The 41,161-nt window shown below is 69.4% G+C and carries 44 protein-coding genes, 1 pseudogene and 1 riboswitch (1 of these 46 cut by a window edge); of the genes and pseudogenes, 19 read left to right on the top strand and 26 right to left on the bottom strand.

The genetic code is table 11. The annotated features are described in order from the left end of the window. Both J2W14_RS18370 and J2W14_RS18375 read left to right on the top strand, forming a co-directional pair. Window positions 1-284, top strand: partial view of a hypothetical protein gene (locus J2W14_RS18370; protein WP_307465186.1) — the 3' portion only. 130 nt of this gene lie to the left of the window's left edge; only the last 284 of its 414 coding nucleotides appear in the window; its start codon lies beyond the left edge, outside the window; it ends in the stop codon at window positions 282-284. Between the two features lie 333 nt (window positions 285-617). Beyond that, window positions 618-2,531 (top strand): DEAD/DEAH box helicase, encoded by a 1,914-nt coding sequence (locus tag J2W14_RS18375; protein WP_307465189.1) that lies wholly within the window; start codon window positions 618-620, stop codon window positions 2,529-2,531. A gap of 141 nt (window positions 2,532-2,672) precedes the next feature. Here J2W14_RS18375 and J2W14_RS18380 read toward each other — a convergent pair whose 3' ends face one another. The 6 genes from J2W14_RS18380 to J2W14_RS18405 all read right to left on the bottom strand — a co-directional run bounded on the left by J2W14_RS18380 (window position 2,673) and on the right by J2W14_RS18405 (window position 6,995). Further along, entirely contained in the window at window positions 2,673-3,323 is a 651-nt protein-coding gene (locus J2W14_RS18380) for an MBL fold metallo-hydrolase (protein WP_307465191.1), read from the bottom strand. A 21-nt stretch (window positions 3,324-3,344) separates the two neighbouring features. Then, window positions 3,345-4,355 carry an aldo/keto reductase gene (locus tag J2W14_RS18385; RefSeq protein WP_307465193.1) on the bottom strand — a complete coding sequence of 337 codons (1,011 nt, stop codon included), beginning with the start codon at window positions 4,353-4,355 and terminating at the stop codon, window positions 3,345-3,347. Between the two features lie 134 nt (window positions 4,356-4,489). After that, entirely contained in the window at window positions 4,490-4,894 is a 405-nt protein-coding gene (locus J2W14_RS18390; RefSeq protein WP_307465283.1) for a DMT family transporter, read from the bottom strand. Window positions 4,895-4,896: 2 nt separating this feature from the next. Next, a complete protein-coding gene (locus J2W14_RS18395) occupies window positions 4,897-5,220 on the bottom strand; it encodes a DMT family transporter (RefSeq protein WP_307465194.1) in 324 nt (107 codons plus the stop codon). Window positions 5,221-5,229: 9 nt separating this feature from the next. Beyond that, window positions 5,230-5,295: riboswitch (guanidine-III (ykkC-III) riboswitch) on the bottom strand. Between the two features lie 212 nt (window positions 5,296-5,507). Further along, on the bottom strand, window positions 5,508-6,218 hold the full coding sequence (locus J2W14_RS18400; RefSeq protein ID WP_307465197.1) for a cache domain-containing protein: 711 nt from the start codon (window positions 6,216-6,218) through the stop codon (window positions 5,508-5,510). 36 nt (window positions 6,219-6,254) lie between these two features. Continuing rightward, window positions 6,255-6,995 (bottom strand): FadR/GntR family transcriptional regulator, encoded by a 741-nt coding sequence (locus tag J2W14_RS18405; protein ID WP_307465200.1) that lies wholly within the window; start codon window positions 6,993-6,995, stop codon window positions 6,255-6,257. 235 nt (window positions 6,996-7,230) lie between these two features. Here J2W14_RS18405 and J2W14_RS18410 point away from each other — a divergent pair, with 235 nt between their 5' ends. From J2W14_RS18410 to J2W14_RS18425, 4 genes are all read left to right on the top strand, one after another. Then, window positions 7,231-8,304, top strand: a complete 1,074-nt coding sequence (locus tag J2W14_RS18410) for an ABC transporter ATP-binding protein (protein WP_307465202.1) — start codon at window positions 7,231-7,233, stop codon at window positions 8,302-8,304. A 66-nt stretch (window positions 8,305-8,370) separates the two neighbouring features. Further along, window positions 8,371-9,558: an extracellular solute-binding protein gene (locus J2W14_RS18415; protein WP_307465203.1), complete on the top strand. Its 1,188-nt coding sequence runs from the start codon at window positions 8,371-8,373 to the stop codon at window positions 9,556-9,558. 1 nt (window position 9,559) lies between these two features. Continuing rightward, window positions 9,560-10,486, top strand: a complete 927-nt coding sequence (locus J2W14_RS18420) for an ABC transporter permease (protein WP_307465204.1) — start codon at window positions 9,560-9,562, stop codon at window positions 10,484-10,486. A 25-nt stretch (window positions 10,487-10,511) separates the two neighbouring features. After that, window positions 10,512-11,339, top strand: coding sequence for an ABC transporter permease (locus J2W14_RS18425; protein WP_307465206.1), 828 nt, complete (start codon window positions 10,512-10,514; stop codon window positions 11,337-11,339). Here J2W14_RS18425 and J2W14_RS18430 read toward each other — a convergent pair. After that, window positions 11,336-12,067, bottom strand: coding sequence for a HutD/Ves family protein (locus J2W14_RS18430; RefSeq protein ID WP_307465207.1), 732 nt, complete (start codon window positions 12,065-12,067; stop codon window positions 11,336-11,338). The genes J2W14_RS18425 and J2W14_RS18430 overlap by 4 nt on opposite strands. A gap of 202 nt (window positions 12,068-12,269) precedes the next feature. Here J2W14_RS18430 and J2W14_RS18435 point away from each other — a divergent pair, with 202 nt between their 5' ends. The 3 genes and pseudogenes from J2W14_RS18435 (at window position 12,270) to J2W14_RS18445 (ending at window position 14,625) form a co-directional block, all read left to right on the top strand. Further along, window positions 12,270-12,881 (top strand): phosphoribosylanthranilate isomerase, encoded by a 612-nt coding sequence (locus J2W14_RS18435; RefSeq protein ID WP_307465284.1) that lies wholly within the window; start codon window positions 12,270-12,272, stop codon window positions 12,879-12,881. A 45-nt stretch (window positions 12,882-12,926) separates the two neighbouring features. After that, a pseudogene (locus J2W14_RS18440) lies at window positions 12,927-13,965 on the top strand (LLM class flavin-dependent oxidoreductase). A gap of 114 nt (window positions 13,966-14,079) precedes the next feature. Further along, window positions 14,080-14,625 carry a YceI family protein gene (locus J2W14_RS18445; RefSeq protein WP_307465209.1) on the top strand — a complete coding sequence of 182 codons (546 nt, stop codon included), beginning with the start codon at window positions 14,080-14,082 and terminating at the stop codon, window positions 14,623-14,625. Window positions 14,626-14,644: 19 nt separating this feature from the next. On the opposite strand, the gene J2W14_RS18450 is transcribed toward J2W14_RS18445, so the two are convergent. Beyond that, on the bottom strand, window positions 14,645-15,040 hold the full coding sequence (locus tag J2W14_RS18450) for a hypothetical protein (RefSeq protein WP_307465210.1): 396 nt from the start codon (window positions 15,038-15,040) through the stop codon (window positions 14,645-14,647). A 25-nt stretch (window positions 15,041-15,065) separates the two neighbouring features. Continuing rightward, a complete protein-coding gene (locus J2W14_RS18455; protein WP_307465212.1) occupies window positions 15,066-15,224 on the bottom strand; it encodes a hypothetical protein in 159 nt (52 codons plus the stop codon). A 132-nt stretch (window positions 15,225-15,356) separates the two neighbouring features. Here J2W14_RS18455 and J2W14_RS18460 point away from each other — a divergent pair, with 132 nt between their 5' ends. Then, window positions 15,357-15,770: a YccF domain-containing protein gene (locus J2W14_RS18460; protein ID WP_307465214.1), complete on the top strand. Its 414-nt coding sequence runs from the start codon at window positions 15,357-15,359 to the stop codon at window positions 15,768-15,770. 24 nt (window positions 15,771-15,794) lie between these two features. Further along, window positions 15,795-16,307, top strand: coding sequence for an SRPBCC family protein (locus J2W14_RS18465; protein WP_307465216.1), 513 nt, complete (start codon window positions 15,795-15,797; stop codon window positions 16,305-16,307). Window positions 16,308-16,342: 35 nt separating this feature from the next. Here the strand turns inward: J2W14_RS18465 and J2W14_RS18470 are convergent, their stop codons facing one another. The 4 genes from J2W14_RS18470 to J2W14_RS18485 form a co-directional block, all read right to left on the bottom strand. Then, window positions 16,343-16,738, bottom strand: a complete 396-nt coding sequence (locus J2W14_RS18470; RefSeq protein WP_307465218.1) for a VOC family protein — start codon at window positions 16,736-16,738, stop codon at window positions 16,343-16,345. Then, window positions 16,735-16,887: a CopG family transcriptional regulator gene (locus J2W14_RS18475; RefSeq protein ID WP_307465221.1), complete on the bottom strand. Its 153-nt coding sequence runs from the start codon at window positions 16,885-16,887 to the stop codon at window positions 16,735-16,737. The genes J2W14_RS18470 and J2W14_RS18475 overlap by 4 nt, the downstream gene beginning before the upstream one ends. Before the next feature lie 81 nt (window positions 16,888-16,968). Next, entirely contained in the window at window positions 16,969-17,838 is an 870-nt protein-coding gene (locus J2W14_RS18480; protein WP_307465223.1) for a DUF4031 domain-containing protein, read from the bottom strand. 25 nt (window positions 17,839-17,863) lie between these two features. Next, complete coding sequence (locus J2W14_RS18485) at window positions 17,864-19,057, bottom strand: AI-2E family transporter (protein ID WP_307465225.1); 1,194 nt, start codon at window positions 19,055-19,057, stop codon at window positions 17,864-17,866. A 206-nt stretch (window positions 19,058-19,263) separates the two neighbouring features. Between J2W14_RS18485 and J2W14_RS18490 the strand changes: the two genes are divergently transcribed. The 4 genes from J2W14_RS18490 to J2W14_RS18505 are packed head-to-tail and all read left to right on the top strand — an operon-like array spanning window position 19,264 to window position 22,345. After that, window positions 19,264-19,674 (top strand): TOBE domain-containing protein, encoded by a 411-nt coding sequence (locus J2W14_RS18490; protein ID WP_307465228.1) that lies wholly within the window; start codon window positions 19,264-19,266, stop codon window positions 19,672-19,674. Beyond that, complete coding sequence (gene modA / locus J2W14_RS18495; protein WP_307465231.1) at window positions 19,671-20,444, top strand: molybdate ABC transporter substrate-binding protein; 774 nt, start codon at window positions 19,671-19,673, stop codon at window positions 20,442-20,444. Before J2W14_RS18490 ends, modA begins: the two co-directional genes overlap by 4 nt. A gap of 54 nt (window positions 20,445-20,498) precedes the next feature. Beyond that, entirely contained in the window at window positions 20,499-21,299 is an 801-nt protein-coding gene (locus J2W14_RS18500; RefSeq protein WP_307465285.1) for an ABC transporter permease, read from the top strand. Continuing rightward, window positions 21,296-22,345: a sulfate/molybdate ABC transporter ATP-binding protein gene (locus J2W14_RS18505; RefSeq protein ID WP_307465233.1), complete on the top strand. Its 1,050-nt coding sequence runs from the start codon at window positions 21,296-21,298 to the stop codon at window positions 22,343-22,345. Before J2W14_RS18500 ends, J2W14_RS18505 begins: the two co-directional genes overlap by 4 nt. On the opposite strand, the gene J2W14_RS18510 is transcribed toward J2W14_RS18505, so the two are convergent. Then, the gene (locus tag J2W14_RS18510) at window positions 22,333-22,848 is read right to left on the bottom strand and encodes a carboxymuconolactone decarboxylase family protein (protein WP_307465235.1); all 516 of its coding nucleotides are present in this window, start codon (window positions 22,846-22,848) and stop codon (window positions 22,333-22,335) included. The two genes, J2W14_RS18505 and J2W14_RS18510, sit on opposite strands and share 13 nt — an antisense overlap. A gap of 597 nt (window positions 22,849-23,445) precedes the next feature. On the opposite strand from J2W14_RS18510, the gene clpB reads away from it, so the two are divergent. After that, window positions 23,446-26,115, top strand: coding sequence for an ATP-dependent chaperone ClpB (clpB, locus tag J2W14_RS18515; protein WP_307465237.1), 2,670 nt, complete (start codon window positions 23,446-23,448; stop codon window positions 26,113-26,115). A gap of 91 nt (window positions 26,116-26,206) precedes the next feature. On the opposite strand, the gene J2W14_RS18520 is transcribed toward clpB, so the two are convergent. Further along, window positions 26,207-27,073, bottom strand: coding sequence for a septum formation family protein (locus tag J2W14_RS18520; protein ID WP_307465239.1), 867 nt, complete (start codon window positions 27,071-27,073; stop codon window positions 26,207-26,209). Window positions 27,074-27,462: 389 nt separating this feature from the next. Between J2W14_RS18520 and J2W14_RS18525 the strand changes: the two genes are divergently transcribed. Next, window positions 27,463-27,696, top strand: a complete 234-nt coding sequence (locus tag J2W14_RS18525) for a DUF3073 domain-containing protein (protein ID WP_282381218.1) — start codon at window positions 27,463-27,465, stop codon at window positions 27,694-27,696. A gap of 122 nt (window positions 27,697-27,818) precedes the next feature. Further along, a complete protein-coding gene (locus J2W14_RS18530; RefSeq protein ID WP_307465241.1) occupies window positions 27,819-28,601 on the top strand; it encodes a VOC family protein in 783 nt (260 codons plus the stop codon). Between the two features lie 104 nt (window positions 28,602-28,705). Here the strand turns inward: J2W14_RS18530 and purM are convergent, their stop codons facing one another. The 3 genes from purM to J2W14_RS18545 all read right to left on the bottom strand — a co-directional run bounded on the left by purM (window position 28,706) and on the right by J2W14_RS18545 (window position 31,970). Then, a complete protein-coding gene (gene purM, locus J2W14_RS18535; RefSeq protein WP_307465243.1) occupies window positions 28,706-29,878 on the bottom strand; it encodes a phosphoribosylformylglycinamidine cyclo-ligase in 1,173 nt (390 codons plus the stop codon). Beyond that, window positions 29,875-31,560 (bottom strand): amidophosphoribosyltransferase, encoded by a 1,686-nt coding sequence (gene purF / locus J2W14_RS18540; RefSeq protein ID WP_307465245.1) that lies wholly within the window; start codon window positions 31,558-31,560, stop codon window positions 29,875-29,877. The genes purM and purF overlap by 4 nt, the downstream gene beginning before the upstream one ends. 65 nt (window positions 31,561-31,625) lie before the next feature. Beyond that, the gene (locus tag J2W14_RS18545; protein ID WP_307465246.1) at window positions 31,626-31,970 is read right to left on the bottom strand and encodes a hypothetical protein; all 345 of its coding nucleotides are present in this window, start codon (window positions 31,968-31,970) and stop codon (window positions 31,626-31,628) included. 101 nt (window positions 31,971-32,071) lie between these two features. On the opposite strand from J2W14_RS18545, the gene J2W14_RS18550 reads away from it, so the two are divergent. After that, on the top strand, window positions 32,072-32,920 hold the full coding sequence (locus tag J2W14_RS18550; protein WP_307465248.1) for a class I SAM-dependent methyltransferase: 849 nt from the start codon (window positions 32,072-32,074) through the stop codon (window positions 32,918-32,920). A 116-nt stretch (window positions 32,921-33,036) separates the two neighbouring features. Here the strand turns inward: J2W14_RS18550 and bcp are convergent, their stop codons facing one another. From bcp to J2W14_RS18590, 8 genes are all read right to left on the bottom strand, one after another. Then, complete coding sequence (gene bcp, locus J2W14_RS18555; RefSeq protein ID WP_307465250.1) at window positions 33,037-33,516, bottom strand: thioredoxin-dependent thiol peroxidase; 480 nt, start codon at window positions 33,514-33,516, stop codon at window positions 33,037-33,039. A gap of 80 nt (window positions 33,517-33,596) precedes the next feature. Beyond that, window positions 33,597-34,253: a winged helix-turn-helix domain-containing protein gene (locus tag J2W14_RS18560; RefSeq protein WP_307465252.1), complete on the bottom strand. Its 657-nt coding sequence runs from the start codon at window positions 34,251-34,253 to the stop codon at window positions 33,597-33,599. A gap of 8 nt (window positions 34,254-34,261) precedes the next feature. After that, entirely contained in the window at window positions 34,262-35,605 is a 1,344-nt protein-coding gene (gene allB / locus J2W14_RS18565) for an allantoinase AllB (RefSeq protein WP_307465254.1), read from the bottom strand. Further along, complete coding sequence (locus J2W14_RS18570; protein ID WP_307465256.1) at window positions 35,598-36,782, bottom strand: glycerate kinase; 1,185 nt, start codon at window positions 36,780-36,782, stop codon at window positions 35,598-35,600. The genes allB and J2W14_RS18570 overlap by 8 nt, the downstream gene beginning before the upstream one ends. A 3-nt stretch (window positions 36,783-36,785) precedes the next feature. Beyond that, window positions 36,786-38,576 carry a glyoxylate carboligase gene (gene gcl / locus J2W14_RS18575; protein ID WP_307465266.1) on the bottom strand — a complete coding sequence of 597 codons (1,791 nt, stop codon included), beginning with the start codon at window positions 38,574-38,576 and terminating at the stop codon, window positions 36,786-36,788. 180 nt (window positions 38,577-38,756) lie between these two features. Next, a complete protein-coding gene (locus J2W14_RS18580) occupies window positions 38,757-39,635 on the bottom strand; it encodes a 2-hydroxy-3-oxopropionate reductase (RefSeq protein ID WP_307465268.1) in 879 nt (292 codons plus the stop codon). Window positions 39,636-39,702: 67 nt separating this feature from the next. After that, window positions 39,703-40,503 (bottom strand): hydroxypyruvate isomerase family protein, encoded by an 801-nt coding sequence (locus tag J2W14_RS18585; RefSeq protein ID WP_307465270.1) that lies wholly within the window; start codon window positions 40,501-40,503, stop codon window positions 39,703-39,705. Window positions 40,504-40,764: 261 nt separating this feature from the next. Continuing rightward, complete coding sequence (locus J2W14_RS18590; RefSeq protein ID WP_307465272.1) at window positions 40,765-40,926, bottom strand: glycine zipper domain-containing protein; 162 nt, start codon at window positions 40,924-40,926, stop codon at window positions 40,765-40,767. Window positions 40,927-41,161 lie beyond the last annotated feature (235 nt).

Below are 41,161 nucleotides of genomic sequence, written 5' to 3' on the forward strand. Positions count from 1 at the left end.
TTTTTTGGATCCTGGACGAGCGGACCGGAACCCGGCGGCTGATCGACGCCGAGGTGCTGGTGATCCGCCGCGCGGCGGTCCCGGCAGCCAGGCACGGTTCCGCGGCCACATGCGAATCACCGCCCGGGCGCGGTTCCGCGGCGGCGCATGGCTCGACGGCCACACACGATTCGGCGGCCACCGCCCCGGGCAGGGCGTCCGGACGGCCGGCGTCGGAGGCCCCGGCGCCCGTCGTGCCGGCGTCGCACGTGCCGCTGTTCCAGGCCCCCAGCCTGGCGGGCTGAGGGGCGGGCTGAGGGGACAAAACGGTCCTGGCCTCGCCGGATGATAGACTGAGGGAACTTGATGTGCAGTGATGCCCACTTTGGTCTTGAATGATCGGTCCGGTTCATCAACCGGTTCCCCTGCGGATTCCTTTCGGATTCCTTCAGGGAGTGGGACTTTTTCATGTGAGAGGCACATCCTGCGTCGATGAACGCGTTCTATTTGGTCCCGGCCGCCGCCCCCACGGGCAGCTGGCCGGTTGATCACCTGACTTTTCTTCGGCGAACCCCTGGGCCAACCGGCACCGGGGGCCGATATCCGCACGGATACCGCCTGAAAGACCTTTGAAACATATGACTACTTTCGCTGCCCTCGGCACGCCCAAGGCTCTCGCCGACACCCTTACCGCCCAGGGAATCGTTGAACCGTTCCCCATCCAGGTCAAGACCCTGCCGGACACCCTGGCCGGACGCGACGTCCTGGGCCGCGGCCGCACCGGCTCCGGCAAGACCATTGCCTTCGCCATCCCGCTTGTAGCACGACTCGCTGAGCGGGAAGCCAAGCACTTCCGCAAGCCCGGCCGCCCGATGGGCCTGGTCCTCGCGCCGACCCGTGAGCTGGCCACCCAGCTGAACGCGACCATCGAGCCGATGGCCAAGGCCATGGGCCTGAACACGACCGTTATTTATGGCGGCATTTCCCAGGCCCGCCAGGAAAAGGCGCTGCGCGCCGGCGTCGACATCGTCATCGCCTGCCCGGGCCGCCTGGAGGACCTGATCCGCCAGCGTGTCCTGACCCTCGAGGGCGTCGAGATCACCGTGCTGGACGAGGCCGACCACATGGCCGACCTCGGCTTCCTCCCCGTGGTCAAGAAGCTCATGGACATGACCCCCAGCCAGGGCCAGCGCATGCTGTTCTCCGCCACGCTGGACAACGGCGTGGACAAGATCGTCCAGCGCTACCTGTCCAACCCGCTGACCCACGCCGTGGATGAATCACAGGCCGCGGTCACCACGATGGAGCACCACGTGCTCGTCGTCAACGACCAGACCGTCAAGAAGCAGCTGATCGTCGAGCTCGCCTCGGGCGCCGGCCGCCGGGTGCTCTTCCTGCGGACCAAGCACCACGCCCGCAAGCTGGCCAAGACCCTGACCGACGCCGGCATCCCCGCCGTCGACCTGCACGGCAACCTCTCGCAGAACGCCCGTGACCGGAACCTTGCCGAGTTCTCCTCCGGTGAAGTCCGCGTCCTGGTCGCCACCGACGTCGCCGCCCGCGGTGTCCACGTCGACGACGTCGAGCTGGTCATCCACGTGGATCCGCCCACAGAGCACAAGGCCTACCTGCACCGCTCAGGCCGTACCGCCCGCGCCGGCTCCGACGGCACCGTCGTCACGCTGACCCTGCCGGAGCAGCAGTCCGACGTCAAGAAGCTGATGAAGGCTGCCGGCGTCGAGGTTAACTTCGAGCGCGTCACGGCCAACTCGCCGCTGGTTGCTCAACTGGTCGGCGAAATGGCCGACAAGATCGACCCGCGCACCCGCGCCGCACTGCTGGCCGCCAAGTCCAACCAGGGCGGCGGCAGCTCCACCGGCGCCAACGCCGAGCGCAAGCGCGCCCGCCGCACCACCCAGGCCGCACCCACTGCGGGTGGCCGTGGCGGCCGTGGCGGACGCGGACGCGTCGGCACCGAGGCTCCCCGCACCGATCTGCCCCGCGCCGAGCGCCGTGCCGTGGCCTACGAGGGCCAGGCCGCCGCGCGCAACGCAGCAGACCGTGTGATTGAGCGCAACGAGGACCGGCAGGATGCCGAGCGCGCCGAGCGCCGCAGCGTCCGCGCCCGCTCCACCTCCTACGGCACCCACCGGAACGATGTTCCGGCCGCCGGCGGCCGCGCCTCGGCCGGCCGCGGTTCAGACGGCCGCGCCGCAGAAGGGCGCAGCGACGCCCGGGGCGCTTCGGCTCCCCGCACCGGCGCACCCCGGAGCGGCGCACCGCGCGGCGGGGCTCCCCGCACGGGCGGCGCCACCGGCGGCCAGCGCGGCGGGCGTCCGGCAACGGGCCAGCGTGCAGCTGCCGGCGCCAAGACCGCTGGAAGCAGCAGCGCCGGCGGAAACTCGGCTGTCTGGTCCTCCAACACCGGCGGCACCTCGGGCGGATCCTACGCAGGCGGCGGCAACGGCCGCTCCGGCGAAGGCCGTCCGGCCCGCAGCGGCGGCCCCCGCCGCGCGTCCGCCCCGGCGTCGAACGAACGCCGCAGCCGCTAATCCCCAACCGCTCCCTAACCTCGCAAGCTCGGTCAGGGAACCCGGCGGTCGTGGCCCCAGCTTAACCACCATCGAGTGCTCCGTAACTGCCGTTTAGAGGGTTCATAACGGCAGTTCTGGAGCACTCGACGAGGTTTTGGCCTACCAGCCGCGGGCGCGCCACTCCTCCAGGTGCGGGCGTTCCGCACCCAGGGTGGTGGGCTTCCCGTGGCCCGGATGCACCACGGTGTCATCCGGATACGCCCCGAACAGCCGCTCGCTGACATCGCTGATCAGCTGGGCGAACCGGTCCGGATCGTTTTGCGTGTTGCCCACGCCTCCCGGGAACAGCGAGTCGCCGGAGAAGATATGCGCCGGGCCCTCCGGGTCCTGGTACACCAGCGCGATCGACCCCGGGGTATGGCCGCGCAGGTGCACTGCCGTCACGTCGAAGCCGTCGAAGTTGCCGACGTCCCCGTGATCCAGCAGCACATCCACCGGCACCGGCAGCTCGGGGGCGTCATCCGTCCCGGCCGCAGTCTTGACCCCGGTGGCCGCCACCAGGCCCGGCAGCGCACGGACATGGTCCCAATGCTGGTGGGTGGTGGCAACCAGCGCCAGCTTCGGCGCCGCGGAGGTATCCGCGGCGGCGTCGGCAAGCAGCCCCTGGATGGCGGCCAGATCATCGGCCGCATCGATCAGGAGCTGCGCGCCCGACGCTTTGCTGGTGAGCAGATACACGTTGTTGTCCATCTCGCTGACCGAAATGCGGCGGATGGTGATGTCACGTAACGAATGAATGAGCGAGTCCATGGGCTTCAGTCTACGGAGACGCTATTCACGGCCCTGGGACACCCAGTTGGGGTCCGCGGAGCGGGAGCCGACGACGGCGTCCGCGGCGGCGTCGAGTTTCTCGAGTTGCGCTGCGGTGAAGTCGAGCGTCAACGCGCCGAGGTTCTCGTCGATCCGGTCCGCCCTGCGCGTGCCGGGGATCGGGACCACGGGCAGGCCCAGCTTCCGGCCCTGCGCGAGCAGCCAGGCCAGCGCCACCTGGGCAGGAGTTGCAGCCTGCCCGGCTGCGGCAAGTTCAGCCGCGACGGACTGCACGGCCGCGACTACACCCTGGTTGGCGTCCAGCGCCGCCTCGGCGAAGCGCGGGATGTTGCGGCGGAAGTCGTTGCTGCCCAGCGTTGATGCGTCCACGGTCCCGGTGAGGAATCCCCGGCCCAGCGGCGAATAAGGCACAAACCCCACCCCCAGCTCGGCCGCGGCAGGAACAACGTTTTGTTCCACATCGCGGCTCCAGATGGACCACTCGCTCTGGACCGCGGCGATCGGGTGGACGCTGCTGGCTTCACGCAGCTCCTCGGCCGTCACCTCGGAAAGGCCCAGATGCCGCACCTTGCCGGCCTGCACCAGCCCCGCCATGGCCTCCACGGTTTCCACAATCGGAACGCGGAGGTCGCGGCGGTGCATGTAGTACAGGTCGATGGTGTCGGTGCCCAGCCGTCGCAGGCTGCGGTCCACGGCCTGCCGCACATACGCGGCGTCACCCCGGATATCCGAGTAGCCGGCGGACGGGGTGCCCACCAGGCCAAACTTCGTAGCCAGCTGCACCTCGCCGCGGCGTTCCTTGAGGAGCCGGGCGATGAGCTCCTCGTTGCTGCCGCCGCCGTAGATGTCCGCCGTGTCGATGAAGCTGACCCCGGCATCCACGGCATGGTGCAGGGTGCGCAGGGCCTCGGCCGGATCCACCTCCCCGTACACCGGGGTCAGGGCCATGCCGCCGAACCCCAGGGGACTGACCATCAAACCGTCGCCGAGCATGGCTGTTGCTGCCTTCATGGGGGCCTCTCTTTCGCTGTTTCTACCCCCAACCCGGGGCCGCTCCGGAGTATTCCTGCGCTCCCGCCCAGTTACTAACGGGAGCCGGGCCGCATCCACGGCGTGTCGCCCCGGATCACGCCTCCGGGCGCGCACTAACTGGGCGGGAGCGCCGGGGTGGCCGCGGATTTCGCCGCCGGCAGCAGCTTCAGCCCGGCCGCGCAGCCCACAATCCCCGCGATGAACAGCAATTTCAGCGGACTGGCCGGTTCGACGCCGGTCGCCATCGCCCAGCCGACCGTCAGGGCCGCGCCGATCCCGACCCAGACGGCGTAGGCCGTGCCGAGCGGGATGCTTTTGACTGCCAGGCCCAGCCCGGCCATGCTCAGCGCCGCGGTGATCGCGAACACGAGGGTCGGCAGCGGGCGGGTGAAACCGTCGGACAGGCCCAGGGCCGTGGCCCAGACCGCCTCCAGCACGGCGGAGGCGAGCAGGATGAGCCAGGCCGCCGTGGCGGCGGGCGCTTTGGTGGCCGGTTTCGGTGTGCGGTTCGCGGCCATCATCACGCCACCAGCTTCAGGCCGGCCACGCACGCGACGATCCCGCCGAGCAGCAGGATCCGCGCCGCCGTCGTGGGCTCAACCTTGGCGATCATGGCGTAGGCGGAGGTCAGCACCACGCCGACGCCCACCCAGACGGCGTAGGCGGTGCCGGTCGGGATGGACTGCATGGCCACCGCAAGTCCGCCGGTGCTGGCCAGTACGGAGACGAGGAAGACGGCGGCCGGCGCGATCCGGCGGCGGCCTGTGGCCTGCGCGGTCCGGTGCAGGGCCGCGGCCCAGACGGCTTCCAGCGACCCGGAAAGGATAAGGATTAACCACGACATGACAGCTCCTGTGGCCAGTCTTGTCGCGTGCCGGGTACTGAACCGTCGTCCGGAGGCCCCTGACGCGGGGTCTTGATTCCAGCCTAGCAACACCCCCGCGGAGAGGCGAACCCGCGGCAACGAGCGGCGCATGACCCCACCATCGAGTACTCCCCACCGGCCCCTCGCCTCGCAAGCTCGGCCAGGGCACCGTACCCGCGCCGAACCCCACCATCGAGTGCTCCAGGACCGCCCTTTTGAGGGTCCAAAACGGCGGTTGTGGAGCACTCGATGGGACGGCGTGCGGGTCAGAGAGCGGTGGCTTCGCTCCAGATCCGGAACTTCCTGCCCACGGGATGGACGCTGCAGCCATCCGCGGCGGCGGCGAGGTCCCCGGCGGCGATGTCCGGTGCGGCCGAGACGATGGCGCGGCCGTCCGGGTTGACCAGGGTGGCCCGTTCCCCGATCCGGCGCAGGGCAGCCATGGCCCCGCGCTCGAGCCGCTGTACGGTGACGTCCATCCCCACAATGCCCACCACCGGACCGTCCGCGCGGCAGAAGACCGGGTGCGTGAAGGTCAGGACGTATTCGTCGGTGCACAGGAAGTCCACGTACGGCCCGGTCACGTGGGGCTGGCCGGTCTCCACCGGGACGCGGAACCACTCGGACTTGACGTAACGGCTGATGGAGTTGGGGCTGAAGTTGGCGAGGGCGTCCACGTGCTCCAGTTCCTCGCCCTGCCACCAGGCGATGTAGCTGCGCTCGGGCCCCAGCAGCCCGGCGTTGGCAAGGAATCCTGCGCCGGCCACGTATCCGTCGGGAGTCCTGACCAGTTCCTCGACCACCGGCCGGATGAGTTTGTCCACGGCGGTGCCGGTGACCTTGCCGGAGAGCGCGGCGAGGGCCGTTCCCGTGTCCGCCGCCCACGCCGCGAGCCGGTCCTCGATCCCGGTGATGGCGGCGTCCAGTTCCCCGGCGTGCACGGTGATGGTGTCAATGGAGGCGGTGGTTTCCGACATCGGGTCTCTGCCTTAGCTCGAAGGAACCGGGGGTGCTCAGTAGCGTTTGGACTGCTCGGTCAGCAGCCAGTCCGTGGTGGCGGCGACCAGCGCCTTCACCGCGGTTTCCGCGGCGGCCGGCTCGCGGGCCTCAATGGCGGCCGCGACGTCCAGAAGGAGTCCGGTGGTCGTCGTGCGGTAGCCGGCGTCGGCGCACGGCAGCAGCGTGAGGGTGCCCAGGTCGGCCTGCAGCCGGATCAGCTCCCGGGCCAGCCTGGCCGAGCGGGCGATGGCGGCGACCTCGAGCAGGAACTCGGAGAGCGCCAGCCGCCAGTGCAGCGGATCCGCCTCCGCCGTCGGGATGAAGGAACGCAACGTGGCCACGTCCGCGGCGTCGGAGCGCCGGGCCGCGACGCCGGCGCAGGCGGCGGCGATCGCCTGGTAGTGCAGCCCCAGATCGCTGATCTGAAGCCGGGTCAGGTCCCGCAGCTGGTCCAGGGCCCGTTCCCGGGAGGGCAGGACGTTGTCGGCGATGAAGCTTCCCCCGCTGCGGCCCCGGGCCGTGCGGATGATGCCCGCGGTCCGCAGCTGGGACAGGGCCTCGCGCGCGGTCACAGCGGAGACGCCCAGGGCGGCCGCGAGTTCGGTCTCGTTGGGCAGGCGCTGGCCGCTGGTGAGCAACCCGGTTTCCACCGCCTGTTCAATCCGGCCGCACACCTCGTCCACCAGTCCCCGGGATTTGATCGGGGTGAACACGGCCGCCAGGCTGCGGGAAGCGCTCTGCGGTGTAAGCAGCATCCGGGCCTCCCTGGCAGTTTCTGGCATCGCGTCCCTGGCACCTGGTCCTGGCACCAAGAGCCGGCGCGCTGGGGCTTCCGGCGCCCGGTTGATCCATCCTAATCCGGGCTTTCGTGAGGGTCTATACACAAAACCTATGGAGTAATAGTATTTGGCCCATCAGCCCGTTGTGGCTTGGATCACATCCCGCTGTGTCGCATCTAAGACGATCCGGCAACGGAGTTAGGCGCACCCCATGACCGAAACGCTCGCCGCCGGAAGACAGGCGGAAACGAACGCGGTTCCGGCGATCCGCATGCGGAAACTCACCAAAGTCTTCGGGGACACCGTCGCCGTCAACAACCTGGACCTGGACATCCGCCAGGGCGAGTTCTTCTCCATGCTCGGTCCCTCCGGCTCCGGCAAAACCACCGTCCTGCGCCTGATCGCCGGCTTCGAGCTGCCCACCTCCGGGAGCATCGAGCTCGAGGGCAAGGACGTCACCGGCATGGCGCCCTTCGAACGGGACCTCAACACCGTCTTCCAGGACTATGCCCTGTTCCCGCACATGTCCCTCGTCGACAACGTCGCGTACGGCCTGCGCGTGCGGGGCATGCCCCGGAAGGAGCGCCAGGCGCGGGCCCGCGAAGCCCTGGAAAGGGTGCAGCTGGGGAAGTTCGTCGGACGCAAACCCGCCCAGCTCTCCGGCGGCCAGCGCCAGCGGGTCGCCCTGGCCCGGGCGCTGGTGGTGCAGCCGAAGGTCCTGCTGCTGGATGAACCGCTCGGCGCCCTGGACCTCAAGCTCCGCCAGCAGATGCAGGTGGAACTCAAGGAACTGCAGCGCTCGCTCGGCATCACCTTCATCTTCGTCACCCATGACCAGGAGGAGGCCCTGACCATGAGCGACCGGATCGGCGTCTTCAACAACGGGAGCCTGGAACAGATCGGCACGGCGCACGAGATCTATGAGCGCCCGGGCGGTGCGTTCGTGGCCAATTTCGTTGGCACTTCCAATATCTTCGACGCCGCCCAGGCCCAGGAACTCTACGGCCGCGCGGAGCAGGTCTGCATCCGGCCCGAACGGCTGCGCCTGTCCTGGACGGCGGCGCCGGAACCGCGCGCCGGCGTCACCTCCCGCCCCGGAACCGTCACGGCCCTCGTCTACGTGGGGCACGCCACCCAGGTGCGGGTGCAGCTCGACGACGGTCCCGCCGTCGTCGTTCTCGCTCCGGAGACGCTTCCCGGCGGCGACGCGGAACTGCTGGACCGCCGCGTCACGGTGAGCTGGGACGACGACGCCGCCGTCTGGCTGCCGCCCGGCGGCCCCTGACGCGTCAGCCGTGCACCCACCCGCGGAGTCTGCTTCTGATTCACCCCACAACGAAAGGTAAGGATCATGGCATCAAGGAATCGGGCCTCCCTCGTGGTTGGGGTGGCCGCGGCGGCAGCGCTCGCATTGGCGGGCTGCGGCACCACCGGCGGGGGATCGGCCACCCCGACCCCGCAGCCGGTCAAAACTGAAATCGGCCAGGGCGAAGGGCAGCTCACCATCCTGGGATGGCCGGGCTACGTCGAGGACGGCAGCAACGACCCCGCCGTCGACTGGGTGACCCCGTTCGAGACCGAGACCGGGTGCAAGGTGAGTTTCAAGCCCTTCGGCACCTCGGACGAAGCCGTGACCCTGATGCGCACCGGACAGTACGACGTCGTCTCGGCCTCCGGTGACGCCTCCCTGCGGCTGGTCGCCGGCAACGACGTGGAGCCCGTCAACATGGACCTGCTGAAGAACTACGCCGACGTGTACCCGTTCCTGAAGGACAAGGCCTGGAACACCGTGGACGGCCAGAACTACGGGATGCCCCACGGCTGGGGAGCCAACCTGCTGATGTACTCCGTGGACACCGTCACCCCGGCCCCCACCTCCTGGCGGGCCGTGTTCGACGACGCCGCCCAGCACAGCGGCAAGGTCACCGCCTACGATTCGCCGATCTACATCGCCGACGCCGCCGTGTACCTGATGGCCCACAAGCCGGAACTCGGGATCAAGAACCCCTACGCGCTGGACAAGGACCAGCTCGCCGCATCCGTGGACCTGCTGAAGCAGCAGCGCCAGCACATCGGCGAGTACTGGAGCGACGTCGTCAAGGAGGTCCAGGCCTTCGCCAGCGGCAGCACGGTGGTCGGCACCACCTGGCAGGTCGGCGCGAACATCGCCGTGGCGAACGGGACCAATGTGAAGACCCTGCTCCCCGAGGAGGGCGCCACCGGCTGGTCGGACACCTGGATGATCGGCTCGGAGTCCAAGAACAAGAACTGCGCCTACCTCTGGCTCGACTACATCGCCAGCCCCGCGGCCAATGCGGCGGTGGCGGAGTACTTCGGCGAATCGCCGGCCAACCCCAAGGCCTGTGAGCTGACCAAGGACAAGGCGCACTGCGAGACCTTCCACTCCGGTGACGAGGCCTACGCAGAGCAGATCTGGTACTGGACCACCCCGGTGGCCGACTGCCTGGACGGCCGCACGGACGTTAAGTGCACGGATTACTCGGAGTGGACGAAGGCCTGGACGGAGATCAAGGGCTGAGATGACCCTCCAGACGCAGCACCCGGTCCCCGGGGCGCCGCCGGCAGCTGCCGTGCCCCGGCCCAAAGCCCACAGGTTCTCGGCGCTGCTCCACCGCTCGCCGAACCTGCGGCTGGCGGGGCTGGTGACCGCCCCCGCCGGCTGGCTCGTGCTCGTCTACATCGCCGCCCTGGCGGCGCTGCTGATCACCGCGTTCTGGACCGTGGACACCTTCACCGGCAAGGTGTCCACGGAATGGACCACCGAGAACGTGGTGACGGTCCTGACCGATCCGGTCTACCAGCGGATCACCCTGCGGACCCTGTGGATCGCCATCGCCGTGACCCTGATCGACCTGGTCCTGGCACTGCCCATGGCGTTCTTCATCGCCAAGGTGGCCAGCCCGCGCTGGCAGAAGCTGCTGGTGGTGGCCGTGCTGATGCCGCTGTGGGCCAGCTACCTGGTCAAGGCCTACGCCTGGCGGAACGTGCTCGCCGACGGCGGGCTGCTGGAGTGGCTGGGGACGCCGGTCGGGCTGGAATCCCCGGGGTACGGGGAAACCGCCGTGATCCTGACGCTGGCCTACATCTGGCTGCCGTTCATGATCCTGCCCATCTACGCGGGCTTCGACCGGGTCCCCGATTCGCTGCTGGAGGCTTCCGGGGACCTGGGCGCGAAACCGCTGACCACGATGCGCCTGGTCATGTTCCCGCTGCTGGTCCCCTCGATCATCGCCGGGACGATCTTCACGTTCTCACTCTCGCTGGGGGACTACATCACGGCCCAGATCGTCGGCGGCACCACCCAGATGCTCGGCACCGTGGTCTACGCGAACGTCGGGGCCGCGAACAACCTGCCCTTCGCCGCCGCCGTCTCACTGGTCCCGATCGCGATCATCACGCTGTACCTCTTCATCGTCCGGCGCTCCGGCGCCCTCAACAGCCTGTGACCGACGGGCAGCTGGAAGGAGCACCATGAGACTTTCCCGAAGCGCCAAAGTCATCCTCGGCGTCGTCACTGCGCTGGTGTTCCTCTTCATCTATCTGCCGCTGCTGCTGGTGGTGGTGAACTCCTTCAACGCGGACCGGACGTTCGGCTGGCCGCCGCAGGGGTTCACCCTGGAGTGGTGGGGGCGGGCCTTCGATTCCCCGGGCGTCCGCGAGGCCGTGGTGTCCTCACTCTGGGTGGCGGCGGTCTCGACCCTCATTTCGCTGGTGCTGGGGACGCTCCTGGCGCTGGCCCTGCTGCGCTACAAGTTCTTCGGCCGGGACGTCATCAGCCTGCTCGTGATCCTGCCGATCGCGCTGCCCGGCATCGTGACCGGCATCGCCCTGAACAACATGTTCACCACCATTCTGGGTGTCTCGCTGAGCATGTGGACCGTCGTGATCGCGCACGCCACCTTCTGCATGGTGACCGTGTTCAACAACGTCATCGCGCGGCTGCGCCGGATGAGCGGCGGGCTGGAGGAGGCGTCAGCGGATCTGGGCGCCGGCGTGTTCACCACGTTCCGGCTGGTCACGTTCCCGCAGCTCCGCTCCGCCCTGCTGGCCGGCGGCCTGCTGGCCTTCGCGCTGAGCTTCGACGAGATTATCGTGACCACGTTCACCATCGGCGCCGGCGACACCACCCTGCCGATCTGGATCCTGCAGAACCTCTTCCGGCCCAACCAGGCGCCGGTGGTCAACGTCGTGGCCGTCGTCCTGATTGTCGTCTCGATCGTGCCGATCTGGCTCGCGCAGCGGCTGTCCCAGGACTCGGTGGGGATCGGCGCCACCCGGGTGAAGGTGACGGAGGGTTAGTCCGCGACCCGGTCGATCGACACGACGGCCAGGAAGCCGCGGCCCAGGATCTCGGGGGTGTCGGTGTCGGAACCGACGACGGCGTCATAGCGGGCCAGCGTCGTCGGCTCGGCCGCCTGCGGCCCGGGGGAGCCGCCGGCCGTGCCCGCGGCCGGCGCGGCACCGGATGGCGTGCCAGGCCCCGCGCCCGGCGCGGTGCCGGACGGCGCACCCGGCCCGGTGCCGGCGGTGCCGGGAGTGACCGCCGCCTGGCCCTGGAGCAGGATCCCGAACTGGCCCTCGAACACCGGATGCGCCCGCTTCTTGGAAAGTTCGATGATGGACGTGTAGCCCTTAAAGACGCCCTGGCGGGTGATGACGTTCAGGTCGCGGATATCGCCCGTCGGCAGCGCTCCGGTGGCGGCAGCGTCGCCGGAAAAACGGAACGGGCGGTACTTCTCGAGCGGGTGCTCGGCGCCGTCGACGCTGAGCAGCAGCAGTTCGCCCTCCACCACGGTGAGGACGCGGTCCATGCCGGGGTACGCGGAGAAGTCGCCGGCCTTGGACACCTCGGCGATGCTCACCCGCCAATCCCAGCCGGCAGCCGCAGGGCCGTCCTGGCCGGGGGCGTCCTGCCCGGGGGCTCCCTGCGCGGGGGCGGCCGCGGGATGGCTGGCCAGTTCGCGGGTCACCCCGCCGCCGTTGCGCCAGGGGTGGGCTTTCAGCTCGGCATAGCGGATGATCTCCATCCCTCCACCCTAGCGGCCGGCCGGGAAGGTCAGCGCGGGGCCCCGGCCGCTGCCCCCGGCGCCGAGGTCCGACTTCGCGCCCATGTTCTGGACAACCATGGGCGCCAAATCTCACCTCGGGGGGCCGGTGACGCGCCGTCTGGCCACGGTCCTTGCTACCGTCGGAGGCAGAAACAACGTGAACACCGAAGAAGGAGCCGAATTGTTCGTCAAGGTATGCGGGCTCAGCACCCCCGAGTCGGTCCGGACCGCGGCGGAGGCCGGAGCGGACGCCGTCGGCTTCGTCCTGACCCGCAGCCCCCGCGAAGTGACGCCGGCGCAGGCACGGGAACTCCTGACCCACGTCCCGGCCGGCCTCCCCGCCGTCGGCGTCTTCCGGCACGAGCTCGCGGCGGACGCCGCCGCACGGGCCCGCGAGGCCGGGCTGGACTGGGTCCAGCTGCACGGCGACCGCACCCCGGCGGACGTGCGCACCGTGCACGACGCCGGACTCAAGCTCATCCGGGCCGTCACCATGGCCGCCGCGCCCGAGGCGTTCGCGGACTGGGGTGAGGAGCTGCTGCTGATCGACGCCGCCGTCCCCGGCTCCGGCGAAGCCTGGGACTACGCCTCGGTCCGCGCCAGGGGGCTGGGGGGACGCAGCTGGCTGCTGGCCGGCGGGCTCGATCCGGCCAACGTCGCCGGCGCCGCCGCGCAGGCCGGCGCCTGGGGGGTGGACGTCTCCTCCGGCGTCGAGTCCTCCCGCGGGGTGAAGGACCTGGCCAAAATCCGGGACTTCGTGGCGGCGGCGAAATCCCTGGCCGCGAAACCCTGAGCTCACGGCAGGAATGCCGCAGGAGGCTCCCGTGTTGGCCCTGACATGAAGCGCATCGGATTTTTGTCTTTCGGGCATTGGGGGCCCGGCGAGGGTTCCCGCACCCGGACCGCCCGCGACGCCCTGCTGCAGGGCATCGAACTGGCCGTCGCCGCCGAGGAACTGGGCGTGGACGGCGCGTACTTCCGCGTGCACCACTTCGCCCGGCAGCAGGCCTCACCGTTCCCGCTGCTGGCCGCCGTCGCCGCCCGGACCAGCCGGATCGAAATGGGCACCGGCGTGATCGACATGCGCTACGAGAACCCGCTGTACATGGCCGAGGAGGCCTCCGCGACGGACCTGATCAGCGGCGGGCGGCTGCAGCTCGGGATCAGCCGCGGTTCACCCGAACCCGCCCGCGACGGCGCCGCCGCCTTCGGTCACGTGCCGGCGGACGGCGAGACCGCCGCGGACATGGCCCGGCGGCACACCGCGGTGTTCCGGCGGGCGATCTCGGGGGCCGGGATGGCGGAGGCGGAACCGCGGTACGCCGGCGGCGGATCGGGGCTGCTGCCCGTTGCAGCCGCATTCACCGGACCTCGGCGGACGGATCTGGTGGGGCGCCGGTTCGCGCGCCACAGCCGTGTGGACTGCGGAACAGGGCATGAACCTGATGAGCTCCACGCTGCTCACCGAGGACACCGGGGTGCCCTTCGACCAGCTGCAGGCCGAGCAGATCGCCATGTTCCGGCAGGCGTGGGCCGACGCCGGCCATCAGCACGAACCGCGCGTCTCGGTGAGCCGCAGCGTCCTGCCGATCGTTGACGAGGAGGACCGCCGGTTCTTCGGCCTCAGCGCCCTGCGGGAGAAACGCGACCAGGTCGGGGTGATCGACGGACTGGTGGCCCGCTTCGGCCGGAGCTACGTCGGCGCCCCCGACGCCATCGCCGCGGAACTGGCCGCCGACGCCGCCGTGCGGGACGCCGACACCCTGCTGCTCACCGTCCCCAACCAGCTCGGTGTGGATTTCAACGCCAAGCTGCTGGGCACCGTGGTCCGGCACATCGCCCCGGCGATCGGATGGGCGCCCAAGGCGCGGCTGTAGCGACCGGTTCCGCGGAAGGCTAGCCGGGCCGCGGCGCCGTGACTAGCATGGCTCTTTGGGGGAGTACCCCGATGATCCGGCGGGCCCGGCCCGCCACCCGCGAAGGAGACCGTTGTGACCCTGCCCGAAGGTTTGACCCCCGGCGTCTGGACGCTGGACATGTCCCACAGCGAAGTCGGCTTCAGCGTCCGCCACGCCGGCATCAGCAAGGTCCGCGGCCGCTTCAACGAGGCCATGGCGGAGGCCCGGGTCGGCGATTCGCTCGCCGACTCCAGCCTCCATGCCAGCATCAAGACCGCCAGCTTCGATTCCGGCGACGCCAACCGGGACGCCCACGTCCGCGGCCCCGACTTCTTCGACGTCGAGAAGTACCCGGAAATGACGTTCCGCGCCACGGGTATCAGGGGCGACGGCGAGGACTACGTGCTGACCGGCGACCTCACGATCCGCGACGTCACCAAGCCGGTGGACCTGGAGGTCGAGTTCACCGGCATCGCGGTGGATCCGTTCGGCGCCACCCGCGCCGGGTTCAGCGCGGAGGCGGACATCAGCCGCAAGGAATTCGGCCTGACCTGGAACGCCGCGCTCGAGGCCGGCGGGCTGCTGGTCAGCGACAAGGTCAAGATCAGTGTCGAGGCGGCCATGGTGAAGCAGGCCTAGCCGGCAGGCCGGTCAACGTTTAGAAAAGTAGCAGGACAAAGCCGCCGACCGTGGAAACGATCCCCACCCCGGTGAGGATCCAGCCAATGGTCCAGGCGGCGTTGTCCTGCTTCGGCGGCGTGAGCCCCCAGCGGGACGGGTGGCACACGTCGTAGAAGAGGTCGACGTCGGACCCGACCACCAGGCCGTGAGACTCGGCCGCCGGCAGCAGCGACCGGTGGTCGGCGTCGTGGTGGTCCGTCCAGCTGTAACCCGTGAACCCGCCGGCGCTGATCACCTTGCCGGTCGTCCCGGCCCACTGGCAATGGCGCCGGCGCAAAACCCAGCCCCACACCAGCAGCGGCAGGCCCAGGACGAAACCCACCCATGTCATGACTTCGAGGATGGGGCCCAGCAGGTCCCCGATGTTTGTCATCTGCGCGCGTCCCGAGCGGGCGGCGTCAGCGGGTGACGCGCGAGCGGCGCAGGAAGAACATGATGCCGGCGCCCACCAGGACCAGGAGGCCCACGTAAAGCAGGAACTGCACGGCCTCCACAACAAACCCGACGACCAGCAGGACGACGGCAACGATCAGGGCAATCTTCAAGAGTGCAGGCATGTTCCCAGTATTGTGCCCTTTCGTGCGTTCGCAAAGCGCCCGGCCCGCGGCTCGCGTCACGGGACACATTTCAGGAATTGTTCAGGGTGAACCCCTAGGCCGGATCGCCCTCCGACGGGGGAGAATGGAGCCATGAAGACACTGCTCAACATCATCTGGCTGCTCTTTGGCGGGCTCTGGCTCGCGCTTGGCTACTTCGTGGCCGGGATCATCTGCTGTCTGCTGGTCGTGACCATCCCCTGGGGGCTCGCGTCGTTCCGGATCGCCAACTATGCGCTCTGGCCGTTCGGTCGCACCGTGGTGGACCGGCCGGGCGGGACCGGCGTGTTCTCCCTGCTCGGGAACGTCATCTGGCTGCTCGTCGCCGGGATCTGGATCGCGATCGGCCACGTGATCACCGCGTTCGCCATGGCCATCACCATCATCGGCATCCCGCTGGCCATCGCCAACCTCAAGCTCATCCCGGTCTCGCTCATGCCGCTGGGCAAACAGATCGTCCCGACCGACAAGCCCTTTGTGACGACGTACAGCAAGGCCTATCGCTAACCGTTGTAGAGGAGAAGTCCCGCAATGTCCGAGCATGTCACAGCCGTTCCCGCAGCGTCCGGCCAGGGCGGGTCCGCCGCTCCGCCCGAGGACCTCATGCTGGTCATCACCCGCGAATTCCAAGCTCCCATCGCCCGGGTCTGGTCCGCCCTGACGGATCCGGAACAGGCAGCGGTCTGGTGGGGTCCGCGCGGGTTCCACGTTCCCCGCGAGAGCATCGACGCGGATCTGGAGATTGGGGGCCTGTACCGGGCCTGCATGGTTCAGGACAGCACCGGGGAGGAACACTGGTGGAGCGGTGTCCACACGGACATCGAACCGCCCAATCTGTTCATCTTCACCCACGCCTGGGACAAGCCGGACGGCACCCGGGGCTTTGAGACCGAGGTGACCTTCCAGCTGGAGGAGATCGACGGCGGCACCCGGATGATCTTCTTCCAGGGCCCCTTCGACACGATCGACAACCGCGACGGTCAGGGCGTCGGCTGGCGCGAGTCCTTCGACCGGCTCGCCGACCACCTCCGCCGCAGCCCCTGACCGACCAGACCAGGGCAACGCTGGCTGCGTGCCGCCTACGGTTTCAGGGCCGCGGATTCGAGGGTTTCGTAGCTGATGTTCCGGAGCTCCTCGTCCGCGTCGTTGACCTGGAGCACGTAGCCGTCGGGATCCGCGACAGTAAAGTACCGGCCGAAGGTTTCGTCAATGATGGCGGACGGCTCGAAGCCCGCCGCTGCCAGGCGTTCGGCCAGAGGCTCGAGCTTCTCGTCACTGGTGAACTGCAACGACACCGCGCCCGCATCGAGGTGGGTGCTGGGCGTTGCGGCGATATGGAGTCCCAGCCCGCCGCCCTCGCCATGCAGTTCGGCCCAGGTGCCGCTGGTGGCCGCCTGCTCCGTGAGGCCAAGCATGGCGTAGAACCGGTTGGACTTCTCGATATCCCGCACATAGCGGATCGGCGTGATTCTCATTGTTCCGAGCCTTCCTTGCTGTTGAGGACTTGCATCAGAGCTTGTTCGACATAGGCGGAGAGGGAGAGCCCCTCTTCGATGGCGGCATGTTTGACCCGCTTCACCAGTGGCGCCGGCAGATACACGTTGAACTGCGTTTTCTCGACCATACTAGGATGCTAGCAATCTAGGATGAGGATGGCTAGGGCCGTCGCGGAAGAGTATGTTTTGGCTGGGCCTGCGCCCTGCGCCTACCCGAGCTCGGCCTGCAGGTTCCGCCGCGCGGCGTCCAGCCACAGGGTCCGGCCCCGCGGGGTGCGGAACAGCGGATCCAGCAGCAGGAGCTGGCGGACGACGGCGGCGCGTCCGGCGGCGAAGTCGTCGTCGCCGATGTGCGCGAAGTCCTGCCGGACGGCGGCCAGGTACCGGGCGTAGGCTGCCGGCTCCCCGCCGAGCACGGAGAGGTCGGCGTCGCTGAGCAGGGCGGCGGCCCCGTCGCCGGGCTCCGGCTGGTGGTCGGCCGTCATCCGTACCAGGCGGGCCACCTCGTCCACCTCGGCCGCGGGAAGGCCGGCGTGGGCCAGCCGCTCCTCGGCGAGCCGGGCCGACTCCTCCTCGTCCTGGCCCGCGATGCCGCGGTAGACAGCGTCGTGGAACCAGGCGGCGAGCAGCACGGTCCGCGGCGGGTCGGCGGGCTCAGTGAGGAGGTCCAGGGCCTCCAGCACGGCCAGCAGGTGGGTGCGGCCGTGGTATTTCCGGTGCTCCTCGCCCCAGCGGTCCAGCAGGTCCAGGAAGAGCGCGTCGTGGCCCGGCAGGACGGCGTTCCAGCGCGTCAGCAGGGGGAGCTTGAGCGAGCCGCTGCGCCGCCGGGCCGGGATCCTCAGCCCGCTGTCAATCAGTTTGCGGACCAGGACCCGCCCCTCCACCGGGACGGCCCCGGCAGCCACGAGGGCCCCGTACCGGGCTTCGGCGACGTCGTAATGGTCGCCGTCGAACGCCCTGTCGGGGATGCCGGCCGCCGCCGCGAAGGCGTGCAGTTCACCCAGCGAGGTGTCCGAGATCAGGTGCGAGAAGTGCGTTCCGTGCGCCGGCCAGAGCGGAGGGTCCAGGTAAATGGCCATGGGGAAAGTCTAATCCGGCCGCGGATCAGCCCTGGCTGGCGTCAGCAGCGGCGGTGTCCGACTGCTGCTCCGCCTGGGTCTGCGCACGGACCGGCTTGGAGCGCACGCCCTCGCCCTTTTCATTCAGCTGGGTCTCATGCTCGGCTTCGGCGATCTCCGCGGGCGTGATGTCGCCTCCTGAGTTCCAGGCCTTGATGGCGGCCCAGGCCACCGCCACGAGGGGGACGGCCAGGATGGCGCCGATGATGCCGGCGAGGATGGTGCCGGCCGTCAGGGCCAGCAGGATGACGAGGGCGTGGACGTTGAGCGCCTGGCCCATCACCACGGGCTGCAGGAAGTTGCCCTCCAGCTGGTTGACGACGATCACGACAATGATGACCACCAGCGCCGCGAGCGGGCCGTTGGCGACCAGTGCGACGAGCGCCGCGAGGATGCCGGCCAGGGTGGCGCCGATCAGCGGGATGAAGGCTCCGATGAAGGTCAGCGCGGCGAGCGGCAGCGCGAGCGGCACCCCCATGATCACCAGTGCCAGGCCAATGAAGAAGGCGTCCACGAAGGCCACGATGGAGGTTCCGCGCACATAGCCGCCGAGCACATTGAGGCTCCGTTCCCCGGCGCGACGTGCCCTGACCAGCTTCTCGCCCTTGAACGCCCGCAGCATGAAGGCCCAGATGCTTTCGCCGTCCTTCAGGAAGAAGAACAGGATCACCGCCATGAGCACGGCGCCGGTGATGAAGTTGCCGGCCGCGCTGAGCCCGGAGATGGCGCCCGCGCCTACGGTGCTGCTGGTGGCGAAGTCGATGGCGGCGTCGCGCGCCTGCTGGATCTGCTGGTCATCGATGGGGATGGGGCCGGTGCGGACGAAGTCGTAGACGCGGTCGAAGCCCTGCGTGGCCTTGTCGGCGAGTTCGTCCGCCTGGCTCATGACGGCGAAGACGATGCCGGTGATGACGGCACCGAACGCGAGCAGGAGCGCCACGAAGGACACGGTGGTGGCCGCGGTGCTCGGCCAGCCGCGGCGGCGCAGCCAGTGGACGAAAGGTGCGATCGCGGCGGCAAGGATCAGCGCCAGCAGGGCCGGGATCACCACGAGTCGCACCTGGATCAGGGCGTACACCACGACCACGGTCAGGACCAGCAGCAGGAGGACCTGTGCGGTCCTGATGCTGGCGCGGCCCAGGCTGTCGTTCCAGGGGGTTGTCTTGTCCGGGCTGCCCATGCTGCTCTGTCTCCCACTATCGGATGGTCATGTTACTTACCAACCGTCTCACAGCCGGAGCCCCCGCCCGCACGGGCTGGCCCGTTAATCAGGAAGTGGCGGGCCGGATATTCTGGTTGCCGCGGAAGGCGCTGGCCGGCCGAGCGGTCCGAATCTGCGGGGTAAGAAGCCGGTTTCAGACCGCATATGAGGGTTAGAGTGGCCTTATGCCTAATATTCGCGTTTCCGAGGCGGCCCGGCTGCTGGGTGTCAGCGACGACACCATTCGGCGCTGGACCGAGCACGGAAGCCTGACCCCGCTCAAGGACGACGCCGGACGGCTCGCCGTCGACGGGCTGGAACTCGCCCGGCTCGCCCGGGAGCAGGCCCAGCTTCCGGAAGACCCCGCCAAAGCGGGCAGTTCCGCCCGCAACCGCTTCACCGGACTCGTCACGGCCATCACCGCCGACGCCGTCATGGCCCAGGTGGAACTGCAGTGCGGGCCGTTCCGGGTGGTGTCCCTGATGAGCAGCGAGGCTGTGCGGGAGCTCGGCCTGGAGCTCGGCTCGGTCGCGACCGCCGTCGTCAAAGCCACCACGGTGATCATCGAAACGCCCAAAGGCAAGGGCGTCATATGAGGCCCGCCCTCCGGGCCGCCGCCGCGCTGGCGGCAGGAGTGCTCGCCGCCGGCCTGGCAGGCTGCGCCGCACGGCCCGGGGACGCCGGGGACGCAGGGAAGACCGTCACCGTCTTCGCCGCGGCCTCCCTCAAAGCCCCCTTCACGGCGCTCGCCGAGCAGTTCGAGGCCGCGCACCCCGGAACCACCGTGACCCTCAGCTTCGCAGGGTCCTCCGACCTCGCCACCCAGATCAGTCAGGGAGCCCCGGCGGATGTCTTCGCCTCCGCCGACGCCAACACCATGGCCAGGCTGAGCGGCGCGGGACTGGTGGAGGGACCGCCCCGTGACTTCGCGAGCAATGTGCTGACCATCGCCGTGCCCCCGGGGAACCCCGCGTCCATCGCCTCTTTTGCCGATCTCGCCCGGCCCGGCGTCAGGACGGTCATCTGCGCGGCGCAGGTCCCGTGTGGCGCGGCCGCCAAGGCGGTCGGGCAGGGCGCCGGCGTCACGCTGAAACCGGTCAGCGAGGAATCGTCCGTGACCGATGTCCTGGGCAAGGTCGCCTCGGGGGAGGCCGACGCCGGGCTGGTCTATGTCACGGACGTGTTGGCTGCCCGGGACAAGGTGCAGGAGGTCCCCTTCCCCGGGGCGGAGCAGGCGGTGAACACCTATCCGATCGCGGCGGTGCGGACCGCCAAGCACAAGGAGCACGCGGCAGCGTTCATTGAGGCCGTTCTGGGCCCGGACGGCCAGCAGTTCCTCCGCGGCGCCGGATTCGGAACCCCCTAGGTGCGCATCCGACGCCGGAGGGACAGCGCCTACAACGGGATTCCGCGCTGGGTCATGGCCATGGCCGCCGTCGGGGCGCTGCTGGTGCTGCTGCCGCTCGCGGCCATGCTGGGCCGGGTCAACTGGCCGCAGTTCATCCCGCTCATCACCTCGGAATCCTCACTCACCGCCCTGGGGCTGAGCCTCCGCACGGCCGCCGCGAGCACGGTGCTGTGTGTCGTGTTCGGGGTGCCGCTGGCGCTGGTGCTGGCCCGCGGTGACTTCCCGGGCCAGCGGCTGCTGCGGTCCTTCGTCCTGCTGCCGCTCGTGCTGCCCCCGGTGGTGGGCGGCATCGCGCTGCTGTATGCCTTCGGACGCCAGGGCCTGCTGGGGCAGAGCCTCGAAATCGCCGGCATCCAGATCGCGTTCACGACGACGGCGGTGGTGCTTGCCCAGACCTTCGTGGCCCTGCCGTTCCTCGTCGTCAGCCTCGAGGGCGCCCTCCGGTCGGCCGGAAGCCGGTACGAGGCCGTCGCAGCGACCCTCGGTGCGCGCCCCACCACCGTGCTGCGCCGGGTCACCCTGCCGCTGGTCCTGCCCGGACTCGCGTCCGGGGCCGTGCTCTCCTTTGCCCGGAGCCTGGGCGAATTCGGCGCCACGCTCACCTTCGCCGGCAGCCTCCAGGGCGTCACCCGCACGCTGCCGCTGGAGATCTACCTGCAGCGGGAGACCGACGCCGACGCGGCCGTCGCGCTGTCCCTGCTGCTGGTCATCGTGGCGGTCGTCGTCGTCGGGCTCTCCTACCGGGGGCCGGCGCCTGCTGGCTCCGTCAGCCGGACGGCACGCCCCGGGGCTCCCTGGCGGGTGGCGGCGTGACGTTCACGCTCGACGCCGCCCTCGCCGCCCGCCGCTTTGAGGTCTCGCTGAGCCTCGCACCAGGCGAGACGGTGGCCGTGCTCGGCCCGAACGGGGCCGGGAAATCCACCCTGCTCTCCGTGGTCGCCGGCCTGCTCCGCCCCGACACCGGCCGGGCCGAAGTGAACGGCCGGGTGCTGTTCGAGCTCGGCCCAAGCGTGCACACCTGGACCGCGCCGCACCGCCGCGGAACCGCCCTGCTGGCCCAGGACCCGCTGCTGTTTCCGCACCTGAGCGCCCTCGAAAACGTCGCCTTCGGGCCGCGGAGCGCGGGGATTCCCACGCGGGAGGCCCGGGAGACCGCCCGGCACTGGCTGACCGAGGTCGACGCCACCGACCTCGCCGACCGCCGGCCCGGGGAGCTGTCCGGCGGGCAGGCGCAGCGCGTGGCGGCGGCCCGCGCCCTGGCCGTGAACCCCGAGATCCTGCTGCTGGACGAGCCCCTCTCCGCCCTGGACATCCATGCGGCTCCGCTGCTGCGGCGGCTGCTCAAGCGCGTTCTCGCCGGGCGGCGCGCCATCATCGTCACCCACGATGTCCTGGATGCCTACATGCTCGCCGACCGGGTGATTGTCATGGAGGAAGGCCGGATCACCGAGGACGGGCCCACCCGCGATGTCCTCCGGCGGCCGCGCAGCCGCTTCGCCGCGGGGCTGGCCGGGCTGAACCTGGTGGCGGGCACCGTGACTTCCGCCGGGATCCGGTCCGCCGAGGGTCTGGAGTTCGCGGGCCAGCACGACGCCCCGCTGGTTCCCGGGCAGGCCGGTGTGGCGGCGTTCCCGCCGTCGGCCGTGTCCGTGTTCCTGAGCGAGGCGCACGGCAGTCCGCGGAACTCGTTCCGCGTCACGGTCACGGACGTCGAGCCGCACGGAGACCAGATCCGGGTCCGCGCCGGCGAGCTGTCCGCGGACGTGACCCCTGCCGCGTCCGCGGACCTCGGGCTGGCGCCGGGCCTCGAGGTCTATTTCGTGGTCAAGGCGGCGGCGGTGTCGATCTACCCGGCCTGACGGCGGCCGGGCTCCCCGCGGTCCTTGCGGACAGGGTGCTGGCTGACGATCGAGACCCGGTTGAAGGCGTTCATGGCGATCACCAGCCAGCTGATGGCGGAGAACTGACCGTCCGTGAGGTGTTTCCGGGCGGCGGCGCCCTCGTGCTCGCGGGCGCGGGCGTCCGAGATGTTGGTGATGGCCTCGGCCAGCGTCAGGGCGGCGCGTTCCGTCTCGGTGAAGAGGTCCGTGTCCCGCCAGGCCGGCAGGACGGCGAGGCGCTGCGCGGATTCGCCGTTTTTCAGGGCGTCGCCCACGTGCAGGTCCAGGCAGTAGGCGCAGCCGTTGATCTGCGAGATGCGGACATTCAGCAGCTCGATCAGCGTCCGGTCCAGGCCGGCCTCATCCGCGGCCTCCTTGGCTTTCAGGCCCAGCCCGTTGAGGGCCCGCCAGGCGGCCGGGTGCTCCTTGTCGAGAAAGATGGATCCGGTCGTGTGGTGCTGCGCTGCCGCTTTCTCATCCATGGTCAAAAGACTACCCACGGAAAACTTCAAAAAAGGGACGTGACAGATTTGTCATATGTGTGACAAGATACCTGAACAACTAAATCCCCTGCGGGAGCGGTTCCCTCGACCGTCCCACGGAGCTGGCCCGCCGACATCGGGCCAGCCCCCATCAAACGACGGTCGGCTCCTTGGGGGAGCCGACCGTCGAATGGTTTAACGGGGCTTAGATCTCCTGGCGCCGGGGGACATGTCCAGTCCTGGGCCCGGGGAGTGGCCAGATTGGCACTATGTCCTGGAGCCCGCCTGCGCGGAGGGCATGTCCATTCCCGGGCCTTAACCCGCGCCTGCATTCGAGCGGACATGTCCCTTCCTGAGCCCGAGTCCCTTGGGGCATGTCCAGTCTTGGACCCGGGGAGTGGGCATATCAGGACTATGTCCAAGGGCCCGCGGGTGCGGAGGGCATGTCCCCCCGGGGAGCGAGGTGCGGCCCCGGGGGGACTCCGGCCCTAGACAGCAGTTTCGCCGTCGGCAAACATGGAGCCAAGCGGACCCTGTGCAAAGTTGAGCGGAGTAGACTCAACTTTAATAGCAGCATGTTCCCGGAAGGAGCTCTCTTTGGACGCCAAATTCACCACCAAGAGCCAGGAGGCTCTTGCGGCAGCCGCCATGAACGCCTCGACGGCGGGCAACCCCCAGCTCGAACCCGCCCACCTGCTCAAGGCGCTGATGGACCAGCGCGAGGGTGTGGCCGTGGCCCTCCTCCGCGCCACCGGCACGGACCCGGATTCCGTCAGCGTCCAGGCCAGCACCGCGATCAAGGCCCTTCCCTCCACCTCCGGCAGTTCGGTGCAGCAGCCGCAGCTGTCCCGCACCGCCCTGCAGGCCATCAAGAACGCCCAGAACGAGGCCGAGCGGCTCGGCGACACGTTCGTCTCCACCGAGCATCTGCTGCTGGGGCTCGCGTCCGGAAGTGACGCCGTCGGCAAGCTGATGCGCGACGCCGGCGCCTCCCACGAGGCCCTGCTCGCCGCCCTCCCGGGTGTCCGCGGCGACCGCAAGGTGGACACCGCCGACCCCGAAAACACCTTCCAGGCCCTGGAGAAGTACGGCACCGACCTGACCGCGATTGCCCGCTCCGGCAAGCTGGACCCGGTGATCGGCCGCGACGCCGAGATCCGCCGCATCATCCAGGTGCTCAGCCGCCGGACCAAGAATAACCCCGTCATCATCGGCGAACCCGGCGTCGGCAAGACCGCCGTCGTCGAAGGCCTCGCCCAGCGGATCGTCGCCGGCGACGTGCCCGAAAGCCTGCGCGGGAAGACCCTCATCGCCCTGGACCTCGCCTCCATGGTGGCCGGCGCCAAGTACCGCGGTGAATTCGAGGAACGGCTCAAGGCCGTCCTGGAGGAAATCAAGAGCTCCGAGGGCCAGATCGTCACCTTCATCGACGAGATCCACACCGTGGTGGGGGCCGGCGCCACCGGGGACAGCTCCATGGACGCCGGGAACATGCTCAAGCCCATGCTGGCCCGCGGCGAACTGCGGCTCATCGGCGCCACCACGCTGGACGAGTACCGCGAAAACATCGAGAAGGACGCCGCGCTGGAACGCCGCTTCCAGCAGGTCTTCGTCGGCGAGCCGAGCGTGGAGGACACTATCGGCATCCTGCGCGGACTCAAGGAGCGCTACGAGGCGCACCACAAGGTCGCCATCGCGGACTCCGCCCTCGTCGCCGCCGCAACCCTCTCCAACCGCTACATCTCCGGCCGGCAGCTCCCGGACAAGGCGATCGACCTCGTCGATGAGGCCGCGTCCCGGCTGCGGATGGAAATCGATTCCGCCCCGGAGGAGATCGACCAGCTGCGCCGTTCCGTGGACCGCCTGACCATGGAGGAACTGGCGCTGGCCAACGAGACCGACCCGGCGTCGGTGGAGCGGCTGGCCGCGATCCGGGCGGACATGGCGGATAAGAAAGAAGAACTCGCCGGGCTCAACGCCCGCTGGGAGGCCGAGAAAGCGGGCCTGAACCGCGTCGGCGACCTCAAGGCCCGGATCGACGAACTGCGCTCCGCCGCGGAGAAATTCCAGCGCGAGGGCGACCTCGAGGCCGCGTCCCGGATCCTGTACGGCGAGCTTCCCGCCCTGGAGCGGGAACTCAACGAAGCCGCGGAGGCGGAGTCGGCCCGGGTGGCCGGCGGCGGGGCCAAACAGGAGCTCATGGTGGCCGAGGAGGTCACCGCCGACGACATCGCCGAAGTGATTTCCGCCTGGACCGGCATCCCCGCCGGCCGCATGCTGCAGGGCGAGAGCCAGAAGCTGCTGGAGATGGAGCACATGCTCGGCCAGCGGCTCATCGGCCAGACCAAGGCCGTCACCGCGGTCTCGGACGCGGTCCGCCGGGCCCGGGCCGGGATCAGCGACCCCAACCGGCCCACCGGCTCCTTCCTGTTCCTCGGCCCCACGGGCGTCGGCAAGACCGAGCTGGCGAAGGCCCTGGCCGACTTCCTGTTCGACGACGAACGCGCCATGGTGCGGATCGACATGTCCGAATACTCCGAGAAGCACTCCGTGGCCCGGCTCGTCGGGGCGCCCCCCGGTTATGTGGGCTACGAGGAAGGCGGCCAGCTGACCGAGGCCGTGCGCCGCCGCCCGTACTCCGTGCTGCTGCTGGACGAGGTGGAGAAGGCCCACCCCGAGGTGTTCGACATCCTCCTGCAGGTGCTCGACGACGGCCGGCTCACCGACGGCCAGGGCCGCACCGTGGACTTCCGCAACGTGATCCTGGTGCTCACGTCCAACCTCGGCAGCCAGTTCCTGGTCGACCCGGCCCTGGACGCCAACGCCAAGCGCCGGGCCGTTATGGCCACCGTGCACGCCTCCTTCAAACCCGAGTTCCTGAACCGGCTCGATGAAGTCGTGCTGTTCGACCCGCTGAGCGTCGAGGAGCTCTCCCGGATTGTGGAGCTGCAGGTCAAGGAACTGGGCGAACGCCTCAAGGGCCGCCGGCTCAACCTGGAAGTGACCGAGGGTGCCCGCGCCTGGCTCGCGGTCACCGGCTTCGACCCGGCCTACGGCGCGCGGCCGCTGCGCCGCCTGGTGCAGCGCGAAATCGGCGACCGGCTGGCCAAAGCCATCCTGGCGGGCGACATCATGGACGGCGACACCGTGCTGGTGGACACCGCACCGGACCTCACGGAGCTGACCCTGGGCGGCGTCGAGGCGTCGGACCGGCCCGACGGCGGCGCCTCCACCGGCAGCGGGCTCTCCGTCCGCCGCAAGGAGTAACCCGGCGTTAAGCAAAGACCTGCCGGCCGGAGCATGCTCCGGCCGGCAGGTCTTTTACACAGATCCCCTGTGAGGGGCCGGTGGAGTCCCCCTAGGGGACCAGCGATTCCATAATGACGTTCCCGGCATCCGCGGTCACGTAGCAATCCACGCGGCGGTCGCCGTTGTTCCAGCTCGACGAGCTCGGGTAGGCGTTGCGCTGCAGCAGGCTATAGGTGGTGGCGGCAGCGGCCAGCTGCGCACTGCGGCACGTCTCGCGGCCCTTGTCCTTCAGCGCGTCCAGGCCGGGATAGGCGTCCGATGCCGGGTAGTGGTGCACCGCGATCAGCTGGGCCGAGTGCCCCGTGGCGCAGTCCACAATGGTGGACTGCGGCGCCTCCGGGTCGAAATCCTTGAAGCAGTCGCCGGGCTGGAAGTCCAGCGGGCCGACCCCCTCCAGCGGCAGCGGTCCGCGGCTCGCGGGGGCGGCCGATGTCGCGGCGGCAGCGGGGGCGACGTTCGCCGCGGGCTGCTTCGGGCTGCCGCCCAGCGAGGTCACGCCCCAGATCAGCAGACCCATGACGACGACGGCGGCCACGGCGGCGCCGATCCGCGCGGCACTCTGCCGGCGTACCCAGCCGCCCAGCTGTGACGCTTTGTCCGAGGCGACCTTTCCGGCCCCGGCCAGCGCGGCGGTGGTGGCGGCGGCGGTGCCTGCAGCGCGGGCTTTCGCGGCGCCGGCGGCAGCGGTGCCTGCAGCGCGGGCTTTCGCGGCGCTGGCGTTAGGAGTACCCGCTGTCCCCGGGGCGCGCCCGGCGCGGCGGGAGCGCGGCGGCCCGGCGTCGGGCCCGCTGACCGGCGGCGCGGCGGGGCGGGCGGGCAGCGGCGTGGGCGGGGCAGACGGCAGTGCGGACGGCGGGGCCGCTGACGGCACAACGGGCGTTGCGGACGTGGGCGGCGCAGACGGTTTCGGGGGCACGGCAGACGGTGCGGCAGGCACGGACCGCGCGCCGGGTGCGCCGGCCGGTGGAACCCCAGGCGTGCCGGCGTTGCCGGGCCTTTCGTTCTCTTCGGTCACTGAGAATTCACCACTTCCGTGCATCTGGGCCGCGGCGGGACGCCCGGCGGTGGGACCCGTTTTCGGAAGTCCACTACGGAACTCTATCGAAGATGCCGGGCGGCCTGCATGCCGCCGGGGCGCATCCCGGAGCAGCGGTCCGCCCGACACCGCCCGGAGCGTCCGTCCCGGGGAGCAGTTACCGCTGAAAGCATGTAATCTAGGTGTACGACAAATTGACCAAACATTCCGGGGCCTCACTAACGCCAATGGTGACCACCTCCGGTCCGAGTACAAAAGGGGGTCACGCCATGGGGCGCGGCCGTCAAAAGGCAAAAGCTACCAAGCAGGCTCGGGACATCAAGTACTACTCCCCGAACACTGACTACACTGCTCTTCAGCGTGAGCTTAAGAGCTCTGAGGTCCGTGCGCCGAGTCGTTTCTCGAGTGAGCCTGTAGAGCCGGATTATTCGGCCTATGTGGATAAGTACGCGGACGATGTGGAAGAGGACGACGACGAGGTTGATTCCCGTCGAATAGGTTAGTCGACACTTCTTTCCGGCATGCACCTCCGCTAGCGGATTGCCGACCACATGATTTCAGGCCCGCCGGCCACTTCCAGCAATGGGAGTGGCCGGCGGGTTTTCTGCTACCCGAAAGGACCGCCATGACCATTCGCACGGGTTTCGCCGAGGGGGAAGTCTGCTGGACGGATCTCCAGACCAGCGACGTCGCGGCGGCCAAGGCGTTCTATGCCGCGGTCTTCGGCTGGCGCTTTGAGGACCTGCCCACCCCGGACGGGCGCAGCTACGCCCAGGCATTCGTGGGCGAGGACCTGGTCACCGTGATCGCACCGCAGAATCCGCAGCAGCAGGCCGCAGGGGCGCCCGGCCAGTGGAATGTCTACTTCGCGTCCTCCGACGCCCGGGAGCTCGCCGACGGTCTGGTCCACGCCGGCGGAACCCTGGAGTTTGGCCCCGAGGAGGTGGGCGGCACCGGCGTGATGGTCTTCTTCGCCCCGCCCGGCGGCGGGACCACCGGCGCCTGGCAGGCCGGCAGCCACTTCGGCACCGTCCGCAGCGGAGAGCCCGGCGCCCTGGCCTGGGCCGAACTGCTGACGCCCGAGCCGCAGTCCGCCGTCGGATTCTTCCAGCAGCTGTTCGGCCAGGACGTGACCGAGTACCCGCAGGACGACGGCGGCAAGTACAGCACGCTGGTGGTCAACGGCGCGGAGGTGGCCGGCATCGCCGCGGTCCCGGCGGATGCCGAGGGCACGCTCAAGCCGGGGTGGCAGGTGTACTTCGGGGTGTCCAGCGTCGCGAAGGCAGTAGCGGCGGCTGAGGCTGCCGGCGGCACCGTCCTAATCGCCCCGGACGAGGACGAGGAAGCCGGCACCATCGCCACCCTCGAGGACCCGCAGGGCGGCGTGTTCAGCGTCCTGGAGGTCTGACCCGCCTTAAAGCAGATCGAGTGCTCCACAACTGCCGTTTTGGACCTGCTAAACGGCAGTTGTGGAGCACTCGACGGGGGTTTAGATGAGGGTTTTAGCGGGGGTTAGGCGTAGGTGTTGACCAGCCGGACGGCGCCGCCGTCGACGCCCTTGGCGCCCTGGACGTAATCCGGTCCGGTCTTGACGATCGAGTCCGAGTTTTCCTCCACGGTACCCATGATCCAGGCCGGCAGCCCGCGCTCGTTGAGGCGGTTCACGGCGGCGTCGGCGGCCTCGGGGGAGACGATCGCCACCATACCCACGCCCAGGTTCAGGGTGCGCTCCAGATCGGCCAGCGGGACGTTGCCCAGCTCGGCGACCAGCCGGAAGATGGCCGGAAGCTGCCAGGTGGCGCGGTCCACGGTGGCCAGCAGGCCCTGCGGCAGGACGCGGGCCAGGTTGGCGGCGAGGCCGCCGCCGGTCACGTGGCTGAAGCCGTGCACGGCCTGGCCGGCTGCGGAGCCGTTCACCGGGAAGGTGCGGGCCAGGTCCAGGCAGTCGGCGGCGTAGACGCGGGTCGGTTCCAGGAGTTCCTCACCGAGGGTGCGGCTGAATTCGGAGACGTGGCGGTCCAGGGCCCAGCCGGCGTGGTTGATGACGCGGCGGACCAGGGAGTAGCCGTTGGAGTGCAGCCCGGAGGAGGCCATGCCGATCACGACGTCGCCGGCGCGGACGCGGTCCGGGCCCAGCAGGTCGGCGGCTTCGACAACACCGGTGGCGGCACCGGCGACGTCGTACTCGTGCTCGCCGAGCAGGCCCGGGTGCTCGGCGGTTTCGCCGCCCACCAGGGCGGTGCCGGCGACGGAGCAGGCGGCCGCGATGCCGCGGACGATGTCCGCGATGCGTTCCGGGACCACCTTGCCGCAGGCGATGTAGTCGGTCATGTACAGCGGCTCGGCGCCCACCACGACGATGTCATCGACCACCATGCCGACGAGGTCGAAGCCGATGGTGTCGTGGATGTCCATGGCCTGGGCGATGGCGACCTTGGTGCCGACGCCGTCGGTGGAGGTGGCCAGCAGCGGGCGCTTGTAGGTGAGCAGCCTGGAGACGTCGTAGAGGCCTGCGAAGCCGCCGACGCCGCCGATCACCGAGGAGTTGTGGGTCGCCTTGATGGCGCCCTTCATCAGTTCGACGGCGCGGTCGCCCGCTTCGACGTCGACGCCGGCGGAGGCGTAGGTGATGCCGACGGCGTTCTGGGCGGCGTTCATGTCAGCGGCCGGGGAGGCGGAAGTCATACGGGCTCTTTCTTGTCGGCAGCAATGGTTCGATCAATGCGATCGTCATCGGTGAGCAGTTCTTCGAATTCGGCGTCCGGGCCCGGATCGCAGCCGGTGGCGCCGGACTTCTCGGCCGGATCCTCGTCGGCGCTGAAACCGGCGGCCGCCTCGGCGGCGGTTTCCGACGCTGCGGCGCCGAGGGCGGCATCTCCGGCAGCAGCGGGGAGCCCGCCGAGGTCGGTGCGTTCGAGCAGGTTCTTGCCCAGCTTGTCGGCGCCCGGGAGCTCGATCGGGTACTTGCCGGTGAAGCAGGCGGTGCAGAGACGTTCGCGCGGCTGCTGGGTGGCGCCGATCATGCCGTCTTCAGAGATGTAGGCCAGGGAGTCGGCGCCGATGGCCTGGGTGATCTCCTCGACGGTGGCGCCGTTGGCAATCAGCTCAGCCCGGGAAGCGAAGTCGATGCCGTAGAAGCACGGCCACTTCACCGGCGGGGAGGAAATCTTGATGTGGACGCTGGCGGCGCCGGCCTCACGGAGCATCCGGACGATCGCGCGCTGCGTGTTACCGCGGACGATCGAGTCATCCACCACCACGACCCGCTTGCCGCGGATCACGGATTCCAGCGCATTGAGCTTGAGCCGGATGCCCAGCTGGCGCAGCGTCTGCGAGGGCTGGATGAAGGTGCGGCCGACGTAGGAGTTCTTCACAAAACCGTGCGCGAAGGGGATGCCGGATTCCTCGGCGTAGCCGACGGCGGCAGGGGTGCCGGATTCCGGCACCGGAATGACGATGTCCGCTTCCTGGGTGTTCTCGCGGGCCAGCTGGCGGCCCATTTCCACGCGGGACTCGTACACCGAGCGGCCTGCGATGGAGGCGTCCGGGCGGGCGAGGTAGACGTATTCGAAGACGCAGCCGGCCGGCGTCGCCTCGGCGAAGCGCTGGGAGCGGACGCCGTCCTCGTCGATCGCGATGAACTCGCCGGGCTCGATTTCGCGGATGAAGCTGGCGCCGACGGTGGCGAGGGCGGACTGCTCGGAGGCGACCACCCAGCCGCGCTCCAGCCGGCCCAGGCAGAGCGGGCGGACGCCGTACGTGTCGCGGGCCGCGTAGAGGGTGCCTTCATCCATGAAGACAAAGCAGAAGCCGCCCTTGATCTTGGGCAGCAGCTCCATGGCGGTCTGTTCGAGCGACTTGCCCTCTTCGCCCTCCAGGAGCGCGGTGACGAGGGCCGTGTCCGAGGTGTTGCCCTGCTTCATCTCGCCGCTGAGCTGGCCGCCGTTGCGGCCCTCGATCAGGGCCTTGAGCTCGGCGGTGTTGGTCAGGTTGCCGTTGTGGGCCAGGGCCACGGTACCTGTGGCGGTGGCGCCCAGGGTGGGCTGCGCATTAGCCCAGTGGCTGGCGCCGGTGGTGGAGTAACGGCAGTGGCCGACGGCCAGGTGCCCGGTCAGGGTGTTAAGCGTGGTCTCGTCGAAGACCTGGGAAACGAGGCCCATGTCCTTGTAGACGTTGATCCGCTTGCCGTCACTGGTTGCTATACCAGCCGACTCCTGACCGCGGTGCTGTAGTGCATACAGCCCGTAATAGGTGAGTTTTGCAACCTCTTCGCCGGGAGCCCAGACCCCGAAGACGCCGCAAGCGTCCTGAGGGCCTTTTTCGCCAGGGAGGAGATCATGAGAAAGTTTTCCATCGCCGCGTGCCACTGGTCGATTATCTCACGTTGTGCGCTATGACTTTCCCGGCGGCCCGTTTATGACCTGCGGGCCGCTCAGGCCCCCGGCTGGTCTCCGGTGTCGGGCAAGGAATCGGGAACGGATTCGACGACGGCGCGCTGCGCCCTGCGGACGCTCAGGCGGTCCAGAATGAGCGCCGCGGCGCCGCCGAGGATGACGCCGCCCGCGCCGCACAGGATCATAAAGAAACCGAAGACGGCGCCGGCGTCGTAGGCTTCATCGCCCGGGAGTCCGTAGGCGAGGAAGGCGGCCACGCCGAAGCCCAGGAGCCCGCCCAGGACCAGGAACGGCACGTACTTCGGCGCCCGGCGCACGGTGACTTCGCGCCGTTCGGGGAGGTGCTGCTCGCCTGCGGTGCCGGGGTTTTCGGGGGTAGACATGCCGTTAAGCCTACTGCCCCGCCAGCCATTGCTCCGGCCGGGGCGGCGGGGGCACACTAGGGGGTGGGGGAGGGTGCGGTCCGGGCGTAAGGAGTCGCACCATGTCAGTCACAGCGGACAGCATCCGTGACCAGCAGCGCAAAATCTGGGACGAATTCGCGGCGGGCTGGCAGAAATGGGACGCCGAACTGCTCGGCTGGCACGGCCCGTTTGGCGACGCCATGATTGAGGAGGCGCGGCTGCAGCCGGCTGCCTCGGTGCTGGACGTTGCGTCAGGGACGGGGGAGCCCGGGCTGACGGCGGCGGCGCTGGTGCCGGACGGCCAGGTGGTCCTGACCGACATTTCACCCGGCATGCTCAAGGTGGCTGAGCTCAAAGCGTCGGCCAGGGGCCTTCACAACGTGCGCTTCGAGGTCTGTGATGCCGCCGCCCTGCCGCTGGAAGACGAATCCTTCGACGCGGTGTTTTGCCGCTTCGGGTTCATGTTTTTCCCTGCGGTCTCGCCCGCGCTTCGGGAGATGATCCGGACGACCAGGCCCGGGGCGCGGATAACGGCTGCCGTGTGGGGCCGTGCCGCGGAAAACCCGTGGGCCAGCCTGATCCTGGGCACACTGGCCCGCCACACGGAACTCCCGCCGCCGCCGCCGGGGACACCGGGGTTGTTCCGGTATTCCGCGGCAGGGCTGATGTCCCGCATGTTCCGCGAGGCCGGCCTGGTCGACGTCAGCGAACGGAAAATCAGTACGGACCTGGTGCACGAATCCCCGGAACGCTACTGGGAGTTCATGACCGAGATCGCGACCACCGTGGCGATGGGCCTGGCCAGGTCGGATGCGGAATCCCGGGAGCTGATCCGCTCCGACGTCTTCCAGTTGCTGGGCCGCTACGAGCACGACGGCGCCATCCGGCTCCGCTCCTCGGCCACGATCGTGGCGGGGACCCGGGCCTAGGCGGTTTCCGCGGCGCTTTCGGACGGGCGCGGCGCGGATCCGGGTGCGCGCGTCCGAAAGCGCCGCGCAATCCTAGATGCCTAGTCGTCCGAAAGCGCCGCGCAATCGCCAGGTGCCTAGATGCCGAGCTCGTCCTTCAGCGCCGCGACGTGGCCCTGCGCCTTGACCTGGTACTGCGCCAGCGTCACTTTGCCCTCGGGGTCGAGCACCACGGTGGAGCGGACGATCCCTTCGGTGACCTCGCCGTTGACCAGCTTCTCGCCCCAGGCGCCGTAGGCCAGGGCCACGGAGTGGTCCTCGTCGGCGAGTAGCGGGAAGGTCAGGGCGAAGTCGCCGGTGAAGTGCGCCAGTGCTTCCGGCGCATCGGGGGAGATCCCCAGCACTTCATAGCCGGAACCCTGCAGGGATGCCAGGTTGTCGCGGAAATCGCAGGCTTCGGTGGTGCAGCCCGGGGTGGCGGCCTTCGGGTAGAAGTACACGATGACGTTCTTGCCGCGGTAGTCGGCCAGCGCGACCTTCTGTCCCGCGGCGTCCGGAAGCGTGAAGTCCGGGGCTGGGGTTCCGGGCTGGAGTTTGATGGTCAGCTGGGGGCTCATGGGGGTTCCTTCGGGGTCTGTGAGGGGTTCGTTCGCGGAGTTATGCGGATAAAGCGGTCTGACGATGCACAACCACGGGTTCAGATGCTGTATTCCGCCGGCCCGCGCACCTTGGTGTGGGGCCCGGGCATAAACCGGTAGCCGCCGCCGCGGACCGTGGCGATCGCGCGCCGCCCGCCCCGCAGCTTGCGCCGCACCCGGCCCACGTACACATCGATGGACCGGGACGCTGCCGCGGGGGAATCGAAGGATTCGAGAAACAGCCGCAGCTCTTCCCGGCTCACGGTGTGCGAACAATTCTCCACCAGGTACCGCAGCAGCTTGAACTCGACGCCGGTCAGCGGCACCCGCTGCCCGTCCAGCCGCACCTCGCTCGCGGCAAGGTCCACCGACACCAGGCTGCCGGGCCCGGGCGACGGCGTCACGTGGGCGACGCCGCCGTCGGCCTCCTGCGGGGAGTCCTCCGCAGGGGACGGCGACGGCACCGGGGTCCCACCGTCGGCGGTGGTAGCAGCCCCGCGGACGGGCCAGACCTCTACGTCCGCCCCCGGGGCAATCTTCAGGGCGCGCGCCAGCAGCAGCTGGGCGGCCCGCGCCATTCCGGCGTCATCGAGATCCCGGCCCTCGCCCGGCGTCACCCAGACGGCCAGACCGTGCGCCAGGAGCCGCGGTCCGGACGCCGGACCCGGCTCCCGGCGCGTATATATGCCTCGTGGGGAATGGGCTTCGGGTGCCACGGAAACCGTCAGACTCCGCCGCGGCGCAGCAGCTGTCCGCTGGGGGTGCGGCCGTCGATTTCATGGCCGCGCAGGAAGGTCCTGCGGACCACTCCGGACAGTGCCTTGCCGTCGTACGGGGTAATGGGGTTCTTGTGCTTGAGCTTCGAGACGTCCACCACGAAGGCCTCGTCGGGCGCGAAGATGGAGAAGTCGGCGTCGTACCCTAGGGCCAGCTGGCCCTTGGTGTTCAGCCTCGCCAGTTCGGCGGGCTTACGGGCCATCCAGGACACCACCTGTTCCAGCGGGATGCCGCGGTGCCGGGCCTCGGTCCAGATCAGCGACAGGCCCAGCTGCAGCGAGGAGACCCCGCCCCAGGCCACGGCGAAGTCGCCGTTTTCCAGGTCCTTGAGGTCCAGCGTGCTGGGGGAGTGGTCGGAGACGATGCAGTCGATGGTGCCGTCCTGCAGGCCTTTCCAGAGCAGTTCCCGGTTCGAGGCCTCGCGGATCGGCGGGCAGCACTTGTACGCGGTGGCCCCGTTGGGGATTTCCTCGGCCATCAGGGTGAGGTAGTGCGGGCAGGTCTCCACCGTGAGGTGGACGCCGTCGCGCTTGGCGCTGGCGATCATCGGGAGGGCATCCGAGGAGGACAGGTGCAGGATGTGGGCGCGGGCGCCGGTCCAGCGGGCACGTTCAATCACCTCGGCGATGGCCTTGTTCTCCGCGCCGCGGGGCCGGGACGCGAGGAACGTCGCGTACTGGTCGCCGCCCGGGTGCGGGGCACGGTCGATCGCGTGCGAGTCCTCGGCATGGACGATCATCAGCGAATCGAAGGACTTGAGCTCGGCCAGGTCCTCTTCCAGCTCCTCGGCATCCAGGTGGGGGAACTCGTCCACGCCGGAGTGCAGCAGGAAGCACTTGAAGCCGAAGACGCCCTCGTCGTGCAGCGGGCGGAGGTCCGCCTTGTTGCCGGGAACCGCGCCGCCCCAGAATCCGACGTCGACGAACGCCTGGTCCTCGGCCACCTCGCGCTTGAGCTTGAGGCCGTCCACCGTGGTGGTGGGCGGGATGCTGTTGAGCGGCATGTCGATGATGGTGGTCACGCCGCCGGCCGCTGCGGCCCGGGTGGCGGAGGCAAAGCCCTCCCACTCGGTGCGGCCCGGCTCGTTGACGTGGACGTGCGTGTCGACGAGGCCCGGCAGCAGGGTTTCGTCCTCCGCGAGCTCAATGACGGCGGTACCGGACAGTCCGTTGCCGAGCGGCTCGATCGCAACGATCTTGCCGCCGCGCACGCCCACTTCGCGCGGCGCGATGCCCGCCGTCGTCAGGACGCGCTGGCCCCGGATGACGAGGTCGAAGGTTTCTTCAGACATTCAGGCTCTCCTTGCTCGTGGCCGTTTGGCCGGCGCCCGGCGCCGCCAGCTGCAGGCCGATGTTCCGTCCGAGGCGTTCCAGCAGCGCTGCCGCCTCCGATATACATGTGTCTACATTGCTTTCGAGCTCCGTCAAAGCATGGACCTCGCGGAACCCGGAAGCCGTGAGCTGTTCAGGGCCCAGCGTGGTGCGTCCGCAGACGGCGATGACCGGGATGCCGGCGCGCGCCGCCGCCCGCGCAACCCCCAGCGGGGTTTTGCCCAGCAGGCTTTGTTCGTCCAGGCTGCCTTCGCCGGTGATCACCAGACCGGCACCGGCCAGGCGCGCCTCCAGTTCAGTGAACTCGAGGACGACGTCGATGCCCGGCCGGCGCGTGGCCGCCAGGGCCGCGATCGCGGCGTAGCCCACCCCGCCGGCCGCCCCGGCGCCCGGGGCCTGTACGGCCTTGACCGCCCGTGGCCCGAGTTCCCGCGCCAGCACGTCCGCAAAATGGGCCAGCGCGGCGTCGAGTGCGTCCACGTCCGCCGGGCTGGCGCCCTTCTGCGGTCCGAAGACCGCCGCGGCACCCTCGGCGCCGAGCAGCGGGTTGTCGACGTCGCTGGCGAGCACAAAGCGTGTCTCGTCCAGCCTCGGGTCGAAGCCGGTGAAGTCGATCCGGTCCAGCCGGGCGAGGGCGGCGCCGCCGGGCGGCAGCTCGCGGCCCGCGCTGTCGAGGAAGCGGGCGCCGAGGCCCTGCAGGACGCCGGCGCCGCCGTCGGTCGTGGCGCTGCCGCCCACGCCGAGGACGATCTGCCGGCAGCCCGCATCCAGGGCCGCGCGGACCAGCTCTCCGGTGCCCAGGCTCGTGGCGCCGGTGGCGCTGGCCGAGTCCGGGCCGCTGCCGGGCAGGACCGCCAGCCCGGAGGCGGCCGCCATCTCGATGACCGCCTCCCGGCCGCGGACTGCGAAGTCGGCGGTCAGCGGTTCCCCGGTGGGTCCGGTCACGACGGCGCTGCGGCGGGAGAAGCCGGACCCGACGGCGGCGTCCAGGGTGCCTTCGCCGCCGTCGGCCACCGGAATCAGGAGGACGTCCAGGTTGGAGCCCGTGGCCGCCTGCAGTCCCGCCGCCAGGTGCCGGGCTACGTCGGGTGCGGAGAGCGAGCCCTTGAACTTGTCCGGAGCTATGACAACGCGCATGTCTTACGCCTGCAGGGCCAGGATGGCGGTGGGGGCGTCCGCGCGGGTTTCGGCCAGTGCCTCGAACTCGTTCACGGCGTTGATTTCGGTGCCCATGGAGATGTTGGTGAGCCTCTCCAGGATCACTTCCACCACCACGGGAACCCGGAACTCGCCCATCAGGGCCTGGGCCTTGTCGAAGGCGGACGCCAGGTCGCTGGGGTCCTCCACCCGGAGGGCCTTGCAGCCCAGGCCCTCGGCCACCTTGACGTGGTCGACGCCGTAGCCGCTGGCGGTCGCCGAGAGATCCGTGGAGTTGATGTTCTCGAACGCCAGGGACACGTTCTGTTCCATGTTGAATCCGCGCTGGGACTGGCGGATCAGGCCCAGGTAGGAGTTGTTGACCACCACGTGGATGTAGGGCAGGTTGAACTGCGCGCCGACGGCCAGCTCCTCGATCATGAACTGGAAATCGTAGTCACCGGACAGGGCGACGACGGTTTCCTCCGGCTTGGCGCGCACCACGCCCAGGGCGGCCGGGGCGGTCCAGCCCAGGGGGCCGGCCTGACCGGCGTTGATCCACTTGCGCGGGCCGAACACGTGCAGCATCTGGGCCCCGGCGATCTGGGACAGGCCGATCGTGGAGACGTAGGTGGTGTCCTTGCCGAATGCCTTGTTCATCTCCTCGTAGACGCGCTGCGGCTTGATGGGGATGTTCTCGAAGTGCGTCTTGCGGTGCAGGGTGGCCTTGCGCTCCGCGCATTCGGCGGCCCAGCCGGAATAGTCCGGCAGGGTGCCCGCAGCCTTGCGTTCGCGGGCCAGCCCGATCAGGCCCGTGATGGCCGCGCCGGCGTCGGAGGCGATGCCCAGGTCCGGGGAGAACACGCGGCCGATCTGGGTGGGCTCGATGTCGATGTGCACGAACGTCCGGCCGGCCGTGTAGGTGTCCAGGCCGCCGGTGTGGCGGTTGGCCCAGCGGTTGCCGATGCCGATCACGAAGTCGGAGGCCAGCATGGTCTCGTTGCCGTAGCGGTGCGAGGTCTGCAGGCCCACCATCCCGGCCATCAGCGGGTGGTCGTCGGCGATCGCGCCCCAGCCCATCAGGGTGGGGATGACCGGAACGCCGAGCAGTTCGGCCAGCTCCACCAGTTCCGCGGACGCGCCGGCGTTGATGATGCCGCCGCCGGCCACGATCAGCGGGTGCTGCGCCGCGGTGAGCATGTCCAGTGCCTTTTCCAGCTGCCGGCGGCTGGCCCGCGGCTTCTCAACGGCCAGGGGTTCGTAGGCGTCGATGTCGAATTCGATCTCGGCCAGCTGCACGTCGATGGGCAGGTCCAGCAGCACCGGGCCCGGGCGGCCGGAGCGCATCAGCTGGAAGGCCTTCTGGAAGGCGCCCGGCATCTGGCCCGGTTCCCGGACGGTCATGGCCATCTTGGTGACCGGCTTGGCGATGGACTCGATGTCCACGGCCTGGAAGTCCTCCTTGTGCAGTTTGGCCACCGGGGCCTGGCCGGTGATGCAGAGCATGGGGATGGAATCGGCCCAGGCCGCGTACAGCCCGGTGATCATGTCCGTGCCGGCCGGCCCGGAGGTGCCGATGCAGATGCCGATGTTGCCGTCCTTGGCCCGGCTGTAACCGTCGGCCATGTGGCTGGCGCCTTCAACGTGGCGGGCCAGGGTGTGGCGGATCCCGCCGTGGTTCCGCATGGCGGAGTAGAACGGGTTGATGGCCGCCCCTGGCAGGCCGAACGCCTCGGTGGCGCCCTCCTTTTCCAGGATGGCGACGGCAGCGTCTACGGTGCGCATCTTAGTCATGGTGTACTCCTTGGAAGTCTGTTTTTGGGTGTGCTGAAGGAAGTCCCGGCGAACCGTCGCGGGCACCTTTTTTTGTGGGGCGGGGGGAGTCGGCGTCGTAATTCACGACGGCGGCCGGCGTGTCCGTGTCGAAGTGCCCCCGGAAGGGCGGTCGGGACGGGCGGTGGGGCTGCGGCCGGGCTAGTGGCGGCCGCTGAGCTGCAGGACCTGCTTGAAGAGTCCGGAGTGGTCCAGTCCGCCGTCGCCCTGGTTGACGCTGGCCGCGACGAGCTGCGCGACGACGGCGCCCAGGGGTACGGCGACGTGGGCTTCGCGGGCGGCCGAGGTGACGATGCCCAGGTCCTTGTGGTGCAGGGCCAGGCGGAAGCCGGGGTCGAAGTTGCGGTCGAGCATCTTCTGGCCCTTCTGGTCCAGGACCTTCGAGCCGGCCAGGCCCCCGCCGAGGACCTTGAGGGCCGCGTCCGTGTCGACGCCGTAGGCCTCGAGGAAGGCGATGGCCTCGGCCAGGACCTCGATGTTGACGGCGACGATCAGCTGGTTGGCTGCCTTGACGGTCTGGCCGGAGCCGGACGGGCCGACGTGGACGATGGTTTTGCCCACCGCGGTGAGGACATCCTGGGCGGCCTCGAAATCCGCGGCCTCGCCGCCCACCATGATGGACAGTGCGGCGTCGATGGCGCCTTGTTCGCCGCCGGACACGGGGGCGTCCAGTGCGCGGAGGCCGGCGGCTTTGGCGTCGTCGGCGAGGCGCTTGGCAACGTCCGGGCGGATGCTGCTGGCATCGATCCACAGCGTGCTCGGCCTGGCGTGGGCGAACACGCCGTCGGGGCCGCTGACGACGCCCTCGACGTCGGGGGAGTCCGGCACCATGGTGAGAACGACGTCGGCGTCCTTGACGGCGTCGGCGATGCTGGTGGCACCGCGGCCGCCTTCGGAGGCCAGCTTGTCGATCTTGTCCTGGCTGCGGTTGAAGCCGGTGACGGTATGGCCGGCGTTGACCAGGTTGATGGCCATGGGCAGGCCCATGATTCCGAGTCCGATGACTGCAACGTTGCTCATGATGGTTCCTTTACTGAAGTCTTTGAGTGCGGGTGTGCTGCTGTGCCGCGGTGGGTGCGGGTGGGGACTACTGCGCGACGCGCTGGCGGATGGCCCAGGCGAAGGCAGTTTCCGCCGGTTCCTTGTACTCGAGGCCGATGTAGCCCTCGTAGCCGAGTTGGCGGCTGCGGGCGATCCATTCGCCGAGGGGAAGCTCGCCGGTTCCGGGAGCCCCGCGGCCGGGGTTGTCGGCGATCTGGATGTGGCCGAAGTCCTTGGCGTGCTTTTCGATGACGGCGGCGACGTCGTCCCCGTTGACCGAGAGGTGGTAGAAATCGGCGAGGAGCTTGATGTTCCCCGCACCGGTTTCCTGCGCCACGCGGGCGATGACCCGGAGGGCGTCGTCGGCGGTGAGGAGCGGGTACCGGGGGGCGCCGCTGACCGGTTCGAGCAGCACGGTGCCACCGATGCCGGCGACGCCTGCGGCGGCGGCCGCGAGGTTTTCGACCGCCAGTTCGTCCTGCGCCTCCGGGGTGTGCCCGTCCTGCCGGTTGCCGTAGAGGGCGTTGAAGGAGGTGCAGCCGAGACGTCCGCCGATGCCGGAGACCACGTCGATGTTGTCTTTGAACTCGGAGCTGCGGCCTACCCAGGACACGAGGCCGCGGTCGCCGCCCGGCATGTCGCCGGCGTTGAAGTTGAGGCCGGTGAGCTGGACCCCGGCGTCGGTGATGGCCTGCTCGAAGCGGGTGATCTCGGCGTCGGCGGGCACCGACGCCGCGAAGGGCCACCAGAACTCGACGGCGTCGAAGCCGGCGGCCTTGGCCGCGGCGGGCCGCTCGAGGAGGGGCAGTTCGGTCAGCAGGATGGAGCAGTTCACGGTGTACGTCATGGTGTGTTCTTTCCGGTGCGGGCGGGAGCTGGAGGAGTGGCTTCCTTGCTACTCTCAACTTCCACTTTGTGGAATAAAGATTCTGCTTTATGAAAAGTGTAGGGAAAGTGGGGCGGGTGCGTCAAGGGGTAAAGGGAAGAGGGGCCCAGCTGCCGGGTCCTCAGGCGGCCGGGACGTTTGCGGGCAGAGCTTGAGGGCGCGCTTCGGGGCCCGGGGCATCAGGGCCCGGCGGATTCCATGGCGGGCAGGGCGGGGGTCTTGCTACCCCTTCGAGGGGTCTTTCCGGGCGGCCAGGCCCACCAGCGCGCCGACGGCCACGCCGATGAGCAGGCCCGTGAACGGCTTGTCGACGGTGGCCACGCCGATGGCGAAGCCCAGGGCCGCGCCCAGGAGCATTCCGATCCACAGGGATTCGTACTTCACAGGCTTAGGCTAGCAAGCGCCGCCAAGCCCCGGGCCGGCTCAGGGCCACAAGCCCCGGATGCCATCAGACACGGAGGCCTAACGGGAACGGGCCCGCCCCGTCAGGCAGGGCGGGCCCGGTGCTGCGGCCGTGGCCTAGGTGTATTACCCACGGAGGCTAGTGACGCGGCTTGCTGGTGGCTGACCCTTGAGTGAGGTGTGGCCTCGGTGATGATTGTAGTCATGGAGCCAGGCC

It is taken from the genome of Pseudarthrobacter oxydans (assembly GCF_030812335.1).
Classification (GTDB): domain Bacteria; phylum Actinomycetota; class Actinomycetes; order Actinomycetales; family Micrococcaceae; genus Arthrobacter; species Arthrobacter oxydans_B.

Bases quoted from the DNA above. Each gene is read 5' to 3' on its own strand.
- J2W14_RS18375 (WP_307465189.1), top strand. From the start codon at position 618: ATGACTACTTTCGCTGCCCTCGGCACGCCCAAGGCTCTCGCCGACACC.
- J2W14_RS18380 (WP_307465191.1), bottom strand. From the start codon at position 3,323: ATGGACTCGCTCATTCATTCGTTACGTGACATCACCATCCGCCGCATT.
- J2W14_RS18385 (WP_307465193.1), bottom strand. From the start codon at position 4,355: ATGAAGGCAGCAACAGCCATGCTCGGCGACGGTTTGATGGTCAGTCCC.
- J2W14_RS18390 (WP_307465283.1), bottom strand. From the start codon at position 4,894: ATGGCCGCGAACCGCACACCGAAACCGGCCACCAAAGCGCCCGCCGCC.
- J2W14_RS18395 (WP_307465194.1), bottom strand. From the start codon at position 5,220: ATGTCGTGGTTAATCCTTATCCTTTCCGGGTCGCTGGAAGCCGTCTGG.
- J2W14_RS18400 (WP_307465197.1), bottom strand. From the start codon at position 6,218: ATGTCGGAAACCACCGCCTCCATTGACACCATCACCGTGCACGCCGGG.
- J2W14_RS18405 (WP_307465200.1), bottom strand. From the start codon at position 6,995: ATGCTGCTTACACCGCAGAGCGCTTCCCGCAGCCTGGCGGCCGTGTTC.
- J2W14_RS18410 (WP_307465202.1), top strand. From the start codon at position 7,231: ATGACCGAAACGCTCGCCGCCGGAAGACAGGCGGAAACGAACGCGGTT.
- J2W14_RS18415 (WP_307465203.1), top strand. From the start codon at position 8,371: ATGGCATCAAGGAATCGGGCCTCCCTCGTGGTTGGGGTGGCCGCGGCG.
- J2W14_RS18420 (WP_307465204.1), top strand. From the start codon at position 9,560: ATGACCCTCCAGACGCAGCACCCGGTCCCCGGGGCGCCGCCGGCAGCT.
- J2W14_RS18425 (WP_307465206.1), top strand. From the start codon at position 10,512: ATGAGACTTTCCCGAAGCGCCAAAGTCATCCTCGGCGTCGTCACTGCG.
- J2W14_RS18430 (WP_307465207.1), bottom strand. From the start codon at position 12,067: ATGGAGATCATCCGCTATGCCGAGCTGAAAGCCCACCCCTGGCGCAAC.
- J2W14_RS18450 (WP_307465210.1), bottom strand. From the start codon at position 15,040: ATGACAAACATCGGGGACCTGCTGGGCCCCATCCTCGAAGTCATGACA.
- J2W14_RS18455 (WP_307465212.1), bottom strand. From the start codon at position 15,224: ATGCCTGCACTCTTGAAGATTGCCCTGATCGTTGCCGTCGTCCTGCTG.
- J2W14_RS18460 (WP_307465214.1), top strand. From the start codon at position 15,357: ATGAAGACACTGCTCAACATCATCTGGCTGCTCTTTGGCGGGCTCTGG.
- J2W14_RS18465 (WP_307465216.1), top strand. From the start codon at position 15,795: ATGTCCGAGCATGTCACAGCCGTTCCCGCAGCGTCCGGCCAGGGCGGG.
- J2W14_RS18470 (WP_307465218.1), bottom strand. From the start codon at position 16,738: ATGAGAATCACGCCGATCCGCTATGTGCGGGATATCGAGAAGTCCAAC.
- J2W14_RS18475 (WP_307465221.1), bottom strand. From the start codon at position 16,887: ATGGTCGAGAAAACGCAGTTCAACGTGTATCTGCCGGCGCCACTGGTG.
- J2W14_RS18480 (WP_307465223.1), bottom strand. From the start codon at position 17,838: ATGGCCATTTACCTGGACCCTCCGCTCTGGCCGGCGCACGGAACGCAC.
- J2W14_RS18485 (WP_307465225.1), bottom strand. From the start codon at position 19,057: ATGGGCAGCCCGGACAAGACAACCCCCTGGAACGACAGCCTGGGCCGC.
- J2W14_RS18490 (WP_307465228.1), top strand. From the start codon at position 19,264: ATGCCTAATATTCGCGTTTCCGAGGCGGCCCGGCTGCTGGGTGTCAGC.
- modA (WP_307465231.1), top strand. From the start codon at position 19,671: ATGAGGCCCGCCCTCCGGGCCGCCGCCGCGCTGGCGGCAGGAGTGCTC.
- J2W14_RS18500 (WP_307465285.1), top strand. From the start codon at position 20,499: ATGGCCATGGCCGCCGTCGGGGCGCTGCTGGTGCTGCTGCCGCTCGCG.
- J2W14_RS18510 (WP_307465235.1), bottom strand. From the start codon at position 22,848: ATGGATGAGAAAGCGGCAGCGCAGCACCACACGACCGGATCCATCTTT.
- J2W14_RS18525 (WP_282381218.1), top strand. From the start codon at position 27,463: ATGGGGCGCGGCCGTCAAAAGGCAAAAGCTACCAAGCAGGCTCGGGAC.
- J2W14_RS18530 (WP_307465241.1), top strand. From the start codon at position 27,819: ATGACCATTCGCACGGGTTTCGCCGAGGGGGAAGTCTGCTGGACGGAT.
- purM (WP_307465243.1), bottom strand. From the start codon at position 29,878: ATGACTTCCGCCTCCCCGGCCGCTGACATGAACGCCGCCCAGAACGCC.
- J2W14_RS18545 (WP_307465246.1), bottom strand. From the start codon at position 31,970: ATGTCTACCCCCGAAAACCCCGGCACCGCAGGCGAGCAGCACCTCCCC.
- J2W14_RS18550 (WP_307465248.1), top strand. From the start codon at position 32,072: ATGTCAGTCACAGCGGACAGCATCCGTGACCAGCAGCGCAAAATCTGG.
- bcp (WP_307465250.1), bottom strand. From the start codon at position 33,516: ATGAGCCCCCAGCTGACCATCAAACTCCAGCCCGGAACCCCAGCCCCG.
- allB (WP_307465254.1), bottom strand. From the start codon at position 35,605: ATGTCTGAAGAAACCTTCGACCTCGTCATCCGGGGCCAGCGCGTCCTG.
- J2W14_RS18570 (WP_307465256.1), bottom strand. From the start codon at position 36,782: ATGCGCGTTGTCATAGCTCCGGACAAGTTCAAGGGCTCGCTCTCCGCA.
- gcl (WP_307465266.1), bottom strand. From the start codon at position 38,576: ATGACTAAGATGCGCACCGTAGACGCTGCCGTCGCCATCCTGGAAAAG.
- J2W14_RS18580 (WP_307465268.1), bottom strand. From the start codon at position 39,635: ATGAGCAACGTTGCAGTCATCGGACTCGGAATCATGGGCCTGCCCATG.
- J2W14_RS18585 (WP_307465270.1), bottom strand. From the start codon at position 40,503: ATGACGTACACCGTGAACTGCTCCATCCTGCTGACCGAACTGCCCCTC.